Origin of the sequence: Rhodococcus yunnanensis NBRC 103083 (assembly GCF_001895005.1) — a bacterium.
Classification (GTDB): Bacteria; Actinomycetota; Actinomycetes; order Mycobacteriales; family Mycobacteriaceae; genus Rhodococcoides; species Rhodococcoides yunnanense.
Genome location: NZ_BCXH01000008.1, coordinates 1 through 56445 on the forward strand (window position 1 = coordinate 1; position 56445 = coordinate 56445).

Consider the following 56445-nt stretch of genomic DNA (forward strand, 5'->3'; position numbering starts at 1 on the left):
AATACCGATATCGATTCGTTGACGTTCGGGTGCGATGAGCATCATGGGTGGGTGGGTTCGGGTGATGGTCAGTGGGCGACGACGAAGGCGGGTCCGGGTCATGAGTATCCGGGTCGTACGTTGTGGCATGCTCCGGTGTCGGTGGATCCTTCTCGTCGGGGTCGGGTCAATCATTTTCATCATCCGAACGAGTACATCTATTCTGCGCAGTCCGGGGCGGGGTCGGTGCAGGTGCCGAAAGACCGGGCAGCGCAGGACAGGCACGCGCAGGGCAGGCACGCGCAGGACAGTGGATTCTGGGGCGGGACAGGATCGAACAACGCAGGATCGAACAACCCAGGATCGAACATCACAGCTTCCGACAGCGCAGGATCGAACAGTGCAGGATCGGGCAAGTCTGATGGGCCTGGGACCTGCGGGTCGGAGCCGGGCGTACCACCGCCTGCCTGACCGCGGGGCGTAGGGGGCTTGTCATCCCTACGCCCCGCGGGTGGGGCTCCGCGCAGGGGGCCTGAGACGCCAGGAGCGGCACTGAGCAACACATGTGCCGCCTACAGTCATGCGCTGACCGTGATTGCCGCTGCTGACCATGCACATGATCAACTTCTGATTTTCCTTACAACGCCGCCATCCGCTTACAACCGAAACTTCGGTTTTAAGCGGATGTTTGCGTTGTAGGGGTCAGAGGTGCGGCGAAACTCCAGGGCGCGCCTGGCGTCGGCCACCGATGTCGAGGGTGTGCACCTATCAGAAGTCGCGCTCGATCCTGAGAGTGCCGATAGTGGTTGCGAGGGCGTCGTATTGAACGACGAGGAAGAGGAACTCGATCAGTTGCCGCTCGTCGAACTCGTGCGACAGTGCGCGCCACGTCACGTCCGACAGGTCCTTGGTGTCGAGTAGTTCGTCGGTGGCGGTCAGGATGGTTCGGTGTCGATCGCTCAGGCCGTCGGCGGACGGCCCCTCGTGTACGAGTGCGAGTAGCTCGGCGGTCACTCCGAATCGCCGGCCGAGTCGGCTGTGGTGATCCATCTCGTATCCGCAGTCTCGGAGGAAGGCGACACGGTTGATCACCAATTCTGTTTCCTTACGGGAGATCCGGCCCCCGGGCATCATTCGTCCGCTGAAGATCAGCCACCCGCGGAACAGCCCTTTCGCGCGGCCGACGGTACTGAACAGGTGGGCGTCCGGTGTGCCTGCCACCTTCGACAGGGCCCGCCACAGCGTCCAGTTGATCGGGCCGAGATCCTTGAACGAGCCGGTCGGGATGCGTGGTGTGCTCACGAGTCTCGACGCTACCTGCGCGGCTTGTCGTGCACCAGGTGGTACGAGTCGTCGATCAGATCCTCGACGAGTTCGAAGGGAACCTCACCGCCGAGGTCGATCGTGATCCAATGCCGCTTGTTCATGTGGTAACCGGGCACGATGTGCTCGTGTTCACCCACGAGCACAGCCGCGTGCTCAGGGGCGCATTTGAGGGTGAGTCTGTCCTCGCCCGCTCCGATCACCGCGAATACATTGCCCGCTGTCTTGTAGACGGATGTGTCGGGTCCGAACGGATGAGTCAGCGCAGCACCCGGCAGCGCGCCGCACAGTGCGTGCACGCGGCCGGGCGAGGTCACGACTTGCGCCAGTGATCGAACCGATTCTTGATGTCGGATGCGACGTCGCCGATGCCGTTGCCGACGGCATCGACGGCTCCGGTGAGGCCGCTGCCGAGGTCGCGGATGGTCCTGATCAGCGGATCCTCGGACGTATCGAAATTCTGCTTGTAGGTCTTGGCTGCGCTCCGGAACTCGTCGCCGACCTTGGCTTCGTGGTCCTGCGACTTCCGTGGGTAGTCGCCGCGGAGCACTGCGGCATAGCCACCAGTGTCGACCCATTTCTTCAACTCGGATGCGCGGAGCACCGAGAACGGATGCGACAACAGTTCGATGTTGAGTAGTTTGAGCACGCCGTCGCGGAGATCTCCGCTGGCCTCGTATTCAGCGGCCTGGGCGAGGAATGCGTCGATGTCGATCTCGCTGATCCGTGCCCCACCGGCCAGCTTGAGCTGAACGCGAATGGCGGTGTGAATGTCCTGGCCGCACAGCAATCCGGCTCGGTCGCCCGAAAGTTCGGACTTGCGTTGCCATTCCATCAGTCCCGCGATGATGGCCCGAAGAGCCCAGCCGCCCACCGGAATCCACCCGATCGTCCCGGCCAGGCGCATCAGGTGCATGAGAATCGTGCGGTACACCGCGTGCCCGGACAGTGCATGTCCCAGTTCGTGTCCGACGACGAAGCGTTGCTCCTCGTAGGTCAGTATGTCCAGAAGACCGGTTGTCACGACGATGAACGGCCGGTCCATTCCGATCGTGAACGCGTTGACCATCGGGGACTGCAACACGAACATCTCCGGCACTTCCTCGGCGCCGAGTATCCGGACGCAATCCGCACGGAGATCGTCGAGGTCCTTGAACTGCCTGCTGTCGACGCGAACCGACGTGGCGAGGTACATCAACCGATGCTGTCGCTCCTGGAGAAGCCCGGACAGCGTCCGCAGCACCGTGTCGAACCCCTTGAGTGTTCGGAGGGTGACGAGCGCTGCCCGATCCGAAGGGTGTTCCCACGTGCGCGAGCTGATGTCGGGGAATTCTGTGCGCGTGCGATCGGGTGCTGACGTCAAACCATTCTCCCAGCGTCGAAGACTCGTTGTCCAAAGTATCAGTAAAACCGGCTGCTCGGTCGGTACGTACGAGCACTGTCAGCGTCACCCACGCTTAGGCTAACCTTCACCTTTCAACCACATCGACACGCGAAGGATTCGAAGAACAGTGCCGAAAACACGCTCGACGTTCGCTGGGTTCGTGGCAGTACTCGCCGCGTCCGCCTTGACTCTCACCGCCTGTTCGGCGGACGACCGAGCGGCAGCTACCGCGGATTCGGGGACCAGGTCCGTCGAACATGCCCGCGGGACGACGGAGGTGCCTGCGTCGCCAGTGCGCATCGTCACGTTGGAACCTGTCGAACTCGACACGAGTGTGGCGCTCGGTGTCATTCCCGTCGGCACGGCCGTTCTGAGCGAGGCGACGGGAGTGCCCGCCTACCTCGGAGAGCAAGCCGAGGGCATCACCTCCGTCGGCACGGTTGCCGAACCGCAGATCGAGGCGATCGCGGCGCTGAAGCCGGACCTCATCCTCGGCACCGAGACCCGTCACTCGGAGTACTACGACCAGTTGGCCGCGATCGCACCGACCGTCTTCATGGCGTCGCAATCGGATCCCTGGCAGGACAACGTCCGTCTCGTCGGACGTACGCTCGGCCGCGAGGACGAGGCGGAGGCGCTCCTCGGCGATTACCGAGACCGGTGCGAGGACATCGCATCCGAGTACCAGACCGCGGGCAAGACGGCACAGCTCATCCGGCCGCGCGACGAAGTGCTCACGCTGTACGGACCGCTCTCCTTCGCGGGAAGCACTCTCGAGTGCGCAGGTTTCGAGACCCCACCGCGCGACGAGTGGGCCGACGAGATATCGGTCGACCTCTCACCGGAACTCGTCGGGCAAGCGCGCGCCGACCTGATCGTGGTCACGACGACGAATCCGGCTGCCCCTGACGCCATTCCGGCGTCGATCACCGCCAACGCGGCGGCGTTGCCGAATCCGCACGCGGTGGACCAGTCGTACTGGATCACCGGCGTCGGGCCCAAGGGCGGTCAAACCGTGCTCGACGACATCGAACGCATTCTCTCGCAGCAGAACTGACACGGTCCCTCAGAGTCGGAGGGCGCCTGCCATCGATACGGCTTGCCTGGCGCGTACGAGTACCCGATCCCGTGAGGTGTCGATGTGAGCGATCAACGCGGCCCGTGCGTCGTCGAGTCTGCCCTCGACGATCGACTCACCGATGGCTATGTGCTCGTCGATCCGGGCGAGAATGTCGTCGGAGGGCATGGCGCCCAGCATTCGCACCGGCCGCACCTTGGCGTTGACGGCGCGCAGTGCCTCGGTGAGGGCATGATTGCCCGACGCGGCGAGCAGGCTCGTGTGGAACCGTTCGTCCATCAGCATCATGTCGGTGTCGTCGGGCGGTGACTCACGTGCCGTCAGCCAGATCTCCAACTCGTCCGAGATGACCTCGGCGTCGTGGTGGAGAGTGGAATCCTCGATGGCCCTGACTATCCCGCGCACTTCGAGAGTCTGTCTCAGCTCGTACAGGTCGGCGAGATCGTCGACGTGTGGCCGGTAGGGGTGCAGTCCGTCGTCGCCGCGGGTGACGAGGCCGTCGGCCTGCAGCCGTGCCAACGCCTCACGCACGGGTGTGCGTGAGACGCCGTACAATTCGGCGAGCCGTTCCTCGCCGAGACGTTCGCTTGCAGTGATGGCGCCGGAGATCAGATCCCGGCGAAGTGAAACGTATACCTTCTCGCGAAGGTCCTTACGTGGCAGTGTTTTACGTGCCATTGCTGTACACGCCGTCAGATCGCCATCGCTGCACGCACGTCGGCCTCGGAATCGCCACCACCGGTGCCGGTGGATGTGATGCGCCCGGCCTCGAGGATGTAGTAGTTCTGCGCAGATTCCAGAGCGAACCCGATGTGTTGCTCGACGAGCAGTACGCCGAGGCCACCGCGTCGCGTGAGGTCGAGGATGGTGCGTTCGATCTCGGCGACGACGGACGGCTGGATGCCTTCGGTGGGTTCGTCGAGAATCAGCATCTTCGGTTCGGTTATCAATGCACGAGCAATCGCCAGTTGCTGTCGTTGACCACCGGACAACAGGCCTGCACGTCTGGTGAGCAGTTCCTTCAATGCCGGGAAGAGGTCGAGAGCTTCGTCGATCAGCGCCTTTCCGCGCTTGCGGCCGTCGGCGACGACCTGGAGGTTCTCAGCCGTCGTGAGCTGCCCGAACGACTGTTGCCCTTGCGGGACGTACGCCAGGCCGCGGGCGACGCGGGCACTCGGGCGGAGCGAGCTGACGTCCTCCCCGTCGAAGATCACCTTGCCGGATGTGACTTTCAGCAATCCGACCGCCGCGCGAAGAAGCGTCGTCTTGCCTGCACCGTTGTGTCCCATGACTGCGGCGACGCCGTCGGCGGGCACCGTGAGAGACGCACCGTGGATGACTTCGCTGCGGCCGTAACCCGTACGTACGTCGACGAGTTCAAGCATTGCTCTCTCCTTCTTCTGCGATCTGCTCGAGCTCTTCGCCCGCGGCGGCAGTGCCGAGGTAGACCTCTTGGACCTTCGGGTCCGCCTGCACTTCGGCGACGGTTCCCTCGGACAGGATCTTTCCGCCGGCAAGAACGGTGACCGAGGTGGCAAAAGCACGCATGAAGTCCATGTCGTGCTCGACGACGACGACCGTGCGTTCCCCACCGATGCGGCGAAGGAGCTCGCCGGTCTGTTCGCGTTCGTCGTGGCTCATGCCTGCGACAGGTTCGTCGAGAAGGAGAACATCGGCGTTCTGTACCAACAACATTCCGATCTCGAGCCACTGCTTCTGCCCGTGCGCAAGAATGCCTGCGGGCTTGTCCCGCACGTCGGCGAGTCCGATGGTGTCCAGCGCCTCCTCGATCTCGGCGGAGACGGACTTGCGTTTGGCCAGCATGGTCGTCCACTTACGACCGGATCCTGCTGCGATGTCGAGGTTCTGCAGCACGGTCAGCTGTTCGAAGATGCTTGCGGTCTGGAAAGTGCGGCCGACACCGAGCCGCGCTATCTGGTGCACCTTCTTGCCGAGCAGTTCGACCCCGGATTTGGTGACCGACCCGGTGGCCGGGACGAGTCCGGTGATGGCGTCGATCAGGGTGGTCTTGCCTGCACCGTTGGGGCCGATCAGGAACCGTAGATCACCCTGCATGAGAGTCAGATCCACATCCGTGTTGGCCTTGAAACCGTCGAAGCTGACGGTGAGGCCACGCACTTCCAGATACTGGCTCGACATTCCGGCATTGCCGCCGAACGTGGGCGCGTTGCCTTCGACGTGGATCATGTGACCAGCTCCTTCTCTTCGACCTCGACGACGTCGGCGGTGCCCGCTTTCGCCTTCTTGCGTCGCCTCAACGTGAACAGCCCTGCTACGCCCGCGGGGAAGAACCCGACGACGACGATGAACAGCAGACCCTGCGCGTACGTCCAACCGGACGGGAACTGCTCCGACAGTGTCGTTTGTGCCCATGCGACACCGAGGGCGCCGAGGACAGGGCCGAGGAGTGTGGTGCGTCCGCCGATCGCGACTCCGATGAGGAATGCGATGGACGGGACGATGCCGACGTCGTTGGGGGAGACGATGCCGACGATCGGTACGAACAGTGCACCTGCGAGTCCCGCGAAGAACGCAGCGGTGACGTACGCGACGATCTTGACGTTGGCGGGGTCGTAGCCGAGGAACCGAACGCGTTCTTCCTGATCGCGTACCGCGACGAGAAGTTCACCGTACCTGGAGTACATCAGCTGGCGGGTGATCGCGACGACGGCGAGCAACACGCCTGCAGCGATGAAGAACAGCATCTGCTTGTTGACGGGGTCGTTCAGGTTGAATCCGAAGAACGTCCGGAACCTGTTGAGGCCGTTGGATCCACCTGTGCTCTGCTGCCCGATCAGCAGGATCGCGAAAGCAGCGGCCAGCGCCTGGCTGAGGATCGCGAAGTATGCCCCTTTGACCCGTCGTTTGAAGACGCCGAGGCCGAGCACGAGGGCGACGAGGCCCGGGACGAACAGAATGCCGAGGATGGTGACGAACGGCGACTGGAACGGAACCCAGTACGACGGCAGTTCACGGATGCCTGCGATGGACATGAAGTCGGGAACCGCGTCACCGCGCAGGTCGGCGTCGGAGATCTTGAGGTGCATCGCCATGATGTAGGCGCCGAGTCCGAAGAACACGCCCTGACCCAGCGTAAGCATTCCGCCTCTGCCCCAGGCCAATCCGATGCCGACTGCCACAATCGCGTAGCAGATGAACTTACCGAGCAGGTTCAGGCGGAAGTCGCTGAGAACAGCGGGTGCGACGGCGAACAGAAGGATGGCGGCGACCGCGAAGCCCAGAAGTGCACCACGTTTCGCGATGAAGGTACTCATACCAAACTCCTTGTCTTGACCGCGAACAGGCCTTGCGGGCGGGCTTGCAGGAAGATCACGATCAGGACGAACAGGATGACCTTGGCGATCGACGCGGTGGTGTTGTACTCGATGAACGAGTTGATGATGCCGAGCGCGAAGGCTGCGATCACCGCACCCTTGATCTGCCCGAGTCCGCCGACGACGACCACCAGGAATGCGTCGATCAGGTAGCTCTGGCCGACCGTGGAGCTGGTGGAACCGATGAGCGTCAGCGCGACGCCTGCGACTCCGGCGAGGCCGGAACCGATGAAGAACGTCGAGATGTCGGTCTTGCGTGAGGAGATGCCCGACGTCTCGGCGAGATCGCGGTTCTGCACGACGGCGCGGATGCGTCGGCCCATCGGAGTTGTCTTGAGCGCGAACGACAGTGCGAGAACGCAGACGATCGCCAGGACGAGAATGAAGATTCGGGTCTTCGGGATGACTGCCCCGAGGATGTCGACGCCGCCGGACAGCCAACCGGGAGAGACGACGTTGACGGCGGGGGCGCCGAAGATGTCGCGGGCGAGCTGCTGCAGAACCAGTCCGACACCGAACGTGACGAGCAGCGTGTCCAGCGGACGGTGGTACATACGCCGGATGAGTGTGACCTCGAGCAGGACGCCCATGGCGCCGCCCACTCCGAATCCGACGATCAGTGAGATGAACAGGGACGCTCCGCCGGTGGAGACGACCTGCTGTACGACGTACGCGGTGTACGACCCGGCCATGATGAACTCACCATGGGCCATGTTGATGACGCCCATCTGCCCGAACGTCAGCGACAGACCCAACGCCGCGAGCAGAAGAATCGATCCGATACTCAGGCCGGTGAACAGCTGCCCGACTACGACATCCATGAAGGCTCCTTCTTCGGAGCTCGTGAGCCTCGCACGTACTGGGTACGCGCGAGGCTCACGAGGGTGGTCAGTTGAGGTCGGAAGCCCAGTCGTAGGTCTCCAGGAAGGGGTCGGGCTCGATCGGTGCAGGCGACTCCCAGACGGTGTAGATCAGGCCGTCGGCACGGATTTCGCCGATGCGTGCGGTCTTGGAGATGTGGTGGTTGTCGCCGTCGATGACGACTTCGCCCTCGGGGGCGGCGAAGCTGACGCCGTCGGCCGCTGCCTGAATGTCGCTGACGGCGAACGAATCTGCCTTCTCGACGGTGTTCTTCCAGAGGTAGACCGAGGTGTAGGCGGCCTCCATGGGGTCGGAGGTGGGCTTGTCGGCGCCGTACTTGGCCTTGTAGTCGGCCACGAACGTGGTGTTCTCCGGTGAGTCGACGGTCTGGTAGTAGTTCCAGGCAGTCAGCTGACCTTCGATGTTCTGTGCGCCGATGCCCGCGACCTCCTCTTCCGCGATGGATACCGAAATGACCGGCATGTCAGCGGCTTTGAGGCCTGCATTGGTGTACTCGCGGAAGAAGGCGACGTTGGAGTCGCCGTTGAGGGTGTTGAACACGGCGTCGGCATCGGCGGCGCGAACCTTGTTGACGATGGTGGAGAAGTCCGTCGATCCGAGGGGGGTGTAGTCCTCGCCCTTGATCTCGATGCCGTTCGCCTCGGCGTATGCCTTGATCTCACGGTTGGCGGTCTGCGGGAAGACGTAGTCGCTGCCGACCAGGTAGAGGGACTTGACTCCTTGCTCCTTCAGGTAGTCGAGCGCGGGAATGATCTGCTGATTGGTGGTGGCACCGGTGTAGAAGATGTTGTCGGAGGCTTCGAGGCCCTCGTACTGCACCGGGTAGTACAGGAGTGCGTCGTTGTCCTCGAACACCGGCAGCATGGCCTTGCGCGACGACGACGTCCATCCGCCGAACACTGCTGCAACGCAGTCGCTGCTGATCAGCTTCTCGGCCTTCTCCGCGAACACGGTCGGCTCCGAGGCGCCGTCCTCGGCGACGACCTCGATCTGCTTTCCGTTGACTCCGCCGGAGGCGTTGATCTGCTCGATTGCGAGTGCGATCGAATCACGCACTGTCACTTCACTGATGGCCATGGTGCCGGACAGTGAGTTGAGCGAACCGACCTTGATGGTGTCGCCCGAGGTGTCGACGCACGACTCGGATGCCGCGCCACTGTCGCTCGATGCGGTATCGCCGGCCTTGCTCCCACACGCGGTGAGGGTCAGGCCGACCATCGCCAGTGCGGCCGGAAGTACCAGCGCGCGGATGGCGAACTTACTGGAAGGAAGAGCAGGCATCTTGCAGCCCTTTCGCTTGTATACGGAGTTGTATTCGCGATTGCAGACAGTAAAGGGGAAGTATTGCGCGGACATGTTGCGCGGTGACGAGTTCGTTTCGCGTATTACCGAACTGTAAACATGGTGGCGCGCCGCCCATCCGGGGATTCGGCGGCGACGACGGATGTGGCGGCACGTGCGGCGGTGGGCGCAGCCGTTGCGCGGCAACCACTCGGAATGACAAGAGGGGTTGACATCCGGTGACAAGTCGGCTTGACTTTTGTCATGACCGACGCGCTGAAGACCACTGCGTCGAAGGCAAACGCCTTGAAGACGAACGCCTTGAAGACCAACGCGGTGCGTGAATTCAGGAAGGCCGCGCGGATGACGCAGGCCGAGCTCGGGAAGGCATGTGGGGTCAGCAGGCAGAGCATCGTCTCCGTCGAAGGCGGCGACTACGCGCCGAGCGTCTACCTGGCGCTGAAGCTGGCGAAGGCGCTCGATGCCACGGTCGAGGCGCTGTTCGGAGAAGGGGAGTGACGACCATGAGCAGATTCACCATGAGCAGATTCATCAGGGCGATGCGCTTCGTCGGCGACCTGGACGACGAATTCTACGACGACGAACTGCATCGGGACGTATGGAACGAAGCCTCCGCCGTCGGGTTCCAGCTGTTCGTCTGGGTCTCGCTCGTTGCGGCCGCGATCCTTCCCTGGGTCGCCGGGATCGCCGGTAGCTGGACCAGCGTGGGAGTGCTGCTCGTGTTTCTGTCGGTGGCGACCGCGGTGCTCGGGTACACGAGGGCGCGCGGTCTCGACATGCATACGTCGCAGAAGCTCACTCGTGCACGCATCTACGGCGCTACCGGCATCTACCTGCTCGGTGCAGGTAGCGCGGCAGTGACGCTTCTGGCGGAATACGGAGGCGGGAACACGCGGTCCATCGCAGCGGGTGCCTCGATCGGTGTGTGCGCAGGCCTCGCGGCCGGCATCCACGGCATCGTCCGCAAGAGACGGCTGGAACGTGAAGACGAAGCCCGCGCCGAACAGGAAGAGCTCCTCGAACTCGAGAAGGAAGGCTGATCACCATGAACCCTTTCGTCAAGACTCTGCGCTTCGTCGGCGACCTCGACGACGAATTCTACGACGACGAACGGCAGCGGGATGTGTGGAACGAGGCTTCTGCCATAGGGTTTCAGCTGTTCTCCTGGGCGGCGATGATCGCTGCGGCAGTGCTTGCCTGGACCCTCGATCGGACCGGGGCATGGATCGCACTCGGTCTGTTGCTCGTCCTCACGGTCGTCACCACGCTGACGATCTGCTATTCCTGGGCCCGGGGCGTGAACCTGTACACCGCGTCGAGAATCGGCCGCGTCCGCGGCTTCGTCGTCGCGCTGATCATCCTGGTCGGCTACATCGGAGCGCTGGTGACGCTGCAACCCGATCTCTTCGTCGATGCCAGTACGTGGGCCGGTGGCATCGTCGGCGGTCTCGCCGGTGGCGGCGTCGTCGGTGCCGGAATCTGGTACCTGCGTAAGCGCAACGCGCGCTTCGAGGCAGAAGAGATCTGAGCCGCTCAGTGCGCTGAATTGTCCTGCGGGGAAGGCTGATGCTGCGTGATGCAGTGAATTCCGCCGCCACGTTCGAACAGGGGGCGCGCATCGACCGTCACGACCTTACGCCCCGGATAGGCTTGCTGCAGAATGGATGTGGCCTCGGCGTCGGCCGGATCGTCGAAGCTGCAGGCGATGACGCCGCCGTTGACGACGAGATGGTTGATGTAGCTGTAGTCGACGTACCCCCCCGAGTCCTTCAGCACGCAGGGAGCGGGCATCTCCACGATGGCCCACTCGTTCCCGTGTCCATCGTGCGAGGAGCCGAGCACGTCCACGATCTGCTTGCTCACCTCGTAATCCGGATGCTTCGGGTCACGCTGGAGGTGAACCATGACCGTCCCCGGCGTCGGGATGGATGCGACGATGTCCACGTGGCCCCGGGTGCCGAAGCGTTCGGAGTCTCGGGTCAGGCCGCGTGGTAACCAGATGACGTGGCTCGCGCCGATGGTTCGTGCCAGCTCGGCTTCGACATCGGCCTTCGACAGACCGGGATTGCGGCCGGGATCCAATTGCACTGTCTCGGTGACCAACACGGTGCCGGTTCCGTCGACCTGGATACCGCCGCCCTCGTTCACCATCTGCGAGACCACCCGCGGTGCACCGGAGAGATCCGCGACGAACTCGCCGATCCGACAGTCGCGATCCCACTGCGCCCACTCCTGCCCGCCCCAGCCGTTGAACACCCAGTCCACCGCAGCGACGGAACCGTCGGCCGCATGGACGAACGTGGGACCGATGTCGCGCATCCACGCGTCGTCGAGCGGCGCTTCGACGATGTCGACGCCCCCGGACAGATACTTCCGCGCAATCGCAGCTTCCGCCGGATCGACGACGACCGTGACAGGTTCGAACTCCAGAACGGCGTGCGCGACGGCCGCCCACGTCGACCGGGCTTCGTCCTTGGCTGCCTCGTCGTCGCCGAGCGAATACCCCTCGCACGGAAACGCCATCCACACCCTGTCCTGCGGCGCGGTCTCGGCCGGCATCGTGTAGTGAGGGCCTGCAGTGCTCACGTGATCACCTCGGTTGCTTCGTGGCCGTCGCCGTAGGGCCTGGAAGGATCCACCGGTTCGGTCAGGCTGCCGTACGTGTCGGGCCTACGGGTGAGCAGGAACGGAAAGAGCTCGAGCCAGTCCCGGCGCTGGTCGAGGTCGAGATCGGCGACGAGAACGGCAGGTTCGTCGCGCGGAGCCTGGACGAGTACGCGGCCGTACGGATCGGAGATGAACGACGAGCCGTAGAAGGTGATGTTGCCTTCTGCGCCGCATCGGTTGGGCACGACCATGAACAGTCCGCTGGAAATGCCGTTGGCGACGATCACCTGCTGCCACAGTGGCTGGGTGTCGAACTTCGGGAACGCAGGCTCCGATCCGATGGCCGTCGGATAGGCGAGGATCTCGGCGCCGCCGAGTGAGTAGCTGCGGGCGACCTCGGGAAACCATTCGTCCCAGCACGTCGGCAGACCGATCCGTGCGCCGCCCAAGCCTTCCGGCGTGTACACGGGATAGGGGTCGTCTGCGGGGCCAGGGCGGAAGTAGGTGTCCTCGTAGTAGCCCGCGGAGATCGGAATGTGAAGCTTGCGGGTGCGAGCGAGGAGCTCACCGGTCGCCCCTACCAAAATGGCAGTGTTGAACCCGAGACCGTCTGCTTCCTGTACTTTTTCGTACAACGATGCATGCACGACGATGCCGTTCGCCCGCGCAGCTTCGGCGGCCAACGAGAACGTCGGGCCGGTGAGCAGATCCTCGGCGTCGCGGCCTGGATTCGCGGGTGCGCGAGTGTCTGCCGGGTAGCGCAGCAGCGCGATCTCGGGCAGGAAGACCACCGTGGCGCCCAGTCCTGCTGCCTCGGCAATAGCCTGCAGCAGTTCTCGGCGCAGCGCTGCGGCATCGGGGTTCCATCGATGCTGCACGAGCCCGACGCGCAGCGGTGCGCGGTCGCTCGGCGTCGTACGAGACAGCGGCGCTGGCGCGGTGAGATTGTGGAGGATCTGCATCGGGACTCCTGTGACAACGAATGTGACTTTTTCGGGTGCGGTCGGCCTCAGTCCTCGATGACCAACGCCGGGGTGTCCTTCTTCAGGATGTGCCCCTTGAAGAATTCCGGCATGCGCACCGCGATGATCAGCATCAGCACGATGCCGAGCGCAATGATTCCGACACCGATCAGGAACACCATCCCGATGCCGAAGAGTGATGAACCGCTGCCGAATTCGGGGTCCCACGCGTCGACCGAGGTCTGCACGAACACCACGACCATCCCGACGCCGCCGAGCAGCGGTGCCAGGAATTTGAAGAAGAAGTTCCGGACGGAGGTGAACAGCTCTTCGCGGAAGTACCAGACACAGGCGAAAGCCGTTATGCCGTAATAGAAACAGATCATCAGTCCGAGAGCTGCGATGGTGTCGGTGAGTACGTTGTCACTGACCACGCGCATGACCGCGTAGAACCCGGCGGACGCGACGCCCGCAACGATCGTCGCGAAGCCGGGGGTGCTGAACCGCGGAGTGATGGAGGCGAATCGCTCCGGTATGGCCTTGTAGTGCCCCATCGCCAGCAAGGTTCGGGCGGGGGAGATGAACGTTGCCTGCAACGAGGACGCCGAGCTGCTGAGCACCGCGAGCGACAGCAACACCGCGAACGGTCCCATCACCGGACTTGCCAGGGCGGCGAACACGTTGTCCGAGGTGTCGGGATTCTGCAGGCCGTTGCCGGTGTCACCGGTACCCGCGAACAGCAGCGTCGCGACGGCGGTCAGCAAGTACAGCACGATGATGCAGAACACGGTGACGATCGCGGCGCGCCCGGGAATCTTCTCACTGCCCGCGGTCTCCTCGTTGACCGTCAAACAGACGTCCCAGCCCCAGTACATGAAGATCGACAGAGACAGCCCAGCGGTGAACGCAGAGAAGCTCTCGATGCCGAACGGGTCGAACCAGTCGAGGCTGAAGCTGATGTCGTCGGCACCCTCGCCCTGTCCGATCTTGACGAACGCGGCGATGATGAACCACGCCATGACCACGAGCTGGAAGGTCAGCATCGTGTACTGCACGACCTTCGTCTCCTGCATCCCGCGATAGCAGAGCCATGCCGACAGCGCCATGAACACCAGGCAGGTGATGATGTTGACGGGTTTGTTGCCGGACAGGTCGGCGAGCGAATCGTTGCTGGTGACCTGTGCGAGGAAAAGGTAGAAGAAGTCGACGGCAACGCCTGCGAGGTTGGACAGCACGATGATCGTCGCGGCGATCAGGCCCCAGCCGCCCATCCATCCGATGTACGGGCCGAAGGCCTTCGATGCCCACGTGAACGACGTCCCGCTGTCCGGCTCGGCCGAATTGAGCTCGCGATATCCCAACGCCACCAACAGCATCGGAATGAATCCGACGATGAAGATCGCGGGCAGATGCACTCCGACCTCGGAGACCGTCGGACCGAGCGACGCCGTCAGCGCGTAGGCCGGGGCGATCGTCGAGATGCCGAGCACGACGCTGGCCAGCAATCCGAGTTGGCCGGCGGACAGGCCTTTGGATTCGACCTTGATGTCGTAGTGCGTGTGTTCCTTCATGCTCGATCTCCTTCACCACGCGGCACGACGATCATCGGGACGGGAAGTACGCGAAGAATTTTCGCGGCGGTGGAGCCCAGAAAGAGGCGGCGTGGTTGGCCGAGTCGGCTGGACCCGACCATCAGGATGTCGCCCTCGTGCCATTCCAGCGTCGACACTGCTTTTTCTATACTGTTGCCCTCGGCGACGATCGAGTGGACCTCGGTGCCTGCCGGAAGTGAGGCGTGCGCCGCGCGAAGGTTCTCGTCCGCCTTGGTTCGATCGCGTTCACGAGCGGCGAGTGTGTACGTGTCCTCGCCTGCCGCACGGCCGTCGAGGGATACGAGCGAGAGCAGCCGAAGAGGCGACGACGCCTTGGCGGACAGCTCGAAAGCGGTGTCGGTCAGCGTTTCTGCGCCCGGACGGTTGCCGACGGCGCACGTGATCTCACGGATCTTCTCGACTCGGTTGTGCCGGGTTCCCCGCGGTGCGAGCGCCAACGGCACGTGCGCCACGTGCAGCAACTCGCTGGTCACGCTGCCGACCGCATGCCTTCCGAGGAGACCGTCGCTCGCGGCGCCGACGACGATCATGTCGGTCTCACCCGTGTCCGGCTCGTGATCGGCGGCGAAGTCGATGAGTCCTTGCGCGAAGGACTCGTCGAACAGGAGGTGGCCCTCGGCCTCGATGCCCTCCGGCACGAGGGCCAACGCGTCGGCGAGCCATTCCGTCGCGCGCTGCACGAGGATGTCGTCGTAGGCGGTTTCGACGGGAGCTTTCGACGGCACCGGCCGCTCGCACGGGAGGACGACGCAGATGTCCATCCTGGCGTCGAAGGTCCGCGCGAGAACGGAGGCGAGCGCCACACCGTCCTCACCGCTCGGGGTGGCTTGATATCCGACGATCAGGCGCATGTGGCTGCCCTTCCGGTGACGGGAATCTTCAATGACAGTGCCCGTCACCCGAAGGGGACGGTGACGGTCGAACATCGAGCGACGGGTTTCGGTCGAAGAATCCGAACGGTTTGAGCCAGAACGACACTGTGTCCGCCGGCATCACCGGCCAATCCTCGGGGCGTGTGATGTGATGGATGCCGAAGGTGTACCAGAGAACGACATCGGTGTTCTCGATGCTGCGGTCCGCTTGTGTCCACTCGGGCAGGCCGTGGTCGACACCGCTCTGGTTGACGAACTCTCCACTGGGCCAACGCTCCTCGGGCGAATTGGGCGTTACCCATACGGTGTGGCCGATGACCTGGGCGCGTTGGAAGACCGGCGAGGCGGGATTGAACATCGACGGAATTGCCGCTCCGGGAACGAGTTTGTACGACGGGTGAGTGCCGAGTCCGTTGGTGACGTTGTCGTTGACGACCTTCCATGCCTTCTGTGTGTTCCAGTCGTAGTCCTGCTTGCCCTCGGACTCGGTTGTCAGCGGGGTGTTGACCTGGGTGAGCGCGAGGCCGTACGGGTTGCCCGGTCCTATCGGAACCTGCTGAGTCTCACTGGAATAGACGGTGTTCTCGGTGCCGTCGATGTCCAGATCGAGTCGCGCTACCAGGAAGTGCTGGTGGAATGGGGCGTACGTTCGATTGTCGACCAGCGTCCCCGACGGGTGAGTGCCACCCTCGTCGAAGTGCGTCACGACCATGATCCCCGTGGCACGGACCTCGCACTCGATGTTGCCGTCCTGGTAGAACCGCCAGTACACGAGATATTCGTAGTTCGCGACGGTGGCGTGGAAGCTGACCGTGAGACGGCGCATGCGCCTGACCTCGGTACCTGCGTCGTGGTCGATGTGCTTCCACAGCACCGCGTTGTCCTCTTCGTGGATGCAGATCGCATTGGTGATCGTGTACGGCTCGCCCTTGCTGTCGTGCAGTACGGCGTCGAGGTAGCGGATCTCGCCGAGGCAGTCGCAGCCCAGTTCGAGCGAGGTGGTCATGAAGCCGAGCCCCCACTCGCCGATGTCGAACGCGGTGCGTCGGTAGTGGTCCTCGCTGTGGTCGCGGTACGGAACGACCATCTCCGCGAACGACATTCGATTCGCGACGGAACGGATGTTCCCGTTGTCGTCGTAGGTCACCGCGTGCAACGTCATGCCCTCGCGGTAGTTGAATCCCACCCGCAGCGACCAGTTCTGCCACGTCAGCAGGTTGCCGTCGAGCTCGAACGACGGGCCCTCGGGTTGGGTGATGTCGAGCGGCTTCAAGGGCGGTCTCGTCGACGCATTCCTGATGCGCTCCGGGATGTGCCGCGGCACGTACTCGCCCATGATCTCGGGGCGCTCGACACGGTAGGTGTCCTCGATCTCGAGCAGTTCCATCGTGTTGACGTCGATGACGCAGTGGAATCCACCGACCGGTCCGGCATACGGATTGGCACCCTCGGCTGCTTTGACCCACGTGTCCGACCAGCCGAGGCGTCGACCCTTGTACTTCTCGGGTGTGACGGCCTCGCCGTAGGTCCAGGTATCCATGAACACCAGGTCCAGATCGGTGATCCCTCGGTCGGCCAGCGCCGCAATGACATCGGGGTGGGCGCGCAGGACGGCGTCGGCTTCTTCCCACTCGTCGACGGTGAAGTTCGGTTGCACGTCCGGGATGTGCGTCCATGACTCGGTGACGAGGTCGTCGAGCGAGACGACGGCCTTGAACATGGCGTTGTGGGTGCGATCGAGCACCACCGAGACTGCCCGACGCGCAGGCCGCGTCCCGTCGGCATCGAAGCTCGCGATCGCCGTTTTGGATGGCTCGATCATCTCGATCGAGCAGTACCGCCACCCGTCGCCGACCTCGTGCTCCCGAGCGAGAACGGCTGCAACGGAAGTGAACTCGTCGCTGCTCAAGGGATCAAGTGGATGGCTCATCGGATGGACTCCGTCGAGCTCATCACGTGCTTGATGCGCGTGTAATCCTCGACGCCGTAGGCGGAAAGATCCTTTCCGTACCCCGAATACTTGAATCCCCCGTGTGGCATCTCCGCGACGAGCGGAATGTGGCAGTTGACCCAGACCGCGCCGAAGTCGAGGGCAGCCGACAGGCGAAGCGTTCGTCCGTGATCGGAGGTCCATATGCTCGACGCGAGCCCGAATTCGACGTCGTTCGCCAGTTCGATCGCCTCGTCCTCGTCGGTGAACTTCTGCACGGTCAGGACGGGCCCGAACGTCTCCTCCTGGACGATGGCGTCGGACTGCTTCACTCCGGTGACGATGGTCGGTTCGAAGAAGAAGCCCGTGTCCCCGATGCGGTGTCCACCGGTGACGACGGTGGCGTGCGATCCGATGCCCTCGACCTTCGACTTCACCTGGTCGAAGTGGCTGACGTTGTTGAGCGGTCCGTAGAAGGCGTCGGGATCGTCCGGTCGCCCGACCTTGACCGATCGTGCTTTCTTCACGAGTGCCTCGACGAGCTCGTCGTGCACCGATTCGTGGACGAGAACGCGCGTCACGGCGGTGCAGTCCTGGCCCGCGTTGAAGAATGCGGCGTCGCCGATGCCGTCGGCAGTCTTGTCGATGTCGACGTCGTCGAACACGATCGCCGGGGCCTTGCCGCCGAGTTCGAGGTGGGCGCGCTTGAGTTGTTTGGCGGCTCCGACCGCCACCGCGATGCCCGCCCGCACCGAACCGGTGATGGACACGAGTGCGGGTGTGCGGTGTTCGACGATCGCGGCGCCGGTTCCGCCGTTTCCGAGTACGACGTTGAAGACACCGTCGGGGATGATGCCCTTGGAGATCTTCGCGAGCACGAGAGTGCTTTCCGGCGTCGTGTCGCTCGGTTTGAGCACGATGGTGTTTCCTGCGGCCAATGCGGGCCCGATCTTCCAGATCGCCATCATGAACGGGTAGTTCCAGGGCGTCACCTGTCCGACGACACCGAGGGGCTCACGTCGGACGTAGGAGGTGAATCCGTCCATGTACTCGCCCGCGGACTTGCCGTCGAGCAGGCGGGCGGCGCCGGCGAAGAAGCGGACCTGGTCCGCGCCGACGGTGATTTCCTCGGCCGCGATCGTGGCCTTCGGTTGGCCGGTGTTGCGGCTCTGCGCTTCGACGAGTTCGTCGCTCGCCGCCTCGATCGCGTCGGCCAACTTCAGCAGAACCTTCTGTCGTTCGCTCGGTGTGGTTCTGCCCCACGTTCGGAATGCGACTTCGGCAGCGGACATGGCCGCGTCGACATCGGCGGCGTCGGAGATCGGGGACCTGGCGACGACCTGCTCGTCGACGGGGTTGATCACATCGAGAAACTGGGTTCCGGACGGGGTGACGAACTCTCCGCCGATGTAGTTCTGCAGGACCTGCACAGTCATCGCGATAATCCCATCGTCAGTGCACAGCCGAGTGATGGCGTGTTTCGGTTCTGCAAATCGTCCACCCGGAGTGTGATCTTCGCTACCCGACAAGATGTCGATTCGATCTCGAATCGGAGGGACGAAGTGTCCTTCCGGCGCGGAACTGCACCGGGTAGCGTCCTCGGGCATGAGCGAGGGGACGAGGCCGACGCAAGTCGGGGACAACACGTGGGCGTTCGTGTGGTCGGGGAGTTGGGGGCAGGCGAACACCGGACTGATCGTCGATCCGGGAAGCACGTCGATGATCGTCGACACGGTATGGGACGTGAACCGAGCCCGGCAGATCGCCGACGAGACGTCGAGGTTGGTCGTCGACGCGCCCGTCACCGACGTCGTCAACACACATTCCGATGGTGATCACTGGTGGGGTAACGACACCGTGCCCGCAGGTGCACGCATCATCACGAGCACCGCATCACTGCATGCGATGAAGGAGGAGGCGCCGCCGCGCGCGGTGCATGCCTTCGCCTCGCTCGGGTCGATGGTCGGGTGGGTGCCGGGACCGCTCGGTGCGATGGGGAGCTACATGAACCGCGTCCGCGGCGGTGCCCGACTCCCACGGAGAACACCGCGCATGCCGACTCACACGTTCGATGTGACCGAGCAGATCTCGGTCGGGAGCCGTTCGGTCGGACTTCGCTGTCTCGGTCCCGCACACACCTCGGGTGACCTCATCGCCCATGTACCCGACGCGGGCGTGGTGTTCGCAGGCGACCTGTTGTTCGTCGGGTCGACACCGGTTGTGTGGCACGGTCCCCTCGGTAACTGGACCGCCGCACTCGATCACCTGCTGTCGCTGGACGCGGAGGTGTACGTACCGGGCCATGGGCCGCTGTGTGGAACCGCGGAAGTCGCGGCGGTGCGCGACTACTGGACCTGGGTCGAGACGGCCGCACGAGAGCACTTCGACGCCGGTGTGGAGGCCAGGCACGCGGCACGGAACATGATGCAGTCGAGAGACTTCCTGCCGTTCGCGCACTGGGGTTCACCCGAAAGGGTCGTGCTGAGCCTGTCGACGCTGTACCGACTGTGGGACGGCAAGCCCGCCGCGCCGCCGACCCTCGCCAGGCGAGCGCGCGCGTTCGCCGACGGGGGGACCCTGCTTCGAGAGAAAAAATCACGCTGAGTGTAAATCTGGGTGGACATGCCGGAGCGGACGATCATGGAACGAGTGACGTCTGCCCCGGTGTATCACCGCTACCGCGACCCCGATCTGACCGAACTCGCGCACCGGAACGAGACCCTCGATGTGTTGCTCGGGCACCACTCGGTTCGAAGTTTCACCGCCGAGCCGATCGACACCGCAACTCTCGAAACCATTGCCGCGGCCGCACAATCGGCACCGACATCGTCCAATCTTCAGGCCTGGAGCGTCGTCGCGGTCCGTGACCCACACCGTAAGTCGCGGCTCGCAGCGTTGGCAGGTGACCAGGCGTTCATCGTCGAAGCTCCCGTGTTCCTGGTCTTCGTCGCCGATCTCGGCAGAGCCCGTCGCCTCGCGGAGAGCCGCGATGTTCCCCTGGACGGGGCCGACTACCTCGAAAGCACGCTGCTGGGCTTCATCGACGCTGCCCTCGGTGCGCAGAACGCCGTCGTCGCAGCCGAGTCGCTCGGGTGGGGAACCGTCTATGTCGGTGCGGTACGCAACAATCCGGAACTGATCGCCGACGAGCTCGGGCTGCCGTCGGGAGCCTTCCCGGTGTTCGGGCTGGCGATCGGGCGTCCGGGCAACGACACGGCAGGCGTCAAGCCCCGTCTACCGCTGTCCGCAGTTCTCCACCACGACACCTACGACGTCGCCGCGGCGGACGCAGGGGTCACCGCGTACGACGAGCGACTCGGCGAGTACAACCGAGAGCAGGGACGAGACACGCCGTGGACCACCGCGGTGCTGGGTCGCCTGCGCGACGCCTCGTCCCTCAAGGGGCGGGACAAGATTCGGCATTCGCTGGTATCCCGGGGCTGGCCGTCCCACTAGAGCGGACGTTCGAAGACAAATCGGTCGGTTGTTCACGAAGAAAGTAGCTATACGTGCGTTTCCAGATTCTCGACATCATCTTCAACCCGCCACACCCCGTCACCGGCGACGTGGTCCATCCGTCGGAGCGCCTCAATCGCGTCGTCGAAATGGCCGTTCTCGCCGAGGAACTCGGATTCGACTCGTACTCGGTGGGGGAGCGTCACGCCGGGGACGTCCTGTCGTCGTCGCCGACGGTGATTCTGGGGGCGATCGCCCAGGCAACGAATCGCATTCTGTTGTCGACCGGGGTCTCGGTGGTCTCCGTGCTCGACCCCATCCGGGTGGCCGAGGACTTCTCCACGATCGATCAGCTCAGCCGGGGCCGCCTCGAGATCGTCATCGGCAAGGGCAACGAGGTCCTGCAGTACCCACTGTTCGGACTGGACATCACCAAGCAGTACGAATACCTCACCGAGAACTACGAACTCCTGCGCCGACTCATCCGCGAAGAACACGTCGACTGGACCGGGACGCATCGGCATCCGCTGAACGACGCGACGACCCTGCCGCGGCCCTTCGACGGACCCTTCCGGATCTGGCACGGATCGGCGACGTCGATCGAAGCCGTCGACCTCGCTGCGAAATGGGGCGACCCGATCGTCACCGCGAACGCACTGCAGCCCCGCGAGAACTACAAGGTGCTGATCGACCGGTACCGCGAGCAGTACCGCGCACACGGACACGACCCGGAGAAGGCGTACGTGGGATCGGGGTCGGGCGGGCTCTTCCTCGCCGACACGACCGAGCAGGCAATCGAGGACTTCCGTCCCCTGTACGAGGGTGCCGTCGCGCAGCAGGACAAGCGCAAGCACGATCCCGCGGCGAAGGGTAAGGTCACCAGCTTCCGGACCATCGAGGAAGCCGTCGAACGCGGCCCTGCCCTCGTCGGATCACCGGAGCGCGTCGCCGAGAAGATTCTCGATTACCACGGCAGTTACGGTCACGATTTCCAGTCCGTGTCGATCAACCACAATCTCGACTTCGAACGACAGAAGGACACACTCCGACGGTTCGCCGAGGAAGTGATCCCGCTGGTGAAAGCGGAGCTGAAGACAACACTGTGGAGTGTCGAGGACAAGGAACGCGCGAAAGGCTTCACTGCACAGTAGGTCTTCACTGCACAGTAGGACTTCACCGCGCAGTAGGTCTTGCCACGGCCGCGGTGTTCGGGGTCATGCGTCGAACGATTCCGAATGCCACGAGTCCGATCACCACCAAGGCGATTCCCAGGTACGTCGGCCCCGAGTCGGTGATGAGCAACGCTGCGCCGACGATGCCGACGAACGCCGGAATCCAGTCGAACAGTGCGCTCATGGCCGGCGGTGCATCTGCGGAATCGGTGGGTGTCGACGCCGGCGCCGGTATCTGCGCTCGGGCGACGTCGGGGTACCACTCGGTGAAGTTGACGGCGAACAGCATTGCGCCGATCTGGAGGATCCATCCCGTCCAGAAGTTGTCGGAGGTGTGCAGGACGATCACGCCGTAGAGGCCGGCCAGCGCGGAAAATCCGAACGCCAGCGCCCAGACGAGGGTGATGCGGTAATTGATTCGCAGAAACAGTGGGCTGTCCCAGTACTCCTCAGGCGTTTGTTCCCTGGCGTATTCCAGCGTGAACGGCTTGCGCAGGAGAATCGACCCGGCTGCGAAGACCACGAGGGCTATGTTCGTCATCTCGCCGGACCACAGTTCCATCCACGTGATCACCCCGGCCGACGCGAAAAGTCCGATGGCGGCGATGATCGCGAAATATGCGACGTCGAACAATTCCATCACTTTCACTCGTCCACCGCGTCGGTGGCCGAGGACGACGAACAGGACGGACAAACCCAGTGCGATGCTCGCGGCTTCCTCGAACCGACCAGGGCCGACGATGAGAGACATCGCGATCCATGGCGCCAGTCCGGACAGCGGTGATTCGAGAAACGCGTCGATCAGGTTGTGCTTGCGGGCGAGGGGAGTGTCATCGGGCATGGTCAATGATCTGCGGACACCCCTGCAACATGGAAGATGAGATCAGGGGTGAAATTGATACGGCTGTGAGATCGATACGGCTGTGAGATCGATACGGCTGTGAGATCGATACGGCCGTGAGATCAGCGGACGAGGTACGGGGACACCGAGCTACGGTGCTCGTCGATGTCGAGATCCTTGCCGAGCGGGGGGAACGCACGTTGAGGGCAGTTCGATCGTTCGCACACCCGGCAACCCGCTCCGATCGGCGTCGCGACAGCCGAGCCGGCGATGTCGAGGCCCTCGGCGTACACCAACCGGTTGGCGTGCCGGATCTCACAACCCAGTCCGATCGCGAACGTCTTGCTCGGCTGGCCGTACCGGGCGGCGCGGCGCTCGACCGTGCGGGCGATCCACAGATAACTGCGCCCGTCGGGCATCTCGGCGACCTGGGTCATGATCTTGCCCGGATAAGCGAAGGTCTCGTATACGTTCCACAGTGGGCACGTTCCGCCGCTGGAGGAGAAGTGAAATCCCGTCGCCGACTGTCTCTTGGACATGTTGCCTGCTCGGTCGACCCGGACGAACGAGAACGGAACGCCGCGTAGCTTGGGACGCTGCAATGTCGAGAGGCGATGGCAGATGGTTTCGTAGCTGACCGAGAAGAATGCCGACAGCCGCTCGACGTCGTATCTGAAATCCTCTGCGACATCGTGGAACTGGTGATACGGCAGAACTGTCGCGGCAGCGAAGTAATTCGCGAAGCCGAGAACCGCGAGCTTCCTCGACGCATCCGAGGTGAAACCGCCTTCCTCGACCATCGTGTCGAGCAGATCGGCGCACTCCAGATAGGCGAGCTCGGCGGCGAACTTGAACATCTTCTGCCCACCCGACAGGTGCGGTGAGATCTCGAGAACTCTGGTCTTCGGGTCGAAACGATGCAGTACGTTCTCACCGAGGTCGATGCGGTTGACGATCTGAACTTCGTGCACCGTCTGTAACCGTTTGGCGATCTCGCCTGCGACATCGGCGCGATGGAAACGGATGCGCGAAGTCAATTCCTCGGCGGCGGTGTCCAACTCGTGCAGGTAGTTCTGGCGTCGATAGAAGTAGTCGCGAACTTCCTCGTGAGGCTTGCTGATCGAGCCACTGCCGCTGCCGTCGCTGAAACGTTCTTCGGTGGCCGCCGCCAGCTGAGCCGTCGTGTTCCGATAGCGGCGGTGCATGTTGACCATGGCCCTGGCGAGCTGTGGATGTGACGACACCATCTGGGCGATCTCGTGTGCGTCGACGGCGATGCCCATGTCCTGGTCGAGCGCGACCTCGCGGAGCTCGGCGACCAGTCTGGTGTCGTCCTCGGACGAGAAGAACGACGTGTCGACTCCGAACACTTCGGAAATTCGCAGCAGGACAGGCACTGTCAGCGGCCGAACGTCGTGCTCGATCTGGTTCAGATAGCTCGCCGAGATTTCGAGTTTGCCGGCAAGAGCGACCTGGCTCATCTTGCGTTCGGTACGCAGTTGCCGTAGCCGCGCGCCCGCAAAGGTCTTGGACATGTGCCTCAGGCTACGCCTGCGAAGAAATTCCTTAGCAAAGTTCGCTGGGTGACTGTCGGATCACGATCCGGTCGACGAAGGGAACATAACCCGCTGCGCAGGCGTATACCGGTAGTGGACCTAGTTCGCTCAGCTAAAGAAGTTCGCACTACTAAGTAAGAGGGAGGCAAACATGTCCGACAATCTCCGTGAAGTCTCGCGCGATGCACTCGTGTTGCTGGTGGGAGTCGTGTTGGTCGTGTCGACCATCTGGTTACCGGTCGGCGGTGACACCGGTGTGTCCGGAGCCATCCTCATCCTTGGAATGCTGTCTGCTGGGACCGCGCTGTGGGCCATGTCGAGCGCCTCCAGATCCAGCCACTGGGCGCACCTGGTGCTCGGTCTGATGCTCGCGCTGTCTCCCGTCGTCCTCGCATTCCCCGCTGGCCTGATGGCTGCGGATCTGTTCGCACTCGTCGGCGGAGTGATCATCGCGGCGGTCGGAGTTCTCGGCGTTCTCTCCGGTAATCGCCGCGCGCCGGTGGCCAGCACGCTCATTGCGACGTCCTCGCGTCCGCGGGTGCGCGCGCAGCGGTAACTCGCCAGCTCTCTCGACCCCGAGCGCCCTTCCGTCCACCGGCTCGAATCGGTGGACGGGAGGGCGCTCTGTCGTGCGACGCCTGACCATGTGGCGAGATTCCGGGGGCCGTCATGGCCATCTGGTCCCGTCGGAGGGCGGAAAATCAGGGTGATTGCAGTCACAACTAGCTAAAAGCACCGAGTCGACTGGCTCGATTCAGACGATTTCCATCCAGCCGTACGCTCGTCCGGTTATATTTACGTTCATTGCGTTCACGGCCTGCAGGTTTGGCCTACTGGCGAGTAGGAAGCCTGCCCAATTGGCGCGCGTTTTGCCCGGAAAATCTTCGCAACGTTAGCAAGCGAATCTGGAAATATAGCCAAGATTGGCAGTAGTAACAGGTGGACGGGCCTTTTTGGATGTGTCATGGTTTTTAGGAAGCATCTGGAGAACACCCACAGGGCCTGGCAACGGTGTGAAGAAATCGCGCACCGACCGGCCGATCAGATCAGAAAAGACTGGAGCTGACGATGTCGACCACCGGCACCCCGAAGACCACCGAAGAGATCCAGAAGGATTGGGACACGAATCCTCGCTGGAACGGCGTGACGCGTAACTTCACCGCCGAGCAGGTTTCCAAGCTGCAGGGCACCGTCGTCGAAGAGGCAACTCTCGCACGGCGTGGGTCCGAGATCCTCTGGGACCTCGTGAACAACGAGGACTACATCAACTCGCTCGGTGCACTCACGGGCAACCAGGCAGTCCAGCAGGTCCGCGCCGGCCTCCGTGCCATCTACCTGTCCGGCTGGCAGGTCGCAGGAGACGCGAACCTCTCGGGCCACACCTACCCCGACCAGAGCCTGTACCCGGCCAACTCGGTGCCGACCGTCGTTCGCCGCATCAACAACGCACTGCTGCGCGCCGACGAGATCGCCAAGGTCGAGGGTGACACTTCGGTCGCCAACTGGCTCGCACCCGTCGTCGCCGACGCGGAAGCCGGCTTCGGCGGCGCGCTCAACGCGTACGAACTGCAGAAGGCCATGATCGCGGCAGGCGCAGCAGGTGTGCACTGGGAGGACCAGCTCGCATCGGAGAAGAAGTGCGGCCACCTCGGCGGCAAGGTTCTGATCCCCACCCAGCAGCACATCCGCACCCTGACCTCGGCGCGCCTCGCGTCGGACGTCGCCGATGTTCCTTCGGTGATCATCGCCCGCACCGACGCCGAGGCCGCAACGCTGATCACCTCGGACGTGGACGAGCGCGACGTGGAGTTCCTCGACGGAACTCGCACCGCCGAGGGCTTCTTCGGTGTGAAGAACGGCATCGAGCCCTGCATCGCTCGTGCCAAGGCATACGCCCCGTACGCAGACCTCATCTGGATGGAGACCGGTGTCCCGGACCTCGAGGTCGCGAAGAAGTTCTCCGAGTCGGTGCGCAGCGAATTCCCCGATCAGCTGCTCGCCTACAACTGCTCGCCTTCGTTCAACTGGAAGGCACATCTGGACGACGCGACCATCGCGAAGTTCCAGAAGGAGCTCGGCGCGATGGGCTTCAAGTTCCAGTTCATCACCCTCGCAGGCTTCCACTCGCTCAACTACGGCATGTTCGACCTGGCACACGGCTACGCCCGCGAAGGCATGACCGCGTTCGTCGACCTGCAGGAGCGCGAGTTCAAGGCTGCGGCCGAGCGCGGCTTCACCGCCGTCAAGCACCAGCGTGAGGTCGGCGCAGGCTACTTCGACACCATCGCCACCACGGTCGATCCGAACACCTCGACCGCAGCTCTGAAGGGCTCGACCGAAGAGGGACAGTTCCACTGATCCGTCAGCACTGATCCGACCGGTCGACTGGTAGTAGAGGGAGCTGACGTGACCAGCGAGAAGATTCAGCGAGTCGGCGTGATCGGCGCCGGGCAGATGGGTGCAGGAATTGCCGAAGTCTGCGCACGCGCTCACGTCGACGTGCTGGTCTACGAGCAGACACGTGAACTGACGGCCGCAGGACGCGCACGCATCCTGCGGTCGTTGGATCGCGGCGTCAGTAGCGGGAAGATCACCGAACGCGAGCGAGAGCAAGCCGCATGGCGGCTGCGCTTCACCTCCGATCTCGGTGATTTTGCCGATCGTCAGCTCGTGGTCGAGGCGGTGTTGGAAGACGAGAAGGTCAAGGCGGACATCTTCGCCGAGCTCGACTCGGTGGTGACGGACCCGAATGCCGTTCTCGCCTCGAACACCTCCTCGATTCCGATCATGAAACTGGGGATCGCCACCAAGGCCCCCGATCGGGTCGTCGGAATGCACTTCTTCAACCCGGTGCCGGTGCTTCCGCTGGTCGAGCTCGTCACCACACTGAAGACGAGTGAGGCCGTGTCGGAACGGGCGGAGAGATTCGCCGGTGACGTACTCGGCAAGCAGGTCGTCCGATCGGCAGACCGCTCCGGGTTCGTGGTCAATGCTCTGCTGGTGCCCTACCTTCTCTCGGCCATCCGCATGGTCGAGTCGGGCTTCGCCACCAAGGAGGACGTCGACAAGGCGACGGTGCTCGGACTCGCACATCCGATGGGCCCGCTCGCGCTGGCCGACCTCGTCGGGCTCGATACGGTCAAGTCCATCGCCGACTCGATGTACGCCGAGTTCAAGGAGCCGCTCTTCTCCGCCCCGCCGCTGCTGCTGCGCATGGTCGAGGCGGGGCTGGTGGGCAAGAAGACCGGAGCGGGGTTCTACAAGTACGAGAACGGTCGGGTCGCGAAATAGGTACACGTGGTGTGGGTGTGCGTGGTCTGAAAGGGACTCGACATGGCCAGCAGTGAAGCCGAGTTCGGTTCGAGCGTCCTGGGGTACCCGAGGATCGGGCTGCGACGCGAGCTCAAACGCGCGCTGGAGGCGTACTGGCATGGCTCGTCGAGCAGGGCGACGCTGGAAGCTGTCGGACGCACCATTCAAGAGGACACCTGGAACGAGCTTCACGCGATCGGGTTGACTCAGGTCCCCGGAAACACGTTCTCGTACTACGACCACGTGCTCGACGATGCTCTCCTGTTCGGTGCCGTGCCGACACGGTTCGAGCACCTCTCAGGCGGCCTTCATCCCCTCGACTTCTACTTCACGATGGCTCGCGGTACGCCGGAACTCCCGCCGCTAGAGCTGGTGCGGTACTTCGATTCGAATTATTACTATCGTCAGCCGGAGATCGACGAGACGACGTCGTTCTCGCTGCACGCGGAGTCGCTGATCGACGAGTTCGATCGCGCCAGGGCGTCGGGCATCGAGTTGCGTCCCGTCGTTCTGGGGCCGGTGTCACTTCTGCTGTTGTCCAAACCGGGTCCTGATGCGGCAGAGCAGTTTTCGCCACTCGACCGGCTCGACGATCTGCTGCCCCACTACGCCGCACTGCTCGAACGGCTCGCCAAGCGCGGCGCCACGTGCGTTCAGCTGGACGAGCCTGCCTTCACCGGCGAACGAACCGAGGATGAACTCGCCGCGCTCGATCGCGCCTACACCGCGCTCTCGACGACCGCCCTCCGTCCGCGCTTGCTCGTGACAGGTCAGTACGGCTCACTCGGACCGGCTCTGCCGATTCTTGCGGCCACCAAGATCGAGGCCATCGGTCTCGATCTCGTCGCGGGACGGATGACGCCGGACGATCTCGCCGCGATCCCTGGCATGAGGCGAAAGCGCCTCTACGCGGGAGTCGTCAACGGACGCAACGTCTGGCGCGCCGACCGCGTCGTCGTGCTCGAGTACCTGAACCGGCTGAAAGAGGTGTGCCCCGATCTGGTCGTCTCGACATCGTCGACGCTCCTTCATGTTCCGTACGACGTGTTGTCCGAGTACGACATCGACGGCAACGTCGCCGATCGCCTCGCTTTCGCGCAGCAGAAGGTAGGAGAAGTCGTCGCGCTGGCGAAGGCGCTCACCGACGGGCCGTCGGACAAGTGGCGCAAGAGACCTACCGAGGTGCATTTCAAGCAGAAGCACGCGGTGCGGCACCGCGTCTACAACATCACTCCCGAGATGCGCGAGCGAATTCCCTACGCCGAGCGCAAGATCGCGCAGCAGGAGGCGCTGCACTTGCCGCTGGTGCCGTCGACCACACTCGGTTCGTTCCCTCAGACCGGAGCCATGCGCCAGGCTCGATACGAACTGAGTCAGGGCAGGCTGAGCGAGGACGAGTACCGCAAGCTCGTCGAGAGCGAGATCGAACAGGTCATCCGTCTGCAGGAGGACATCGGACTCGATGTCCTGGTGCACGGCGAGATCGAGCGGAACGACATGGTCCAATTCTTCGCCGACGCGCTCGACGGATTCGCCACGACGACCAACGGGTGGGTGCAGGCGTACGGATCTCGTTGTGTCCGACCGCCGATTCTCTACGGAGACGTTGCGCGCCCGGCGCCGATGAGTGTGGAATGGACGGCCTTCGCCCAGTCGCTGACCGACAAGCCGGTCAAGGCGATCCTGACGGGCCCGGTGACGATGCTCGCCCGGTCGTTCGTTCGCCAGGACCAACCGCTGCACGAGACGGCCGACCAGGTGGCGCTCGTGGTCCGCGACGAGATCGCCGACCTGGAGAAGGCGGGGATCGGGATCATCCAGGTCGACGAGCCGGCGCTGCGTGAGCTACTTCCGCTGCGGGAGAAGGGGCGTGAGGAGTATCTCCGCTGGTCGGTCGCGGCATTTCGGCTGGCCACTGCAGGCGCGAAACCCCAGACACAGATTCACACGCACCTGAGCTACTCGACCAGGGCGTCGGTGGTCGAGGCCATCGAGAAGCTCGACTGCGATGTGACGGCGGTCGTCGCGACGAGGTCCATCACCTGGGTTCTCGGGGCGCTGCAGGAGAACGTGCTGAGTCACGGGGTGGGGCCGGGGGTGTACGAAAGTCGTTCTGCGCGAATCCCGGACATAGACGAGCTGGACGAACTGCTGACGCAGGCAGCGCGGACCGTCGATCCCGATCGGTTGTGGGCGAACCCCGACGGAGGGTTGAAAACGCGTCACTATTGGCAACTCGAACCATCACTGCGTAATTTGGTGGCAGCGGCGCGACGGGTGCGCCGACGAGCGGAACAGGGGATCGATCGGTGAGCAAATCGAAGAAGTCGGGCGGGATTCTTCCGAAGGTGTTCGGAATCGGATTGGCCGCAACGGGTGCAGCGCACTTTGTCGTCCCCGAGGCGTTCGAGGGCATCACCAAGCGGCCGTTTCCGCAGGACACCAAGACCTGGATCACGCGCAACGGTGCGACCGAGCTCGTTGTCGGAGCCGCAATCGCGCATCCGAAGACTCGTAAGTTCGGGCTGGTGAGCCTGGGTGCCTACGTCGGCTGGTTGGGATACAACATCGCACGGAACAGCTAGCGCGCACCAGCTGAATTTGTCGTCAATCACTCGCTCGAGCCGGGAATAGCCTGCTCGAGCGAGTGTCCGTTTTGCAAGGTTACCGATGCGTAGGTAGCAATGGATGAATGACTTCAGTTTCTGCCTACACGGCCACAGCCGCAGACGCCCCTCTCGAGAAGGTCACGATAGAGCGTCGTGAGCTCGGCCCGAAGGACGTCCTCATCAAGGTCGAGTACGCCGGTATCTGCCATTCGGACATTCACACCGCACGGAACGAGTGGGGCGGCACCAACTACCCGGTCGTCCCCGGACACGAAATCGCAGGCATCGTCGCCGAGATAGGATCCGACGTGACCGGACACAAGGTCGGCGATCGCGTCGGCGTCGGCTGTTTCGTCGACTCCTGTGGCAAGTGCGAAGCCTGTCTCGCGGGCGAGGAGCAGTACTGCATCGAGGGTGTGACAGGCACCTACAACGCTGGGTTGCCCGACGGCTCCATCACCCAGGGTGGCTACTCGACGCACATCGTCGTCACCGAGGGCTTCGTGCTGCGCATTCCGGAGGGCATCGAACTCGACGTCGCTGCGCCACTGCTGTGCGCGGGCATCACGCTGTACTCGCCGCTCAAGCACTGGGGAGCGGGGCCGGGCAAGAAGGTCGCCATCATCGGTCTCGGCGGACTCGGCCACGTCGGCGTGAAGATCGCGCATGCTCTCGGCGCCGAGGTCACCGTGCTCAGCCAGACCCTGAGCAAGGAAGAGGACGGCAAGCGCCTCGGAGCCGACCACTATTACGCCACCTCCGACGAGAAGACCTTCGAGAAACTCGCCGGCGAATTCGACCTGATCATCAACACCGTGTCCGCCAAGATCGACATGGACAAGCACATGTCCCTGCTGGCGATCAACGGCTCGCTCGTCATCCTCGGTCTGCCGTCCGAGCCGATCGAGGTGCAGGGATTCACCCTCGCCGCCAACCGCCGCAGCCTCGCGGGATCGATGGTCGGCGGCATCGCACAGACTCAGGAAATGCTCGACTTCTGCGCCGAACACCACATCGGCGCCGAAATCGAGACCATCTCGGCGGAGCAGATCAACGAGGCGTACGAGCGGGTGCTGAAGAGCGACGTGCGGTACCGATTCGTGATCGACGCCAAGACTTTCTGACCCTCGGGACTTTTTGATCCTCGGGAATTTCTGTTCGGAATGTGGTGACGTGCCCAGCCGGGCGAGCGTAGCTTCGAAATCGGGTCGCTTTCATGCAACGGAGGACTCGAGATGAAACTGAACACGTTCACCGGCTGGGCCGCGTACGGCTTGTTCGTGGTTGCGGTCGCATCACTCGGCATGTTCCTCGTCGCCGCAGGCTACGGACACGGAGCGCTGGCGATACTCGCCGGTTGCGTGTGCGTCGTGGCCATCGCAACGGCAATGGGACTCGTCGGTGGAGTCGTCAAGCACGACCACAGGATCCATCGGGACACACCGCGGTTGCTGTGACCGTCGAGCGGCGTCTCTAGCTCTCGGCGAGGCGCTTCTTTTCCAGCTCGACGTCGAAATCGGCGACGGGCCAGTCGAGTTCGAGCTTCTCCAGGGCATCGATCAGCAATTCGGTGACCGCGAGCCTGCTGTACCACTTCTTGTCCGCCTGAATGACGTGCCACGGCGCGTAATCGGTGTTGGTCCTGTCGATGACGCGCTGATAGGCGGTGCGGTACTGCGGCAGAAAACCACGCTCGGTGACGTCTCCCGGGTTGTACTTCCAGTGCTTGTCCGGTCGATCGAGCCGCTCCTGCAATCTCTTTCGCTGCTCCTCCGGCGACACGAACAACGCGACCTTGACGATGTGTGTGCCCTCGTCCGTCAGCTCCTTCTCGAACGCGTTGATCTCGTCGAAACGGGGCTCCCACACCTGGCGGGGCACCAGGTCGTGCACGGCCACGACCAACACGTCCTCGTAATGCGATCGATCGAACACCCCGATCCGTCCCCCGCGAGGAAGTTCTTTGCGTATGCGCCACAGGTAATGATGCTGGCGCTCCTGTTTCGTCGGCACCCCGAACGACGCGAGATCGACGCCCTGCGGGTCCACCATGCCGATCACGTGCCGAACCATCCCTCCTTTTCCTGCGGTGTCCATCCCCTGCAGCACCAACAGAATGGATCGGAGATCGCCGGTTCGGCCGTTGGCGTACAGCTTCTCCTGCAACGCCGACAACACCTCGCCCCGCTCGGCGAGCAAAGCCTGCCCGTCGACCTTCTTGCCGTCGAATCCCGGTGTCAGCGCAAAATCGATGTCGTCGATGCGGGTCGAGTCCGTTGCCCGCAGAATTTCGGCGGCCGGTGACGACCAGAGAGACTCGGAATTCTTCTTCGCATGCTTGGCCATGGGGCGACCCTAACCCCATTGCCGTGCGTTTCATGATTACTGTGGGATTCATGGCTCCGAAACTTGCATCCGCGGAATCCGTCGCGCGTTCTCGTCTGCTCGAGTTCGTCTCGCCGCGCCACCACTCGACACTCATCACCCACAAGCGCGACGGCGGCCTGCAGGTATCACCGGTCACCTCGGGGCTCGACTCCGAGGGCCGCATCGTCATCGCGTCATACCCGGAGCGCGCCAAAGTCGCCAACATCAGACGCAACTCCGCGGTGACGGTGTGCATCCATTCGGACGAGTGGAACGACGCGTACGTCCAGATCGACGGCACCGCCGAGATCATCGATCTGCCGGACTCCGTGGAACCGCTCGTCGAATACTTCCGCAGTATCGCCGGCGAGCACTCGGACTGGGACGAGTACCGCGAGGCAATGCGAAAGCAGGGAAAATCGTTGATCCGCATCACCATCGAATCCTGGGGCCCCATCGCCGAAGGCGGTTTCCCGCCGGGCAGGGTCTGACCTCGGTCGCAGGGGTGAGCCTGCTTCCGTTGGTGAGCCCGTTTCGTTGGTGAGCGAATGTCACATTCGGTCACCTGTGGGTGTGCGAGGGCGACATTGGGTCACTCTGAGTGTGCGAGGGCGACATTGGGTCACTTTGACGGTGCGCCTGTGTGCGAATGTCACATTTGGTCACCTGTGGGTGTGCGAGGGCGACATTGGGTCACTCTGAGTGTGTGAGGGCGACATTGGGTCACCTGTGGGTGTGTGAGGGCGACATTGGGTCACTTGTGGGTGTGCGAGGGCGACATTGGGTCACTCTGAGTGTGCGAGGGCGACATTCGGTCACCCCGAAACCCACTCCGAGTGCGCGAGGGCGACATTCGGTCACCCCGAAAGACCGCCGAAACTAGCAGTTACTCGGCGCGGGGAGGCCGGTGAAGCGGTCGGCGATCCAGGTTTCGAGGAGTGATCCTGGGTCGACCGAGTGTCCCTGGCCTTCGAGGCGCACGCGGAGGACCGTGTCGCCGAATCCGCAGGCGCGCCCGAGGGCGACTTCGGTCCACTGGGGGAGCACGATGTCGTCGGCGCCGCCGTAGACAGCGAGGATCGGAGCCGGTGACGCCGCCCCGGGGAGTGCGTACTGCTGGAGGCGCGAGGTGAGTTGTTGCGCCGCGGAGGTGCTGGATGCCGTCGTATCGCCGGGTTGCGGGTCGGCGGCTGCAGCGGACTTCGCGGGTGCGCTTGCCGGCCCGCACGAGATCAATGCCTCCGCTTTCTCGCCGAGCACGCCGTGCAGGTGGTCGGCCGGGTCGATTCCGGGGTCGACGGCCGAAGCACCCTCGACGATCATCGGGTAGATGGCTCGTTGGCCGCCGGACAGAGTCGACGTCTGTGCCTTGTCGACGACGGGGGAGACGTCGAGGGCCGGTGCGAGGACTGCGGCGCCGACGAGGTCGAGACCATCGCCGTACGCAGGGTTGTATTCGTTTGCGGCCCAGGCTGCGTGGCCTCCCTGGGACGAGCCGACAGCCAGCCACCGGGTGGACAGTGTCGGGTCGAGAGTACGGGCGGCTCGGACGGAGTCGATGACGTCGAATGCGGCGGTGCGCGGCTCCAGATAGGGGTGCGGAGGTGCGTCGGTCTGGCTGCTCAAACCTTGGTAGTCGGTGTAAGCGACGGCGTATCCACGGTCGAGGAACAACGACACCGCCCCGGCGTCGCCGGACAGCTGCGAGGTTTCGGTGGGCGCGCATCCGGGCTCGATGCCGACGGTTCCGTGTGCGTAGGCCACGACGGGTCGACCCCCGGGCGGCGCGTCACCGGACGGAACGAACAGCGCTCCGCTCACGTCGGTCGACTCGCCGGTGACGCCCGAGATGGACCGATAGACGAACGTCGCCGCCGATGTGCCCGCGGGGAAGGCCGCGACGTCGAAATCGGTGTCGGTCGTGCTGGTCACGATTGTTCCCCGGGCGGCAACCGCCTCGTCGGACGCGGCAGGCTGCGTCGTCGAATATGCGGGTACTGCGGTGTCGTCGCCTCCGCAGGCGACGGCGGTCATCGCGCACAGCCCGACCGCCGCCCACGTTGCTGCCGTTCCACTCCGCCGACGCCGAATTCGAGACACAGGTGCAATCGAAGCACGTCCGAGTGCGCGCACTTATCCTTTGAGGGGCGCGGCGAACAAAGGCACAGCGTTCTCGATGGCGTACTGCGTCCCGGCGACCGAGGCGCTCGAGAAGGCATTGCTGAGGTTCTGGTCGTCGAGAACGACCAGGCGTCCGTCGCGAGCGACCGGCAGGCCCTGGATGGACGGATCGTTGGTGATGGCGTCTGCAGTCTCACCGATCGGGAACATGACGGTCAGGTCGGCATCGAGCTGTGCGACGTTCTCGGCCGACAGATCGATTGCGAACTTGCCGTCCTGCGCTTGCGACTGGATCGCCGGGGAGTTCACGAATCCGAGCCTCTTCATGAATTCGACGCGGGCATCACCGTCGACATAGGCGCCGAGCTGGCCGCTGTAGAGGGTTCCGACGGCGACGTTCTTGCCTGCGAACTCCGGATTGGCGGAGATTGCGGCGTCGAAGTCGGCGTTGGTGTCGTCGATGAGCTGCGCACCTTCCTCGGACTTGCCGAGAGCGTCTGCGACCAGCTGGGTCTGCCCGTCCCACGTGGTGCCATAGGCGATCTCGGTGCCGACGGGTGCGCCTACGGTCGGGGCGACTTCGGACAGCTTGTCGTACACGGCCTTGTCGTTGGTGCTGCGAGTCCACAGAATCAGGTCCGGCTTCAGGGCTGCGACCGACTCGATGCTCACGTCGTAGGTGCCGAGAATGGTGGGCGCGGTGTCGTAGGACTCGTCGACCCACGGGCCGAGGCCGTCGCCGCCGACGGCGAGCCAGTCGCTCGCACCGACGGGTTGTACTCCGAGGGCCAGCGCCGTTTCGGCGTCGGACCAACCGAGGGCGACGACTCTCTGCGGGTCGGCGGGGACGGTCACCTCGCCGAAGATGGTGTCGACGGTGGCACCTTCGGCGGTCTCGGACTCGGAGTCACTGCTTCCGCTGCAGGCGGTCAACACGACGACCGACAGTGCAGCTACCAGCGGTACCAACGTTGAACGTTTGAAGATGTGCATAGGCAACGCTAACCTATGGGCGCCGGTTTCGAGAACTGATCGACGATTGCCGCGTTCGTGACCACCTGGGCCCGTGTCATTCCTCGACGACGAGAGGATGCGGCTGAGATTTGAACTTCGCGGGCGAACCGTCGGCCATCGCGACGCCGTGTATTCCGCCCCACGCCATCATGCAGAGGTAGTCGATGAGGTCTTCTGCGGACATCGACTTGTTGGAGATCCACCAGTGCGTGGCCAGTTGAACTGCCCCGACGATCGCGAAGGCGAACGGCACGGATCCACCGGAATCCATCTCGCGACTTCGTAGGCGTTCACCCAGCACCGTTGCGAGCAACTCGGCGATCATGCGCTCCGACTCCGCCACGACGTCGCGGTTGGGCCCAGCGCTGTTGGACATGACGTAGAGGTAGACCTCGGGGTCCGTGGCGACCGTCTCCACATATGCGGCGATGACAACTCTGGTCAAGTGATATTCGTCGAGTTCCTCGGAGATCGCGTCGTAGATCCGCGGCGCGAGAGTCGTCTCGACGTACCTGCTCATGGTCGCGTTGGTCAGATCGTTCTTGTCGGTGAAATACCGGTACAGAACCGTCTTCGAGATCCCGATCTCCGACGCGATCTCGTCCATGCCGATATCGCGTCCGCGGAGTCGAATCGCGGCAAGGGTGCCGTCCACCAACTCTTCTCGGCGTGCGATCTTGTGCTCGCGCCAGCGCCGCTTACGCCCGTCCGGCTTCTCGACCTTCGGTTCCGCGTCCTCGGGCTGCGCGTCCTTGGAACGTGAATTCGGGTCCGCCTTGGCTGTCGATGTCGCATTTCTCGCCACGTGTGTCCGCCGTATCCCATCGTCGTACGTCCGGGCATCAGCTTAAGCGTCGAGCAAGCGATCGCGCGTACCGCACCTCGCCCCCGAATGCATGTCCCCGGGCGCGGGCACAATGGCGTGGGTGCAGCTGATGAATTTCGACGACGCGACCAAGCGCCGCGACCTTCGCAAGATGAAGATGGTCGCGACAGGGTTCCTCGTCTTCGCGACCGTGGTCTACCTGGTGTGCCGCTGGCAGGAATCGCGGGGGGCCGGCGACTGGGTCGGATATGTGCGGGCGGCGGCGGAAGCGGGCATGGTGGGTGCGCTCGCCGACTGGTTCGCCGTCACCGCGCTCTTCAAACACCCGCTGGGGATTCCGATCCCGCACACCGCGATCATCAAGAAGAAGAAGGATCAGCTCGGGTCGAGTCTCGGCTCGTTCGTCGGTAGCAATTTCCTGGCGCCCGACGTCGTCTCCGAGAAGGTCCAGTCCGCGCAGATTCCGCTGCGCCTGGGAACCTGGCTCGCCGTTCCGGAGAACGCCGAACGCGTCGCCGCCGAATCGGCGACCGTCATGCACGGCGTCGTGGAAGTGCTCAACGACGCCGATATCACCCAGGTCATCGATTCCACGATCGTGCGTCGGCTCGCCGATCCGCAGTGGGGTCCGCCGATCGGGCGTGTCCTCGACGAGTTGATCACGGAGAACCGTCAGCTTCCGCTGATCGACATGCTGGCCGAGCGTGCGCACCAATGGGCGCTGGGGAGCCAGGAGACCATCGATCGCGTGGTGTCGCGGGATTCGCCGACGTGGTCGCCGAAGTTCGTCGACACTCTGCTGGGCGAGAAGATCTACAAGGAGATCGTCGAGTTCACCTGGAAGGTCAGGTCCAATCCTGATCACGAACTCCGGCTCGCCGCCAACAAGTTCCTCGTCGACTACGCGCACGATCTTCAGCACGATCCAGCGACCATCGAGAAGGCCGAGTCGCTCAAGGCTCAGATCATGGGGCGAGAGGAGATCACCGGCCTCGCAGCGGCCACGTGGAAAGTGGCCAAGAGACTCATCACCGAATCGGTCGACGACCCGTCGAGCACATTGCGCCTCAAGATCAGCGAGAACGTCGCGAGCTGGGGTGTGCGGATTCGCGACGACCACGAACTACGCGGCAAGGTCGACGGGTGGCTCCTCGGGGGAGCGCGGTACATCGCGTCGAACTACGCGGACGAGATCACCACGATCATCACCGACACCGTCGCGCGTTGGGATGCCGAGGAGGCGAGTTCCAAGATCGAACTGCAGGTCGGGCGTGACCTGCAGTTCATTCGCATCAACGGCACCGTCGTCGGATCCATAGCGGGACTCGCGATCTACTCGCTGTCGAATCTGCTGTTCTAGCCCGCTGCTAGCAGAGTGCTTGCAATAGCTAGCACCCTTGGGTAATCTCGGGCAAGTACACCGAAACCACGAGTTTCGAACCAGGAACGAGCGGTGAACATGGCCCCCAGCAAAGACGATCAAATCGACAATCAGGGGATTGTCGCCAAGGTATCCGAGGCGACAGAAGTCGTAGCCGAGGCGAGTGATCTCGTCGCCAGCGTCGTCACCACGGCGGCGTCGGACATCGGCAGTTACATCCGTTCACAGCGTGTGGCCGCGCAGGTTTCACTGCGGCAACTCGCGTCGAGGGCGGGGGTGAGCAACCCGTATCTGAGCCAGATAGAACGTGGGTTGCGCAATCCATCCGCCGAGGTGCTCGCCCAGATCGCCAAGGGTCTGCGCGTGTCATCGGAAGCGTTGTACGTACGGGCCGGATTCTTGGAAGAACGTCCACACGGTCCGGTTCGAGATGCATTGCTCGGAGATTCGGAGATCACCGAACGGCAGAAGCACGTGCTGATCGAGATCTACGACTCGTTTCGTCGCGAGAACGAGCAGAAGCAGAAGACGAACGACGCCACGTCGTCGGATACGACGTCGTCGACCGAACCAGAACTGCACTCAGACCCAGAATCACCCATACAGGAGTCTTCCCAATGACTGATCCCAAGAATTTCGACACCGTCAAGACGCCTATCTTCGCCGCCGTCGGCGCAGGCGATGCGGTAGTTCAGGCCGTGGCCGATGTGGTTGCGCAGGTGCGTTCGCGGGCCGAGGTCCGCGGCACCGAGGTGACCGACCGCGTCGATACCGCCCGCGCTCGTCTGGCCGACTTCTCCGAGGACGTCAGCGAAGGAGTCGAGTCGCTCCGCGAGCGTCTGACCAATCTTCCCGCCGAACTCCCCGACGAGATCGCCGAACTCCGTGAGCGTTTCACTCCGGAGGAACTGCGCAAGGTCGCCGAGGCCTACCTCAAGGTGGCGTCGGATCTGTACACCTCGCTCGCCGAGCGCGGCGAGGAGACCGTCGAGCGCATCCGCCGCACTCCCGCCGTCGAAGAAGGCATCGAGCGTGCCAACGCAGCCGCCAACGACGTCGTCGACCTGACCGAGCAGGCGCTGGGCACCGTCGCTTCGCAGACTCGCGCGGTCGGCGAACGCGCTGCTGCTCTCGCAGGCATCGCGTCGGACAAGGTTCGTGACACTGCCGACGACCTGGCCGACGAGATCGAAGAGGCAGGCGAGAATGCCAAGGAGGCGGCAACCGACGCCTCGCAGAAGGTCAGCGGCACCGCAGGCAAGGTCGAGTCCAAGACCCGCGGCACCAACAATTCACCGATCAAGAAGACCGCACCGGCGAAGAGTGCCCCTGCGGCTACCCCCGCGGCGGCGGCCAAGAAGACTGCAGCGCCCGCCAAGAAGGCACCGGCCAAGAAGGCCTGACCTTCCTGTCAGCCGATCCACCCCCTGCATCGATCGATGCAGGGGGTGTTTTGTCTGGGCGGATCAATGCAGGGGCGATTTGCCGGTCGAGCGGAGCGAGGGGCGATTTGCCGGTGGAGCGGAGCGAGGGGCGATTTGCCGGTGGAGCGGAGCGAGGGGCGTTTTGCGTAGTATGGCGGGGTGCCAGCCGTCGATAGCCTCACGTCTTTGATCCTTCTGGCCCTTCGCCTTGTCGCGTTGGCCGGTGCCGCGTATGCGGTTTTCCATGCGGCGCGTCAACGTCCTGATGCGTTCACGGCGGTCGACAAGCTGACCAAGCCTGTGTGGTTGGGCATTCTCGTGGTGGCGTTGCTGGTTGTTTTCGTGTTCGGGGCGGTGAACTTCATCGGTTTGCTCGGCGTTGTCGCGGTGTGTGTGTACCTCGTCGATGTTCGTCCCAAGGTCGACGCGATTCAGCGCGGCCCTCGTTGGTGACCTGGGGGTCGCCGCAGCAGGCCAACGGTTTCGCTGCTCGGGCGCATATCGTCTAGTCATGATCGAGTATCGCGTCGACGACTTGGCTCGGCGTGCGGGCGTCAGTGTGCGGAATGTGCGTGTCTACCAGGACCGGGGTCTTCTTCCGCCGCCGCGCAGGGAGGGCAGGACCGGGTGGTACAACACCTCGCACCTGGCACGTCTCGGGCTGATTTCTCGGATGTTGGATCGTGGTTACACGTTTGCCACCATCGGTGAGCTTCTGACGGCGGCGCAGTCCGGCCTGCGCGTCGAGGACGTGCTCGAGACTGATGACGCCGTGCAGACACCCGACTCCGCGCACCTTTCTCGCGCCGATATGCAGACGATGTTCGGGGATGACGTCTCCGATGCCGACCTGGACCGAGGCGTCGAACTCGGGGTCATCGCCACGTCGGGAGACGGCTATCGCGTCGACAACCCGTTGCTGGTCGAGGCGGCGCGGTTGTTGTCGGCTGCCGGAATCTCGTTGAGCCGGACGCTCGATCAGACCGAGGCTGTGCGCCGGGATCTCGATGACGTCGCGGGTCGTTTTGTTGCGTTGATCACAGACAGATTCCTCGGTGCAGGACAAGATCCTTTCGAGACCGATGCTGCGACGGTGGGGGACATTGCCGAGCTGGTGAACCGGCTGAGACCTCTGGCACACCAGACGGTCACTGCGTTGTTCACGGAAGCTATGGACCACCGAATCACGTTGGTCATGGAAGAGGTCGTCGCGAAGCACGGTGGTGATGCCGCGCCTGCGACGGATCGGTAACGCTGCAACGAAGGAGATGTTCGTGGTCACACGTAGAGCCGTCGAGGGTGCCGCCGTTGGTATCGGAGGCCTTGCCGCAGCTGCGGGTATCGGTGCCTTCCTGCTGCGTAGGCGCAGGGGCAACTCGTTCGTCACCACCTCCGACGCGCAGCCCGATGCGCTGCTGCGGACGCCGGTCCTCGTTCCTCGCATCGTTCCCGTCGTCACCGACGACGGCGCCGAACTGCATGTCCGCGTCTACGGCGACCCCAGCGCTGCGCCCATCGTCTTCAGTCACGGATGGACGTGTTCGGCCGATTTCTGGATCCCGCAGATCAACGCGTTCGCGGAGAACTACCAGGTGATCGTCTACGACCAGCGCGGTCATGGACGCAGCGATGTCGGATCGAGGCCGCTCGGGCCCGACGTGCTCGCCGACGACCTGGCCGACGTGCTTGCCGCGACGGTCGCCGAGGACAACAAAGCGGTACTCGTCGGCCACAGCATGGGCGGAATGTCGGTCATGGCGTGGGCGGGGCGTTACCCCGAGCAGGTCGATCGGCTCGTCAGCGCGGTGCTGCTGGCCAGTACGGCGACGGACAGTCTGGTCCGTGAGACCACTGTCATCCCACTTCCGACACGGTTCCCGCGTGTCCCGGTTCCGCTGGGTCGCGTCGTGCTGAAGTCGGCGGTACCTCTGCGTCCGTCACCGGTGACGCGTCAAGCGATCAAGTACGTGTCGATGGCTCCTGGCGCGTCGGCGGCAGAGGTCGCGTTCTGCGAGAAGATCGTGCTCGAGTGCGCTCCGCGGACCAGGGGAATCTGGGGCGCGGCGCTGACCGATCTCGATATTCACGAAGCGCTGGCCAACATGAACGTGCCGACCAGCGTGCTGGTCGGCACCGCCGATCGCCTGACGCCCCCGGTGCATGCGCGCAGGTTGGCGGGGGCACTGAAGGCGCACGACCACCTGAGCAGACTCATCGAACTCACCGGCGTCGGACACATGAGTTCGGTGGAGTCGATCGACGAGTTCAACGCCGAGGTCGCGCGGCTCCGCAACCTGTAGCGCTGCTCTAGCTGAAGACCACCGTCTTCTTGCCGTGCACGAGCACCCGGTCCTCCAAGTGCCAGCGCAGGCCGCGGGAGAGCACGAGCTTCTCGATGTCGCGCCCCTGCCTGACCATGTCGGCCACCTCGTCGGAGTGGTCGACGCGGATGACGTCCTGTTCCACGATCGGACCGGCGTCGAGTTCGGCGGTGACGTAGTGGCACGTGGCGCCGATCAGCTTCACACCGCGCGCGAACGCCTGGTGATAGGGCCGAGCACCGACGAACGACGGCAGGAAGCTGTGGTGGATGTTGAGCGCGCGCCCGGACCAGTGCTCGCAGAGATCCTGTGGCAGCACCTGCATGAAGCGGGCGAGGACGACGGCGTGTGGATCGTACGAGTCGACGAGGCGGCGAACCTCGTCGAACGCCGGGCCCCGTTCGGTCGGGTCCTTCGCGAACTCGACGTGATGGAACTTGATGCCGTGCGCCGTGGCGACAGGCTCTAGCGACTCGTGATTGCCGATGACGGCGGACACCTCGGCCGGTAGTTCACCGCCTGCAGCCCGTCCGAGCAGGTCGTGCAGGCAGTGGGCTTCCTTGCTGACGAGGATGACCACCCTTTTGCGGACACCGGAATCATGAAGTGTCCATTCGGTTTCCGGTCCGATGTCGGCTGCGACTGCCGCGAACTCGGTACGCAGTTGTTCGATGCTCATCGACACCGAGGACGCACGGACAGCCTGCCGGGTGAAGAACCATCCGGTGTCCGGGTCGGCGTGGTACGCCGCCTCGACGATCCAGCCGCCGATGTCGGCGAGAAATGTCGAGAGTTTGGCGACGATGCCCGTGCGGTCGGGGCATCCGAGGGACAGAACGTAGCGACGGTCGTCGACGACACCAGCAGAACTCATGGGCCGATTCTTTCAGGACACCCGAACGCCGGTTGCCACCAGTGTGGTCGCGTCGATCGAATCGACCCCGCGGGCGGTCAGCAGTTCGAGTAACTCGTCGCGCACGACACCGCGTTCGGCGTCGTCCAGGCCGGCGAGCGCACCCCTCATGCCGCTCCCCAGAACGAAGTTCCATACGAAGTCCGCGGTGGCGGGAACATGGTTCGACAGTTCTGTGACCTCGACGGATCCGCAGCCTTGCGCCTCCAGCCACGCGGCGAGCAGGTCCGAGGTCTCGATGCGACGGATCGGATTGTCCGCATACCCCGTGCGAGACCTCGGGCCGGTGTGCTCGGTGTCCGGCGAATGCCGCGCGATCACCTCGTAGTACGCACGGCTGAACTCCTCGAATGCGCCCTTGCGCCACACCGTCACCCCGACGCGGCCGCCTGGGCGTACCAACCGGACGAGCCGTGCGAACGAGGCATCCATGTCGGGAAGGAAGAAGATCCCGTACGACGACGCCAACGCGTCGTAGCCGCTTCGTACGGTGCTCGGCGCCTCCCATGTGGTGGCGTCGGCGCACACGAAGTCGACGTTGCGCAGTGCGAGAGCGGTGGCCTTGACGCGGCCGAGTTCGAGCAGATCGTCGGCGAGGTCGACGGCGTGGACGAGGCCGTCAGGTCCGACGGCGGCCGCGGCAGGAAGGGCCGATGCGCCGGTGCCCGCGCAGACGTCGAGCACCGATTCCCCGGCGGCGAGCTTCAACGCGAACACGAGTGACTGGCCGGCGGGACCCCAGACGAGGGGCGCCGCGAGATCGAACTCTCGGCTCGTGGAATCGAAGGTGCGCGCCATACGAGAGGTGGACATAACCGTGGAGCTTAGGGCGCAGGAGTCTGTGGTTGGGTGGTCACATGTCCGTCACCCGCAGCGCCCTTGCCCGAATGGTCGATCACACGTTGCTCAAGCCGGAGGCCACGGCGGCCGACGTCGCCGCGCTCGTCGAAGAGGCGCGCGCGCTCGGTGTCCTCGCGGTCTGCGTATCGCCGTCGATGCTGCCTGTCGGGGCCGAGGGTCTCGTTGTCGCAGCTGTCGCGGGATTCCCGTCGGGCAAACATCATTCGCTCGTCAAGGGCGCCGAGGCGCGGCTGGCGGTCGATCAGGGCGCGGACGAGATCGACATGGTGATCGACGTCGGAGCTGCTGTCGCGGGGGACTACAACGCCGTCCTGGCCGACGTACTGACGGTTCGCGAAGCCATCGGGCCTTCGGCGGTGCTCAAGGTGATCATCGAGTCGGCTGCACTGTCCGACACGGCAATCGTCGAGACATGCCTCGCGGCCGAGAAAGCAGGAGCGAACTTCGTCAAGACCTCCACGGGCTTCCACCCGGCGGGCGGGGCCAGTGTCGAGGCCGTCCGGTTGATGGCGGATACGGTCGGCGGCAGGCTCGGTGTGAAGGCCAGCGGCGGGATCCGGACGACCGAGGCTGCCCTGGCGATGATCGACGCCGGGGCAACGCGACTCGGCCTGTCCGGAACCTCGGCCGTCCTCGCCGGCCTGGAGAGTTAGGCCAGAGGGTTAGGCCTGGAGGGTTAGGCCAGAACGCCACAGCCTTCGGGTGATTCGACGGTCTGGCCGGGAGGAGGCGCGGGCATCGTGTACTGCCCGCCCTGGAGGGCCAGTTCGATTCCGCTGTCGGTGACGGTCAACGACGTCGGCTTCATGTCGAGTGGGTACTGCTGCAGGCTGTCCGTCAGCACACCGACGATGCTGTCCACCAGATCGGTCGGAATGCCGAGTCCCAGGATGGACGCGTCGACGGTCTGTACATCGACGCGATCGCCGGAGATGGACGGCTTCACCGTCAGCTGAGCGATACCACCGACCGAGAACGACAGTGTGCCTGCGGACTGACTTGCGGTGACGCCGGAGACGAGGGCGCCGATGCCCTGCGATTGCAGTGTGGCCGCGATGCCGTCGGTCGACCAGCTGATATCGGCACTGGAGCTACCGATGGTGCCGTTGCTGTCCGCGGTCTGCTCGAGGTTCACATCCTTGACCTCCGCGTGCACGACCATTCCTTCGGCGGGGCCGAAGCGTGCATCACTGCTGTCGACGGTCACCGATGAGACCTGCTTGTCGACGAGTGAGATCAGGATCGGCTTCCAGCCGAGGCCTACGTCGACGGAGCTGCCGATCTCACTTTCCAATTGGCCTGCGAGGCATGACTTGATCTGCTGGCGGAAGAACAGTTCTCCGCCCAGCAGCGCAGCGACGAGCACGAGGACCACTACTACCGCGATCAGGGGAGCTTTGCTTCGTGTCATTCGCAGCAGTCTTCCCGATGAATCTGAAAGAGCTCTGTGAATCGCCGCTTCCCCGCAAACGCACGTGCGTTTGTGTGGGTGGTGGGGTGTTGTCCGCCGTTCCTCGCAAACGCACGTGCGTTTGCGGGAGAGGAGGGGGCGGTCGATGTCCGGTCGAATTGTTGTGATGTGTAACACATCGGTGTCGTACTCTTGTGTGCATGAGCACGACACGACCGAGCACCGTCGAACTCCGGCGTCTGGCCGCGAGTCAGGATGGCTACTTCACCGTCGAGCAGGCCGAGTCACTCGGTTTCGACCACCCGTCGATACAGGCCAGCATCGTCGCGGGTGACTGGACGAAGGTCGAGCGGAATCTGTGCAGACTGGCCGAGTGGCCGCACAGCGACCTCGAACAGTTCGCGATGTGGTGCGCATGGTTCGGCGGCGATGCCGTCATCTCACACCAGAGTGCCGCGGAGTTGCACGGATTCGGGCACCTGCATCCGCAGTTCGTTCATGTCTCCGCGTACACCAACATGCGGCTGGCGGACACCCGACTCGCGGTGCACCGCCTGCAGCTCACCCCGCACGACTTCGAGTCCACCGGCACCTTCCGCATCACGACGCCGGTGCGAACCGTGCTCGACCTCGCCGCGGGCGGTATCTCGCAGATCACGCTCGACGAAGTCGTGGGCGACGCGGTGGCGATAGGCCGCGTCGATCCGGGCGTGCTGTACGCCGAGGCGTCGAGCGGCACCGAGCGGGTCACCGAGCGGGTCGAGCTCGCGCTGTCCGCCTGTACCTGACGTTCGGCGCGTCAGGGGTTCGGACGTACGAGGTCCCACGGGACCGTCAGAACGTTGTCACGCATCCTGCGTCTGGGCACCGCGGTGGGGACACCCTCGCGTGCCAGTTGGGTCAACGCCGAGCGCCACCGCACACGCGGGCCGAACGGGGCCAGGGGAGCGGCCGTCACCCACGCCTTGTCGGCGGCGCGAAGCAGTGCATGGATGGGCTCTCCCGGAAAATTCCGGTGGATGAGGGCCTTGGGGAGTCTCTCGGCGATGTCCGACGGCAAGTCCACGGTGAACGGATCCCATGCGAGTGTCAGTGAGATCGGCCCGGTCTCGTCGAGCAGCACCCAGGCGCAGCGACGCCCGAGTTCGTCGCACGTTCCGTCCACCAGTAGGCCGCCGGGAGCGAGCCCGGACAGTATCCGCGACCACGCGTCGGGCACAGCATCTTCGGGGTACTGACGGAGAACGTTGAATGCGCGCACCAGATTGGGGCGCAGTCCGGCGAGCTCGAAACCGCCGCGCGCGAAGTGCACGTTCTCCGACCCCGGTACGACGCGCGCGGGGTCGATCTCGAGGCCGGTGACTCGGAGGTCCGCTCGGATCGTGCGGAGGCGTCGCGCGATTTCGAGCGTCGTATCGGGTCTGGCGCCGTAACCGAGGTCGACGACCAGTGGGTCGAGCGCATCGGTCAACACCTGCCGCACGAGGGGGCTGTGGGTGAGCCAGCGATCGCTGCGCCGGAGGCGGTTGATGCCGGTGGTGCCGCGGGTCACGACGCCGACAGGAGTGGAGCCTGCGGAATGACCCTTGGATACAGGAGTGGAGCCTGCGGAATGACCCTTGGATACAGGAGTGGAGCCTGTGGAACGACCTCTCAGAACTGGCGTGTCAGGTGTTCTTGGCAAGCCAGTCGGCTGTCACTTCGCCCTCGCCGCGCCACAGGTCACGCAGGTTCACGAGCATGAGTTGCTCGAGCTTGCCGCCGACGAAGGGGAGGAAGACTTTGGCTTCGGACGAGGTGCGCAGGGTCGAGCCGGTTTCCGTCGCGAACAGTGACGTCGTGCCCTTGAGGCTGCCCGGTCCGGCTGGAATCGACGCGTCGTACTTGCCTTCGGTGGTGTCCTCGTAGGGATCGAAGTGCACGTTGCGCGTGATGACCATGTCTTTTTTCATGACGGTTTGAGCGATGTCCGGTAGCTCCGTCCTCGGAATGATGTGATGCATCACGATGTCGATTCCTGTGTCGGTGACCTCGAAACTCTTCAGCTCGTTGTGGGAGTACTTCTTCATCTCCTCGACCCGAGCGTTCCAGTGATCGCGACTCGACAACGCGGCATACACCTGCTCCGTGGAGTGGGTGAACCGGGCTGAGTAGTTCATGCGGCGCGCCATAGTCGGCCAGGGTACCGGCTGACTCGCCGAACACTGCTACAGGTTCTTGTCGATCCACTCGCCGGTGAAGTCGTGTTCGTTGTCGATGAGCGCCAGGACCTGCTCGCTGATCATGGACTCGATCTTGCTTCCGAAGATCGGGATCTTGACCTCGGTGGTACCGGAGAGGGACGTGGTGGACGACGTGCTGTCACCTTCGAGGAGCGTCGTGCCGGAGATCGACGCGGGAGCGCCTTCGACCGTCGCGCCGAACTTGCCCTCGGCGCGGTTGCCGCCGAGTGGTCCCCAGGATTCGGTGCGCTCGATGACGAGCGGGCCCTTCTTGAATGCCGTCACCGCGGCAGGCAGCTCGTCCTCGGGAATGGACTGCGTCATCACCACGCTGATCGTGCCGTTGACGGCAGTGACGCTCACCAGCTGCGCACCCGGTCCGCCGATGCCGTCGATCCGGTCCTTCCAGTACTGCTCGGAGACGAGCGCGGCGTGCACCTTGTCGACAGATGCGGGGACGGACGCGCTGTGCGCGATTGGGCGAGGCATAGCCCGGAGGGTACCGCGTGCATCCGACACCTCTTCCGGACCGGTACCCTGGACTCCCGTGCCCACCGCAATTTCCGGCCTCACGACCATGCGCCTCGGTGGCCCGGCCCGTGAGTTCGCCGTAGCGAAGACATCCGAAGAACTCGTCGCCCTCGTGCGTGACGCCGACACGTCGGGAACCCCGGTTCTGCTGGTCGGAGGCGGATCGAATCTGGTCGTCGGCGACCAGGGTTACGACGGTCTGGTGATCAAGGTCGAGACGTCGGGCATCCGTGTCGACGGGGACTCCATCCGGGTCGCGGCGGGAGAACGCTGGGACTCGGTCGTCGCTGCCTCGCTCGACGAGGGTCTGGCGGGCCTGGAAGCTCTTTCCGGGATCCCCGGCCTCACCGGTGCGACGCCGGTGCAGAACGTCGGCGCATACGGGACCGTCACCTCGGATGTGCTCGACTCGCTCACGGTCTACGACCGCGAGACGGGTGAGACGTCCACCTGGACGCCGGATCGATGCGGATTCGGATTGCATCGCCAGTCCGTCTTCAAGCACTCGACGCGGTACGTCATCCTCGACACGACGATGGCCTTGCGGCGGTCGGGATCCTCGGATCCGGTTCGGTACGCGGGTCTTGCGGACAGGCTCGGCGTCACCATCGGCGACACGGTTGCCGCGAAGGACGTGCGTACGGCCGTGTTGGATCTGCGAGGCCAGAAGGGGATGGTGCTCGACGCCGAAGACCACGACACGTGGAGCGTCGGCTCCTTCTTCCTGAACCCGGTGCTGACGGACATTCCGGAGCCGGCGTCGCGGGCACCCCAGTACCCGGATCCGTCGGGCATCAAGATCCATGCGGCATGGCTGATCCAGAACGCAGGCTTCGCTCATGGTTACGGCCGCGAGTTCGGCAATGGGACGGTGTCGCTGTCGACCAAGCACGTTCTCGCGATCACCAACCGCGGCGGCGCGACGACGGCGGATGTCATGGCGCTGGCGTCGCACATCAGGGACGGCGTCGAAGCGGAGTTCGGAATCACACTCGTGCCCGAATGCGATCTGGTCGGCTGCTCGCTCAGTTGATACCGGCTGACCGCCTACCATGGGATCTTTGTAGTTGCGTTCTGTGCAGTGCAAGTGAAGGAGTTTTTCAGTGCAGGTCACAAGCGTCGGGCACGCGGGTTTTCACATTCAGACCGATGCAGGCAACATCCTGTGTGATCCGTGGGTCAATCCCGCGTACTTCACGTCGTGGTTCCCGTTTCCGGACAACACGCAGCTGGATTGGGACACCCTCGGCAACTGCGATTATCTGTACGTCTCGCACCTGCACAAAGACCACTTCGATCCGAAGAACCTCGCCGAGCACGTCGACAAGGACACGACCGTCCTGCTGCCGGACTACCCGGTCCCGGATCTGAAGAACGAGCTGATCAAGCTCGGTTTTCACAAGTTCTTCGAGACGACCGACTCGGTCAAGCACCGAATCTCCGGCCCCAAGGGCGATCTCGACATCATGATCATCGCCCTTCGTGCGCCTGCCGACGGCCCCATCGGCGACTCCGGTCTCGTCGTGTCCGACGGTGAGACCGTCGCGTTCAACATGAACGACGCTCGCCCGGTCGACCTCGACGTGCTGACCGAGGAGTTCGGGCATGTCGACGTGCACATGCTGCAGTACTCCGGCGCCATCTGGTACCCGATGGTCTACGACATGGTCGAGCGTGCAAAGAAGGCGTTCGGCGAGCAGAAGCGTCAGCGTCAGATGGACCGTGCTCGCCAGTACATCGAGCAGATCGGTGCGACGTGGGTCATCCCGTCAGCGGGCCCGCCCTGTTTTCTGGACGACGAGCTGCGCTTCCTCAACGACGTGTACGACGACCCGTCCAACATCTTCCCGGACCAGATGGTCTTCCTCGATCAGATGCGCCGAAACGGCCACGACAAAGGGTTGCTGCAGATCCCCGGCACGACGTCGACGTTCGTCGGCAGTGAACTCGTCTCGCACGAGCATCCGCTGCCGGTCGAGGAGGTCGAAGCGATCTTCACCACCGGTAAGGCCCAGTACATCGAGGATTTCGCCCAGCGTCAGGCCGGCGTCATCGCGGCAGAGAAGGCGGCGTGGGCATCGGCCGACGGTGAGCCGTTGCTCGAGCCGCTCCGAGAGTTGTTCGAGCCCATCATGATTCAGACCGACCAGATCTGCGACGGCATCGGTTACCCGGTAGCACTGATGCTCGGCGCGGAAACCGTCGTACTCGATTTTCCGAAGCGGATCGTGCGCGAACCTGTGCTGAAAGAGCGCTTTCGCTACAGCTTCACCATCGCGCCCGAGCTGGTACGAACCGTCGTGCGCGACAAGGAACCGGACTGGGTCAACTCGGTATTCCTGTCGACGCGTTTTCGTGCACGTCGTGTCGGTGGGTACAACGAGTTCCTGTACACGTTCTTCAAATGCCTCACCGACGAGCGGATCGCCTACGCGGACGGATGGTTCGCCGAGGCGCACGACGACACCGCAACCATCGTCAAGGACGGTTACGAGATCCAACGTCGGTGCCCGCATCTGAAGGCGGACCTGTCGAAGTTCGGGATCGTCGAGGGCAACAAGCTGACGTGCAACCTGCACGGCTGGGACTGGAACCTCGACACCGGTCGCTGCCTGACGTCGAAGGGGCACGAACTGCGGTCGACCAAGCTCTGAGCAACCAGTCACCATCCACGCAAACGCACGTGCGTTTGCGTAGATGGGTGGGAGTTTCCGCTGGTCGGGTCCGGATGCTGCGCAAATGCGTGTGCGTTTGCGTGGTGGGTGACGGTGTCTGCTGGTCGGGTTTTGGGTGCTGCGCAAATGCGTGTGCGTTTGCGTGGTGGGGTGGGGTGGGGTCCGGGGATGGGCGTTTGCGCAGAATGTCCGGATCCAGGTGTGAAACCGGTGTGAATCCGAGCGCACAGGACGTCTCGATAGTGGTCGGGTAATTTTCCGCGGGTACGTTGGAACACGTGCATGAGCAGGTAGAACGGACAAATCGGACGCGGTTGCTGTGGTGGATCGCGGCGATCGCGGCACTGGCGGCTCTCGTCGCGGGATGCACCATCGGCAGTGACGGCGGATCGACCGGCAGTGCGGCGTCGACGACCGAAGCCCCACCGGTTGCCCAGGTGACGCAGAATCCGACGGATGGAGCCGAGGACGTCAGTCCCATCGCCCCCATCTCGGTGTCCGTCACCAACGGAACTCTGAGCGGCGTCACGCTGACCAACCCCGAAGGCAAACTCGTCCAGGGCGCGCTCGCGCCGGACAAGGCGTCGTACGGCATCACCGAACCGCTCGGCTACGGCTCGACGTACACGTGGGCGGGCACCGCGATCGGCTCCGACGGCAAATCCGTCGAGATCGACGGAAGCTTCACCACTGTCACTCCGGACAGCAGGACGGCGGTCAGCACCAACATCGGTGACGGCCAGGAGGTCGGCATCGCGGCGCCGATCATCCTGCAGTTCGACTCGACGATCGAGAACAAGGCGGCCGTCGAGAAGGCGCTGACCGTCACCACGAACCCGCCGACGCCGGGGGCGTGGGCATGGTTCCCCGACGACAACGGCTCACGGGTGCACTGGCGCCCGGCCAACTACTGGGCTCCCGGTACGACGGTGTCGGTGCAGGCGAATCTGTACGGCGTCGACTACGGCGACGGCGCTTACGGCGCCGACGACGTGACCATCGACTTCAGCATCGGTCGCAGTCAGATCGTCAAAGCAGAGGCGACGAGCCACCGCATGCAGGTCGTCCGTGATGGGCAGACCATCATGGACATTCCGGTGAGCTACGGCGAAGGCAACGAAGCGCGCAACGTGACGCGCTCGGGCATCCACGTGGTGACCGAGAAGCACGAGGACTTCCTGATGTCGAATCCGCCGTTCTACGAGAACGTGCGCGAGCGATGGGCCGTCCGCATCTCCAACAACGGCGAGTTCATCCACGCCAACCCGGAGACAACCGGCGTGCAGGGCGCGTCGAATGTCACCAACGGGTGTATCAACCTTTCGACCGAGGACGCCCAGCAGTACTTCGGCATCGCGATGTACGGCGACCCGGTCGAGGTGACGGGCACGTCGATCGACCTGTCGGCTGCCGACGGCGATCTCTACGACTGGGCGATCGACTGGCCGACGTGGGAGTCGATGTCCGAGCTGCCTGCAGGCGCTGCTGCGGCGACGACTCCGGTTGCACCTGCCGTCGCTCCGGCGGCGGTTCCGGCGGGCTGAGTCCGCAGTCGCGTCACGAAAAATGCCAGGTGCACGGATGCACCTGGCATTTCTCGTCTGTCAAGAATCAAGACCGCGAAGAATCAGGACCGCGCGAAGCGACCGGGGCCGGCCTGGTCGCGAGGCTTGATGATGATCTGATCGAGATTGACGTGCGACGGACGTGATGCGACGAAGCCGATGACCTCCGCGATGTCGCTGGCCACCAGCGGCGTGATGCCCTTGTACACAGCGTCCGCCTTCGCCTCGTCGCCGTCGAAACGCACGAGCGAGAACTCGGTCTCCACAGCACCCGGTGCGATCTCGGTGAGTCGGACCGGCTGGCCCAGAAGCTCGCCGCGCAGCGTCCGATGCAGCACCGCTTGGGCGTGCTTGGCCGAGGTGTAACCGGAGCCGTTGTCGTACGCTTCGAAGGCCGCAACCGACGTGATGGTCACCACAAGTCCATCGCCCGATTCGATCAGTTTCGGCAGCAATGCCTTGGTGATTCGCAGCGTGCCGAGGACGTTGGTTTCCCACATCCAGCGCCACTCTTCGAGATCGGCATCGATGACAGGTGCGAGTCCTTTCGCTCCGCCCGCGTTGTTGATCAGCACGTGAACGCGGGGGATCACGGCGGTGAACGCGGCGACCGAATCCTCGTCGGTAACGTCCAATTCCAGTGCGGTGCCGCCGATTTCGGACGCGAGCTTCTCCAGGCGGTCGAGGCGGCGTGCCCCGATGGCGACGTGGTACCCCTGCGCGGCCAAATGGCGGGCGGTGGCCTCGCCGATTCCCGAGCTGGCTCCGGTGACAACTGCGATGCGGGCGTCGGGCGAGATTTGTTCGGACAATGTCATGCATCGAATTCTAGTCGCAGGCATTCGCTGCTCGACGGGGCAGGATTGGTGATCCGCCGGGGAGGTGCTAATTTGGCCTCATGTCCGCCAGCCACTCGCCAGCATTGCGTGTCACCTACGTGACTGCTGCTCTGGGTTCTCGGCTGCCACTCCCTCGTGAACTGTGTTGTCTCGGTTTCGGAGCCTGTCGCTAAATCAGCTTTTGCGACTGGTCGTCTCTGCGCTCTTCTTTCTCTGCGCTTTCCTGACCGCATCCTGCACCACCCGTTCTCCAGTGCGGGTCTATTGCCGAGGACAAACCACGTGTCACTTGCAACGCTTCCGATCAATACCTCCGTCGCTTCCATACGCGGATCCCGTTCGTCCTCCGTCGTCGGGCGAACGACCGTCCGCAATCGAGTTCAGATCGTCGCACCCGACTTGCGGGTCGCCGACAGTCCAGCCGCTTCCGTCCTTCGCGTCGCCTCGGTCGAAGGCCCAATTTCCCGCGACATCGCCGCCCGCGCAACGGGTTTGAGTATCGCCACCGTCAACCGTCAGGTCGCCTCGCTCCTGGGTGTCGGTCTGCTGCGTGAGCGGGCAGATCTCACCGCCTCGGGCGCAATCGGTCGGCCCCGCGTGCCGTTCGAGGTCAACCACGAACCGTATTCGACCGTGGGCATCCACATCGGTGCCATCGTCACCGGCATCATCGTCAGCGACCTGCGCGGCCGCATCCTCGGCGCCGTCGAGATCCCGACGCCGAGCGGACCCGCGTCGACGGCCCTGCACACCATCACACGCAGTGCAGGCGCCTTCGCTGCCCGGTGGCACCGGCGCACCCCGCTGTGGGTCGGAGTGGCTCTGGGCGGCCGGGTCGACGCCTCCACCGGAACCGTCGACCACCCACGCCTCGGGTGGGACAACGCACAGGTCGGCTCGATCGTCGGCGGCGGACTCGGTCTGCCGGTGTCGGTCTCGGGTCACGTCGAAGCGATGGCCGCATCCGAACTGCTGTTGACGCCCTCTCGCGCCGAGACCGTCACCACGGGAACGAGCTTGTTCTTCTATGCACGCGAAACCGCAGGCATCGCGTTGACCATCGACGGTCGCGTCCACACCCCGTCCACCGGTCCCGGATCGATCGCGCATCTACCGACCGGTTCCGACGCTCGGTGCGAATGCGGCAACCGCGGATGCCTCGAAGCCACGGTCAGCGACCGGGCTGTCCTCACTGCCGCCGTCGAACGCGGCGTTCTCGCCGGCGGTGAGGGACGTCAGAACATTTCGGCGCTCTACCAGGCGGCACACGACGGTTCGGCGGGAGCGCAGGACATCCTCGTCGAGCGCGCGCAGGTGCTCGGACGCACCGTCGGGCTGCTGCGGGATCTGTTCAACCCCGATCGTGTGGTGCTCGGGGGCCAGGCCTTCACCGAGTACACCGCAGGTGTGCCGCACGTGGCAGAAGCGTTCGGCCGCACATCCACGTTGCCGCGCAAGGATATTCGCATCACCGGATTCGGAAACAAGGTGCAGGAGTACGCGGCTGCGGTCGTCTCGCTCAGTGCCGTGTACTCGGATCCGCTGGCATCCATGCGACGGGCTGCTGCGTAGAGCAGAGAGGCCGCGGGCCCGAGCTGCGGCCGGTCGGTCATGATGTGAGCATGGTTATCGATTCAGTGGGGCCGGTGCGGCAGACGAGCGGAACAGACGGGACGAACATCGTCTATCGAGTGTCCGGAAATCGGGCGGGTAGACCGCTCGTTCTGCTGCACGGATGGGCGCAATCCTCGGCGTGCTGGGGCGAGCACGTTCTTGCCGAACTCGGACTCGACTACCGGTTGATCGCCGTCGATCTCCGTGGCCACGGCTACTCGGATGCGCCGGCCAGCGGGTACGACGACTCGGCCATCTGGGCAGGCGACGTCGACGCGGTCCTGACAGCAGAGGGCATCACGGGGCATGGGGGCATAGGCGGGGGCACTGGTGCCGTGCTGGTCGGCTGGTCCTACGGCGGACTCGTCATCTGTGACTATCTGGCTACTCACGGGACGGCTGCGGTGTCGGGAATCGTTCTGGTCGGTGCGATCACGAGCATCGGGCGCGGGGAGCAGGGTGGGCGCGTCGGACCTGCGATGCGGGCGGCGATTCCCGGCGCTATGTCGGAGGAACCGCGGGTGGCGATCAAGGCGCTCGGCAGTTTCGGCAGCGCACTCACAGGGCCGACCCAGGGGAAGGGCGCAGCTGCGCAGGCGCTGTTCGGGTTGACGCTCGCAACGCCGCCTCGCGTGCGTGCTGCGTTGTTCGATCGCGCCGTCTCGCACGACGACCTTCTCCGGACGTTGGATGTTCCGGCGCTCGTGCTGCACGGAACCGAGGACACCGTCGTCGACGTCTCGTCGGGCCGCCACGCCGCGTCGTTGATACCGCAGGTCACCGAGTCGTACTGGGAGGGGGTCGACCACGGCCCCTTCGTCGCCGATCCCGACCGTTTCGTGGCCGAGGTGACGGGGTTCGTCGAGAGCGTGAGTTCGCCCTAGCTGCCCCCTCCCTGAAGCTCCGTACTGTGGGGGAGTGCAGACTGGACGGGTGAGTGGTCGCCAGCTGAGCCGGGTCGCTGTGCTGTCGTTGCATACCTCCCCGCTGGCACAGCCAGGGATGGGCGACGCGGGCGGCATGAACGTGTACGTGCTGCAATCTGCGAAAGAGCTGGCCAAGCGGGGTGTCCAGGTCGAGATTTTCACCAGGGCCACGTCCTCCGCGGACGAACCCGTGCGGGAAGCGGCGCCGGGGGTTCTGGTTCGCAACATCGTCGCCGGGCCGTTCGAAGGCCTCGACAAACAGGACCTGCCGACGCAGCTGTGTGCGTTCGCTGCGGGGGTGTTGCGCGAGGAAGCGCGTCACGACGCCGGCTACTACGATCTCGTTCATTCGCACTACTGGTTGTCCGGTCAGGTGGGTTGGTTGGCGAGAGACCGGTGGGGTGTGCCTCTCGTGCACACCGCGCACACCCTCGCGGCCGTGAAGAACGCCTCGCTTGCCGCCGGTGATTCCCCGGAACCCGCGGCTCGTCAGATCGGTGAACAACAGGTCGTCGCCGAGGCCGATCGTTTGATCGCCAATACCTCCGAAGAGGCCAAACAGCTCATCGAGATCTACGGTGCATCTCCGGAGTCGGTCGACGTCGTGGCGCCCGGTGCCGATCTCGCTCGCTACCATCCCGGCAACCGACTCGCTGCACGCGCCGAGTTGGGTATCGATCCACGAGAAACCGTGGTTGCCTTCGTCGGCCGCATCCAACCGTTGAAGGCGCCCGATGTGTTGCTGCGTGCGGCGGCCGAACTGGTGCGACGAGATCCTGGATCGGCGTTGCGAGTTCTCGTCGTCGGCGGGCCGTCGGGTAGCGGCCTGGACCGGCCGGACAGTCTCATCGAGCTCGCCGAGGAGCTCGGCATCTCGGCTCGCGTGAGCTTCATGCGGCCGCAGCCGTCGCAGGTGTTGGCGCAGGTCTATCGTGCTGCCGACGTGGTCGCCGTGCCCAGTTACAACGAGTCGTTCGGTCTGGTGGCGATCGAGGCGCAGGCCTGCGGTACTCCCGTGATCGCGGCGGATGTCGGTGGGCTCGGGGTGGCAGTTCGGTCGGGGGAAACGGGTGTGCTCGTGCAAGGGCATCGCACCGACGACTGGGCGACGGCGCTGGGAACCATGGTCGGCGACCGAGATACCCTGGCCCGCATGGCTGCTGCCGCGCCCGTGCACGCCGCTGATTTTTCGTGGGAGCA

At 64.1% G+C, this 56445-nt stretch carries 57 protein-coding genes and 1 pseudogene (1 of these 58 only partly in view); 30 read left to right on the plus strand and 28 right to left on the minus strand.

The genetic code is table 11. The features are described from left to right. Nucleotides 1-450 (plus strand): annotated as a pseudogene (locus RY1_RS14465) (hypothetical protein); the annotation flags it as partial. A 297-nt stretch (nucleotides 451-747) separates the two neighbouring features. On the opposite strand, the gene RY1_RS14470 reads toward RY1_RS14465, so the two are convergent. The 3 genes from RY1_RS14470 to RY1_RS14480 are packed head-to-tail and all read right to left on the minus strand — an operon-like array spanning nucleotide 748 to nucleotide 2665. After that, nucleotides 748-1281, minus strand: a complete 534-nt coding sequence (locus RY1_RS14470) for a carboxymuconolactone decarboxylase family protein (RefSeq protein WP_072804292.1) — start codon at nucleotides 1279-1281, stop codon at nucleotides 748-750. Nucleotides 1282-1292: 11 nt separating this feature from the next. Further along, a complete protein-coding gene (locus RY1_RS14475; protein ID WP_072804293.1) occupies nucleotides 1293-1619 on the minus strand; it encodes an MmcQ/YjbR family DNA-binding protein in 327 nt (108 codons plus the stop codon). Beyond that, complete coding sequence (locus tag RY1_RS14480; RefSeq protein WP_072804294.1) at nucleotides 1616-2665, minus strand: M48 family metallopeptidase; 1050 nt, start codon at nucleotides 2663-2665, stop codon at nucleotides 1616-1618. Before RY1_RS14480 ends, RY1_RS14475 begins: the two co-directional genes overlap by 4 nt. A 148-nt stretch (nucleotides 2666-2813) precedes the next feature. Between RY1_RS14480 and RY1_RS14485 the strand changes: the two genes are divergently transcribed. Continuing rightward, nucleotides 2814-3743, plus strand: coding sequence for an ABC transporter substrate-binding protein (locus RY1_RS14485; protein WP_218019802.1), 930 nt, complete (start codon nucleotides 2814-2816; stop codon nucleotides 3741-3743). 9 nt (nucleotides 3744-3752) lie between these two features. Here the strand turns inward: RY1_RS14485 and RY1_RS14490 are convergent, their stop codons facing one another. The 6 genes from RY1_RS14490 to urtA all read right to left on the minus strand — a co-directional run bounded on the left by RY1_RS14490 (nucleotide 3753) and on the right by urtA (nucleotide 9283). Beyond that, a complete protein-coding gene (locus RY1_RS14490) occupies nucleotides 3753-4442 on the minus strand; it encodes a GntR family transcriptional regulator (RefSeq protein ID WP_072804295.1) in 690 nt (229 codons plus the stop codon). Between the two features lie 14 nt (nucleotides 4443-4456). Further along, on the minus strand, nucleotides 4457-5149 hold the full coding sequence (gene urtE / locus RY1_RS14495) for an urea ABC transporter ATP-binding subunit UrtE (protein ID WP_072804296.1): 693 nt from the start codon (nucleotides 5147-5149) through the stop codon (nucleotides 4457-4459). Then, nucleotides 5142-5972 carry an urea ABC transporter ATP-binding protein UrtD gene (urtD, locus tag RY1_RS14500; protein WP_072804297.1) on the minus strand — a complete coding sequence of 277 codons (831 nt, stop codon included), beginning with the start codon at nucleotides 5970-5972 and terminating at the stop codon, nucleotides 5142-5144. Before urtD ends, urtE begins: the two co-directional genes overlap by 8 nt. Next, nucleotides 5969-7060 carry an urea ABC transporter permease subunit UrtC gene (gene urtC / locus RY1_RS14505; protein WP_072804298.1) on the minus strand — a complete coding sequence of 364 codons (1092 nt, stop codon included), beginning with the start codon at nucleotides 7058-7060 and terminating at the stop codon, nucleotides 5969-5971. The genes urtD and urtC overlap by 4 nt, the downstream gene beginning before the upstream one ends. Beyond that, nucleotides 7057-7941, minus strand: a complete 885-nt coding sequence (gene urtB / locus RY1_RS14510; protein ID WP_072804299.1) for an urea ABC transporter permease subunit UrtB — start codon at nucleotides 7939-7941, stop codon at nucleotides 7057-7059. The genes urtC and urtB overlap by 4 nt, the downstream gene beginning before the upstream one ends. 67 nt (nucleotides 7942-8008) lie before the next feature. Beyond that, nucleotides 8009-9283 (minus strand): urea ABC transporter substrate-binding protein, encoded by a 1275-nt coding sequence (gene urtA, locus RY1_RS14515; RefSeq protein WP_072804300.1) that lies wholly within the window; start codon nucleotides 9281-9283, stop codon nucleotides 8009-8011. Nucleotides 9284-9547: 264 nt separating this feature from the next. Here urtA and RY1_RS14520 point away from each other — a divergent pair, with 264 nt between their 5' ends. The 3 genes from RY1_RS14520 to RY1_RS14530 are packed head-to-tail and all read left to right on the plus strand — an operon-like array spanning nucleotide 9548 to nucleotide 10832. Then, the gene (locus RY1_RS14520; RefSeq protein ID WP_072804301.1) at nucleotides 9548-9802 is read left to right on the plus strand and encodes a helix-turn-helix transcriptional regulator; all 255 of its coding nucleotides are present in this window, start codon (nucleotides 9548-9550) and stop codon (nucleotides 9800-9802) included. 5 nt (nucleotides 9803-9807) lie between these two features. Beyond that, nucleotides 9808-10344, plus strand: coding sequence for a hypothetical protein (locus RY1_RS14525; protein WP_245819671.1), 537 nt, complete (start codon nucleotides 9808-9810; stop codon nucleotides 10342-10344). Nucleotides 10345-10349: 5 nt separating this feature from the next. Beyond that, nucleotides 10350-10832: a DUF2029 domain-containing protein gene (locus tag RY1_RS14530; protein ID WP_072804302.1), complete on the plus strand. Its 483-nt coding sequence runs from the start codon at nucleotides 10350-10352 to the stop codon at nucleotides 10830-10832. A 5-nt stretch (nucleotides 10833-10837) separates the two neighbouring features. On the opposite strand, the gene RY1_RS14535 is transcribed toward RY1_RS14530, so the two are convergent. From RY1_RS14535 to RY1_RS14560, 6 genes are read right to left on the minus strand one after another with little or no spacing between them, the layout of a single operon-like run. Then, a complete protein-coding gene (locus RY1_RS14535) occupies nucleotides 10838-11863 on the minus strand; it encodes an agmatine deiminase family protein (RefSeq protein WP_072804576.1) in 1026 nt (341 codons plus the stop codon). Nucleotides 11864-11886: 23 nt separating this feature from the next. After that, a complete protein-coding gene (locus RY1_RS14540) occupies nucleotides 11887-12873 on the minus strand; it encodes a nitrilase-related carbon-nitrogen hydrolase (protein WP_072804303.1) in 987 nt (328 codons plus the stop codon). A 47-nt stretch (nucleotides 12874-12920) separates the two neighbouring features. After that, entirely contained in the window at nucleotides 12921-14444 is a 1524-nt protein-coding gene (locus RY1_RS14545; RefSeq protein ID WP_072804304.1) for an APC family permease, read from the minus strand. Next, nucleotides 14441-15337, minus strand: coding sequence for a universal stress protein (locus tag RY1_RS14550; RefSeq protein WP_072804305.1), 897 nt, complete (start codon nucleotides 15335-15337; stop codon nucleotides 14441-14443). Before RY1_RS14550 ends, RY1_RS14545 begins: the two co-directional genes overlap by 4 nt. Nucleotides 15338-15365: 28 nt before the next feature. Further along, complete coding sequence (locus tag RY1_RS14555; RefSeq protein ID WP_072804306.1) at nucleotides 15366-17288, minus strand: primary-amine oxidase; 1923 nt, start codon at nucleotides 17286-17288, stop codon at nucleotides 15366-15368. Beyond that, a complete protein-coding gene (locus tag RY1_RS14560; RefSeq protein ID WP_072804577.1) occupies nucleotides 17285-18724 on the minus strand; it encodes a gamma-aminobutyraldehyde dehydrogenase in 1440 nt (479 codons plus the stop codon). The genes RY1_RS14555 and RY1_RS14560 overlap by 4 nt, the downstream gene beginning before the upstream one ends. Before the next feature lie 169 nt (nucleotides 18725-18893). Here RY1_RS14560 and RY1_RS14565 point away from each other — a divergent pair, with 169 nt between their 5' ends. The 3 genes from RY1_RS14565 to RY1_RS14575 are packed head-to-tail and all read left to right on the plus strand — an operon-like array spanning nucleotide 18894 to nucleotide 21895. Continuing rightward, nucleotides 18894-19892 carry an MBL fold metallo-hydrolase gene (locus RY1_RS14565; RefSeq protein WP_072804307.1) on the plus strand — a complete coding sequence of 333 codons (999 nt, stop codon included), beginning with the start codon at nucleotides 18894-18896 and terminating at the stop codon, nucleotides 19890-19892. A gap of 18 nt (nucleotides 19893-19910) precedes the next feature. Next, nucleotides 19911-20744, plus strand: coding sequence for an NADPH-dependent oxidoreductase (locus tag RY1_RS14570; RefSeq protein WP_245819672.1), 834 nt, complete (start codon nucleotides 19911-19913; stop codon nucleotides 20742-20744). Nucleotides 20745-20797: 53 nt separating this feature from the next. Continuing rightward, on the plus strand, nucleotides 20798-21895 hold the full coding sequence (locus RY1_RS14575) for an LLM class flavin-dependent oxidoreductase (RefSeq protein WP_072804308.1): 1098 nt from the start codon (nucleotides 20798-20800) through the stop codon (nucleotides 21893-21895). A 22-nt stretch (nucleotides 21896-21917) separates the two neighbouring features. On the opposite strand, the gene RY1_RS14580 is transcribed toward RY1_RS14575, so the two are convergent. Beyond that, nucleotides 21918-22757, minus strand: coding sequence for a DUF3159 domain-containing protein (locus RY1_RS14580; protein ID WP_072804309.1), 840 nt, complete (start codon nucleotides 22755-22757; stop codon nucleotides 21918-21920). 122 nt (nucleotides 22758-22879) lie between these two features. Next, nucleotides 22880-24292, minus strand: coding sequence for an acetate metabolism transcriptional regulator RamB (gene ramB, locus RY1_RS14585; protein ID WP_072804310.1), 1413 nt, complete (start codon nucleotides 24290-24292; stop codon nucleotides 22880-22882). A 172-nt stretch (nucleotides 24293-24464) separates the two neighbouring features. Here ramB and RY1_RS14590 point away from each other — a divergent pair, with 172 nt between their 5' ends. The 7 genes from RY1_RS14590 to RY1_RS14620 all read left to right on the plus strand — a co-directional run bounded on the left by RY1_RS14590 (nucleotide 24465) and on the right by RY1_RS14620 (nucleotide 31691). After that, nucleotides 24465-24869, plus strand: coding sequence for an SPW repeat domain-containing protein (locus tag RY1_RS14590; RefSeq protein ID WP_072804311.1), 405 nt, complete (start codon nucleotides 24465-24467; stop codon nucleotides 24867-24869). A 512-nt stretch (nucleotides 24870-25381) separates the two neighbouring features. Next, nucleotides 25382-26671, plus strand: coding sequence for an isocitrate lyase (gene aceA / locus RY1_RS14595; RefSeq protein WP_072804312.1), 1290 nt, complete (start codon nucleotides 25382-25384; stop codon nucleotides 26669-26671). A gap of 48 nt (nucleotides 26672-26719) precedes the next feature. Then, a complete protein-coding gene (locus RY1_RS14600) occupies nucleotides 26720-27604 on the plus strand; it encodes a 3-hydroxybutyryl-CoA dehydrogenase (RefSeq protein ID WP_072804313.1) in 885 nt (294 codons plus the stop codon). 42 nt (nucleotides 27605-27646) lie between these two features. Further along, on the plus strand, nucleotides 27647-29938 hold the full coding sequence (metE, locus tag RY1_RS14605; protein WP_072804314.1) for a 5-methyltetrahydropteroyltriglutamate--homocysteine S-methyltransferase: 2292 nt from the start codon (nucleotides 27647-27649) through the stop codon (nucleotides 29936-29938). After that, nucleotides 29935-30210 (plus strand): DoxX-related protein, encoded by a 276-nt coding sequence (locus tag RY1_RS14610; RefSeq protein ID WP_072804316.1) that lies wholly within the window; start codon nucleotides 29935-29937, stop codon nucleotides 30208-30210. The genes metE and RY1_RS14610 overlap by 4 nt, the downstream gene beginning before the upstream one ends. A gap of 107 nt (nucleotides 30211-30317) precedes the next feature. Further along, a complete protein-coding gene (locus RY1_RS14615; protein WP_072804318.1) occupies nucleotides 30318-31358 on the plus strand; it encodes an NAD(P)-dependent alcohol dehydrogenase in 1041 nt (346 codons plus the stop codon). A 111-nt stretch (nucleotides 31359-31469) separates the two neighbouring features. Beyond that, a complete protein-coding gene (locus RY1_RS14620) occupies nucleotides 31470-31691 on the plus strand; it encodes a hypothetical protein (protein ID WP_072804319.1) in 222 nt (73 codons plus the stop codon). Nucleotides 31692-31707: 16 nt separating this feature from the next. On the opposite strand, the gene RY1_RS14625 is transcribed toward RY1_RS14620, so the two are convergent. Further along, entirely contained in the window at nucleotides 31708-32580 is an 873-nt protein-coding gene (locus RY1_RS14625; RefSeq protein ID WP_072804321.1) for a PPK2 family polyphosphate kinase, read from the minus strand. 50 nt (nucleotides 32581-32630) lie between these two features. Here RY1_RS14625 and RY1_RS14630 point away from each other — a divergent pair, with 50 nt between their 5' ends. Then, nucleotides 32631-33092 carry a PPOX class F420-dependent oxidoreductase gene (locus RY1_RS14630; RefSeq protein WP_072804581.1) on the plus strand — a complete coding sequence of 154 codons (462 nt, stop codon included), beginning with the start codon at nucleotides 32631-32633 and terminating at the stop codon, nucleotides 33090-33092. 388 nt (nucleotides 33093-33480) lie between these two features. Here the strand turns inward: RY1_RS14630 and RY1_RS14635 are convergent, their stop codons facing one another. The 3 genes from RY1_RS14635 to RY1_RS14645 form a co-directional block, all read right to left on the minus strand. Beyond that, nucleotides 33481-34701, minus strand: a complete 1221-nt coding sequence (locus tag RY1_RS14635) for a lipase family protein (RefSeq protein ID WP_245819673.1) — start codon at nucleotides 34699-34701, stop codon at nucleotides 33481-33483. 33 nt (nucleotides 34702-34734) lie between these two features. Beyond that, on the minus strand, nucleotides 34735-35715 hold the full coding sequence (locus RY1_RS14640; RefSeq protein WP_072804322.1) for an iron-siderophore ABC transporter substrate-binding protein: 981 nt from the start codon (nucleotides 35713-35715) through the stop codon (nucleotides 34735-34737). Between the two features lie 76 nt (nucleotides 35716-35791). Then, nucleotides 35792-36541, minus strand: coding sequence for a TetR/AcrR family transcriptional regulator (locus RY1_RS14645; RefSeq protein ID WP_072804324.1), 750 nt, complete (start codon nucleotides 36539-36541; stop codon nucleotides 35792-35794). 130 nt (nucleotides 36542-36671) lie between these two features. Between RY1_RS14645 and RY1_RS14650 the strand changes: the two genes are divergently transcribed. From RY1_RS14650 to RY1_RS14675, 6 genes are all read left to right on the plus strand, one after another. Further along, a complete protein-coding gene (locus tag RY1_RS14650; protein ID WP_245819674.1) occupies nucleotides 36672-37922 on the plus strand; it encodes a DUF445 domain-containing protein in 1251 nt (416 codons plus the stop codon). 99 nt (nucleotides 37923-38021) lie between these two features. Next, a complete protein-coding gene (locus tag RY1_RS14655; RefSeq protein WP_084727451.1) occupies nucleotides 38022-38564 on the plus strand; it encodes a helix-turn-helix domain-containing protein in 543 nt (180 codons plus the stop codon). Beyond that, on the plus strand, nucleotides 38561-39346 hold the full coding sequence (locus RY1_RS14660) for a heparin-binding hemagglutinin (RefSeq protein WP_072804327.1): 786 nt from the start codon (nucleotides 38561-38563) through the stop codon (nucleotides 39344-39346). The genes RY1_RS14655 and RY1_RS14660 overlap by 4 nt, the downstream gene beginning before the upstream one ends. Nucleotides 39347-39526: 180 nt before the next feature. Continuing rightward, a complete protein-coding gene (locus tag RY1_RS14665; RefSeq protein WP_072804329.1) occupies nucleotides 39527-39820 on the plus strand; it encodes a DUF2516 family protein in 294 nt (97 codons plus the stop codon). A 58-nt stretch (nucleotides 39821-39878) separates the two neighbouring features. Then, nucleotides 39879-40619: a MerR family transcriptional regulator gene (locus tag RY1_RS14670; RefSeq protein WP_072804331.1), complete on the plus strand. Its 741-nt coding sequence runs from the start codon at nucleotides 39879-39881 to the stop codon at nucleotides 40617-40619. Nucleotides 40620-40635: 16 nt separating this feature from the next. Further along, nucleotides 40636-41667 (plus strand): alpha/beta fold hydrolase, encoded by a 1032-nt coding sequence (locus RY1_RS14675; protein ID WP_072804585.1) that lies wholly within the window; start codon nucleotides 40636-40638, stop codon nucleotides 41665-41667. Nucleotides 41668-41674: 7 nt separating this feature from the next. Here RY1_RS14675 and purU read toward each other — a convergent pair whose 3' ends face one another. Further along, nucleotides 41675-42562, minus strand: coding sequence for a formyltetrahydrofolate deformylase (purU, locus tag RY1_RS14680; protein ID WP_072804332.1), 888 nt, complete (start codon nucleotides 42560-42562; stop codon nucleotides 41675-41677). Nucleotides 42563-42574: 12 nt separating this feature from the next. After that, nucleotides 42575-43414: a class I SAM-dependent methyltransferase gene (locus RY1_RS14685; protein WP_084727438.1), complete on the minus strand. Its 840-nt coding sequence runs from the start codon at nucleotides 43412-43414 to the stop codon at nucleotides 42575-42577. Between the two features lie 44 nt (nucleotides 43415-43458). Between RY1_RS14685 and deoC the strand changes: the two genes are divergently transcribed. Then, nucleotides 43459-44115 carry a deoxyribose-phosphate aldolase gene (deoC, locus tag RY1_RS14690; protein ID WP_072804335.1) on the plus strand — a complete coding sequence of 219 codons (657 nt, stop codon included), beginning with the start codon at nucleotides 43459-43461 and terminating at the stop codon, nucleotides 44113-44115. Between the two features lie 23 nt (nucleotides 44116-44138). Here deoC and RY1_RS14695 read toward each other — a convergent pair whose 3' ends face one another. Further along, nucleotides 44139-44873 carry an LmeA family phospholipid-binding protein gene (locus tag RY1_RS14695; protein ID WP_072804337.1) on the minus strand — a complete coding sequence of 245 codons (735 nt, stop codon included), beginning with the start codon at nucleotides 44871-44873 and terminating at the stop codon, nucleotides 44139-44141. A 200-nt stretch (nucleotides 44874-45073) separates the two neighbouring features. Here RY1_RS14695 and RY1_RS14700 point away from each other — a divergent pair, with 200 nt between their 5' ends. Then, on the plus strand, nucleotides 45074-45661 hold the full coding sequence (locus tag RY1_RS14700; protein WP_072804339.1) for a type IV toxin-antitoxin system AbiEi family antitoxin domain-containing protein: 588 nt from the start codon (nucleotides 45074-45076) through the stop codon (nucleotides 45659-45661). Nucleotides 45662-45672: 11 nt separating this feature from the next. On the opposite strand, the gene RY1_RS14705 is transcribed toward RY1_RS14700, so the two are convergent. The 3 genes from RY1_RS14705 to RY1_RS14715 all read right to left on the minus strand — a co-directional run bounded on the left by RY1_RS14705 (nucleotide 45673) and on the right by RY1_RS14715 (nucleotide 47584). Beyond that, nucleotides 45673-46425: an SAM-dependent methyltransferase gene (locus tag RY1_RS14705; RefSeq protein WP_072804341.1), complete on the minus strand. Its 753-nt coding sequence runs from the start codon at nucleotides 46423-46425 to the stop codon at nucleotides 45673-45675. Between the two features lie 115 nt (nucleotides 46426-46540). After that, the gene (locus RY1_RS14710; RefSeq protein WP_072804342.1) at nucleotides 46541-47044 is read right to left on the minus strand and encodes a DUF2505 domain-containing protein; all 504 of its coding nucleotides are present in this window, start codon (nucleotides 47042-47044) and stop codon (nucleotides 46541-46543) included. Between the two features lie 36 nt (nucleotides 47045-47080). Further along, entirely contained in the window at nucleotides 47081-47584 is a 504-nt protein-coding gene (locus RY1_RS14715) for a DUF2505 domain-containing protein (RefSeq protein WP_072804344.1), read from the minus strand. 58 nt (nucleotides 47585-47642) lie between these two features. On the opposite strand from RY1_RS14715, the gene RY1_RS14720 reads away from it, so the two are divergent. The 3 genes from RY1_RS14720 (at nucleotide 47643) to RY1_RS14730 (ending at nucleotide 51845) form a co-directional block, all read left to right on the plus strand. After that, nucleotides 47643-48659: a UDP-N-acetylmuramate dehydrogenase gene (locus tag RY1_RS14720; RefSeq protein ID WP_072804345.1), complete on the plus strand. Its 1017-nt coding sequence runs from the start codon at nucleotides 47643-47645 to the stop codon at nucleotides 48657-48659. A gap of 70 nt (nucleotides 48660-48729) precedes the next feature. After that, nucleotides 48730-50280 (plus strand): MBL fold metallo-hydrolase, encoded by a 1551-nt coding sequence (locus tag RY1_RS14725; protein ID WP_072804347.1) that lies wholly within the window; start codon nucleotides 48730-48732, stop codon nucleotides 50278-50280. A gap of 299 nt (nucleotides 50281-50579) precedes the next feature. Beyond that, nucleotides 50580-51845, plus strand: a complete 1266-nt coding sequence (locus RY1_RS14730; protein WP_174565383.1) for a L,D-transpeptidase — start codon at nucleotides 50580-50582, stop codon at nucleotides 51843-51845. An 83-nt stretch (nucleotides 51846-51928) separates the two neighbouring features. On the opposite strand, the gene RY1_RS14735 is transcribed toward RY1_RS14730, so the two are convergent. Continuing rightward, nucleotides 51929-52684, minus strand: a complete 756-nt coding sequence (locus RY1_RS14735) for an SDR family NAD(P)-dependent oxidoreductase (RefSeq protein ID WP_072804350.1) — start codon at nucleotides 52682-52684, stop codon at nucleotides 51929-51931. Between the two features lie 345 nt (nucleotides 52685-53029). On the opposite strand from RY1_RS14735, the gene RY1_RS14740 reads away from it, so the two are divergent. The 3 genes in view from RY1_RS14740 to mshA are tightly spaced (at most 50 nt apart) and all read left to right on the plus strand, a layout consistent with a single transcriptional unit that may run on beyond the window. Next, a complete protein-coding gene (locus tag RY1_RS14740; RefSeq protein WP_281249979.1) occupies nucleotides 53030-54277 on the plus strand; it encodes an ROK family transcriptional regulator in 1248 nt (415 codons plus the stop codon). A gap of 50 nt (nucleotides 54278-54327) precedes the next feature. Next, nucleotides 54328-55203, plus strand: a complete 876-nt coding sequence (locus tag RY1_RS14745) for an alpha/beta fold hydrolase (protein ID WP_072804352.1) — start codon at nucleotides 54328-54330, stop codon at nucleotides 55201-55203. Between the two features lie 49 nt (nucleotides 55204-55252). Next, nucleotides 55253-56445, plus strand: the 5' portion of a protein-coding gene (gene mshA / locus RY1_RS14750) for a D-inositol-3-phosphate glycosyltransferase (RefSeq protein WP_139279867.1). It continues 133 nt past the right edge of the window; 1193 of the gene's 1326 nt are visible here — the first part of the coding sequence; its start codon is at nucleotides 55253-55255; its stop codon lies beyond the right edge, outside the window.

Excerpts from the sequence above, each read along its gene's own strand:
- RY1_RS14655 (WP_084727451.1), top strand. The coding sequence starts at position 38,022 with ATGGCCCCCAGCAAAGACGATCAAATCGACAATCAGGGGATTGTCGCC.
- urtA (WP_072804300.1), bottom strand. The coding sequence starts at position 9,283 with ATGCCTGCTCTTCCTTCCAGTAAGTTCGCCATCCGCGCGCTGGTACTT.
- aceA (WP_072804312.1), top strand. The coding sequence starts at position 25,382 with ATGTCGACCACCGGCACCCCGAAGACCACCGAAGAGATCCAGAAGGAT.
- RY1_RS14625 (WP_072804321.1), bottom strand. The coding sequence starts at position 32,580 with ATGGCCAAGCATGCGAAGAAGAATTCCGAGTCTCTCTGGTCGTCACCG.
- RY1_RS14570 (WP_245819672.1), top strand. The coding sequence starts at position 19,911 with ATGCCGGAGCGGACGATCATGGAACGAGTGACGTCTGCCCCGGTGTAT.
- RY1_RS14650 (WP_245819674.1), top strand. The coding sequence starts at position 36,672 with ATGAATTTCGACGACGCGACCAAGCGCCGCGACCTTCGCAAGATGAAG.
- RY1_RS14695 (WP_072804337.1), bottom strand. The coding sequence starts at position 44,873 with ATGACACGAAGCAAAGCTCCCCTGATCGCGGTAGTAGTGGTCCTCGTG.
- RY1_RS14620 (WP_072804319.1), top strand. The coding sequence starts at position 31,470 with ATGAAACTGAACACGTTCACCGGCTGGGCCGCGTACGGCTTGTTCGTG.
- RY1_RS14490 (WP_072804295.1), bottom strand. The coding sequence starts at position 4,442 with ATGGCACGTAAAACACTGCCACGTAAGGACCTTCGCGAGAAGGTATAC.
- RY1_RS14535 (WP_072804576.1), bottom strand. The coding sequence starts at position 11,863 with ATGCCGGCCGAGACCGCGCCGCAGGACAGGGTGTGGATGGCGTTTCCG.
- RY1_RS14565 (WP_072804307.1), top strand. The coding sequence starts at position 18,894 with ATGAGCGAGGGGACGAGGCCGACGCAAGTCGGGGACAACACGTGGGCG.
- RY1_RS14525 (WP_245819671.1), top strand. The coding sequence starts at position 9,808 with ATGAGCAGATTCACCATGAGCAGATTCATCAGGGCGATGCGCTTCGTC.
- RY1_RS14710 (WP_072804342.1), bottom strand. The coding sequence starts at position 47,044 with ATGGCGCGCCGCATGAACTACTCAGCCCGGTTCACCCACTCCACGGAG.
- RY1_RS14745 (WP_072804352.1), top strand. The coding sequence starts at position 54,328 with ATGGTTATCGATTCAGTGGGGCCGGTGCGGCAGACGAGCGGAACAGAC.
- RY1_RS14735 (WP_072804350.1), bottom strand. The coding sequence starts at position 52,684 with ATGACATTGTCCGAACAAATCTCGCCCGACGCCCGCATCGCAGTTGTC.
- RY1_RS14685 (WP_084727438.1), bottom strand. The coding sequence starts at position 43,414 with ATGTCCACCTCTCGTATGGCGCGCACCTTCGATTCCACGAGCCGAGAG.
- RY1_RS14580 (WP_072804309.1), bottom strand. The coding sequence starts at position 22,757 with ATGCCCGATGACACTCCCCTCGCCCGCAAGCACAACCTGATCGACGCG.
- RY1_RS14560 (WP_072804577.1), bottom strand. The coding sequence starts at position 18,724 with ATGACTGTGCAGGTCCTGCAGAACTACATCGGCGGAGAGTTCGTCACC.
- RY1_RS14520 (WP_072804301.1), top strand. The coding sequence starts at position 9,548 with ATGACCGACGCGCTGAAGACCACTGCGTCGAAGGCAAACGCCTTGAAG.
- urtE (WP_072804296.1), bottom strand. The coding sequence starts at position 5,149 with ATGCTTGAACTCGTCGACGTACGTACGGGTTACGGCCGCAGCGAAGTC.
- RY1_RS14630 (WP_072804581.1), top strand. The coding sequence starts at position 32,631 with ATGGCTCCGAAACTTGCATCCGCGGAATCCGTCGCGCGTTCTCGTCTG.
- RY1_RS14615 (WP_072804318.1), top strand. The coding sequence starts at position 30,318 with ATGACTTCAGTTTCTGCCTACACGGCCACAGCCGCAGACGCCCCTCTC.
- RY1_RS14715 (WP_072804344.1), bottom strand. The coding sequence starts at position 47,584 with ATGCCTCGCCCAATCGCGCACAGCGCGTCCGTCCCCGCATCTGTCGAC.
- purU (WP_072804332.1), bottom strand. The coding sequence starts at position 42,562 with ATGAGTTCTGCTGGTGTCGTCGACGACCGTCGCTACGTTCTGTCCCTC.
- urtC (WP_072804298.1), bottom strand. The coding sequence starts at position 7,060 with ATGAGTACCTTCATCGCGAAACGTGGTGCACTTCTGGGCTTCGCGGTC.
- RY1_RS14545 (WP_072804304.1), bottom strand. The coding sequence starts at position 14,444 with ATGAAGGAACACACGCACTACGACATCAAGGTCGAATCCAAAGGCCTG.
- RY1_RS14540 (WP_072804303.1), bottom strand. The coding sequence starts at position 12,873 with ATGCAGATCCTCCACAATCTCACCGCGCCAGCGCCGCTGTCTCGTACG.
- urtD (WP_072804297.1), bottom strand. The coding sequence starts at position 5,972 with ATGATCCACGTCGAAGGCAACGCGCCCACGTTCGGCGGCAATGCCGGA.
- RY1_RS14555 (WP_072804306.1), bottom strand. The coding sequence starts at position 17,288 with ATGAGCCATCCACTTGATCCCTTGAGCAGCGACGAGTTCACTTCCGTT.
- RY1_RS14590 (WP_072804311.1), top strand. The coding sequence starts at position 24,465 with ATGTCCGACAATCTCCGTGAAGTCTCGCGCGATGCACTCGTGTTGCTG.
- RY1_RS14675 (WP_072804585.1), top strand. The coding sequence starts at position 40,636 with ATGTTCGTGGTCACACGTAGAGCCGTCGAGGGTGCCGCCGTTGGTATC.
- deoC (WP_072804335.1), top strand. The coding sequence starts at position 43,459 with ATGTCCGTCACCCGCAGCGCCCTTGCCCGAATGGTCGATCACACGTTG.
- ramB (WP_072804310.1), bottom strand. The coding sequence starts at position 24,292 with ATGTCCAAGACCTTTGCGGGCGCGCGGCTACGGCAACTGCGTACCGAA.
- RY1_RS14530 (WP_072804302.1), top strand. The coding sequence starts at position 10,350 with ATGAACCCTTTCGTCAAGACTCTGCGCTTCGTCGGCGACCTCGACGAC.
- RY1_RS14660 (WP_072804327.1), top strand. The coding sequence starts at position 38,561 with ATGACTGATCCCAAGAATTTCGACACCGTCAAGACGCCTATCTTCGCC.
- metE (WP_072804314.1), top strand. The coding sequence starts at position 27,647 with ATGGCCAGCAGTGAAGCCGAGTTCGGTTCGAGCGTCCTGGGGTACCCG.
- RY1_RS14550 (WP_072804305.1), bottom strand. The coding sequence starts at position 15,337 with ATGCGCCTGATCGTCGGATATCAAGCCACCCCGAGCGGTGAGGACGGT.
- RY1_RS14640 (WP_072804322.1), bottom strand. The coding sequence starts at position 35,715 with ATGCACATCTTCAAACGTTCAACGTTGGTACCGCTGGTAGCTGCACTG.
- RY1_RS14670 (WP_072804331.1), top strand. The coding sequence starts at position 39,879 with ATGATCGAGTATCGCGTCGACGACTTGGCTCGGCGTGCGGGCGTCAGT.
- RY1_RS14700 (WP_072804339.1), top strand. The coding sequence starts at position 45,074 with ATGAGCACGACACGACCGAGCACCGTCGAACTCCGGCGTCTGGCCGCG.
- urtB (WP_072804299.1), bottom strand. The coding sequence starts at position 7,941 with ATGGATGTCGTAGTCGGGCAGCTGTTCACCGGCCTGAGTATCGGATCG.